Below are 57,671 nucleotides of genomic sequence, written 5' to 3'. Positions count from 1 at the left end.
GGCTTGCGGAGCAGGGGTGGACCACTTATCACACGAAGGACTTTGCGCCTTCTGATCTTGCGGACAAGCTGGCGGACAAGGTTTATTAGGGGCCTGACGGGTGGGGGTCGGGAGTCCGACCCCCACCCACCCCGCAGTAGTTCTAATCCAGGAAGTACTCATAACTCAAGGGCACGAGGTTTTCCGGTGACGGCTTCCAGTCCGGATAAACATTCATCAGCCCGTCGTCGGTGACGATGGTGCCATCTATGTGGCGCTCCCATTGAATCTCCGCAACCACAACTAAGTCCGTTTCGTCGAATTCATTGGCATTAGCCACCTCGTTCCGGGTGAGGATGACCTTCTGAACATGACCTTGCGAGCCCTTCACTTCGACGCGGCAAACCTCGTCCCCGCGCATTGCTTCTAGGTCGAATGGTCTGTAGGCGCCGACGTCCTCTACTGTGTAGCCGGCAGCTTCGTAGTGAGCGATTGCCTGACGCACGGCATGCATCTCGATGGCCTTCTTCAGGACGGGATCCGCGCAGAAGCCAGCGTAGCGCTGCCTCACTCCGTTTTGTCCGCTTACAGGCGGCGCAATAAGCGGCCGAACGAAGCCGCCCCAGTCACTATCCGGTAAAAGGTCGGGCACAAGTTGTACGACCTGCTGTGGCATTTTAAAGAGGTAGCCTTCGTTTGGCTTTAGGCCAGCTCTCGGGTGCCTGTTGAACGGAAAGTAGATGGTCCGCTTTGGTTTGGCGAATTCTTCAGTCAAAGTGGCCAGAACCCCTAGGATACTTTCCTCGTGGTTCTCCCTCAGATCGGTAAGCAGTAGTGGCTTTTTCAGTGCAGTGTAATTGGACAGAGGAATTGTATCCGCCGGCTGGCCCAGCCAGCTTCCGCTGTCGTTCTGCAGAGGACCGGCTACAACTGAGGCTCCGTAAACTCCTGGTTTCCACTTCTGGGGTTTTTGCGGCTGAGCCAATGGATTACGACATCCCCTACTCGGACGTCATTCATCCGGTCATGTCGGCCACCTCCGGGAGCAATGAGCTGACTTCCAAATCGCTCCTCGTAAACAACCTCCATCCAGTAACGCTGTTTGGCGTCTCCGTCCCACCATCGGGACTTCGTCGTTGTCGATCCTGCCGCCATTTCTCCCCCAATCACCGTTGGCGTATCGAAACTACTTTGTACCAAGCAGCTCTGACGGTTTGCCGCTCCATGACACGACCAGCCCGTCCCGCGCCCTAGTAGCAGCCACATAGAGGAGCGAACGCTCACGCAGAAGCGCATCCGCTTGTTCGGCCGGAGCCAGATTCTGCAGCTGGTATGCAGCGGGCATCGACTGATCCGACATACCGAACAGAACAACTCGGGTGAACTCCATGCCCTTTGATCGGTGCATGGTCATCACTGCTGGCACGCTGGAAACAACAGTAGATCCGGCAATACGCGCCTCTAGTCCCCGTTCGTTGAGTCCGCTGATTACCTTGCCGATCTGGAAGTTCGCGCGAACCAGGATGCCAACCGTTTCAAGCGGCACGCCTTCCTCCCGCCATGCCCGCAGTGTCTGGGCAAGGTTGTCCAGCTCCTCCACATAGGACGTTGCCGCGTGCTCCTGCGGCTTCGGTCCCACACGGGAAGAGGTATATCCGTGGACGGATTCATCGGTGCCCTCGATGTCCGTGACCGGAACACCCTTCAGCAGTCCGACGGCGTACGCCAGGTTCTGCTGTGTGGTGCGGTAGTTGAGGGTCAGCCGCCGAGACCTGCCGACAATTCCGATGCCAAAACGGGACAGCGGCACCTTCTGTCCGTAGATGCGTTGGTGCGAGTCCTCGGCAATAAACAGGTCATCAGGACCGTGCTGCACCAGTTCCCGGAGGAAGAGCCAGTGACCGGCGTGCAGGTCCTGGGCCTCATCGATGAGCACATGGTCCGCCATCCGCGTCATGCCATTCTCACTACGTTGCCGGAGCACCAACGCTGCGAGGTGTGCCATCTCAACAAAGGAGGCATGCATGTCGATCCGGTTGTAGTACCTGTACCCCTCGATTACCTTCCATACGGCCAGCCTCTTGGCGCGGTTGAGTGCGGTGCCGCGCCCCGCGCGGGGGACCTTGAGATACTCGTCTTTACCCGTAATGAAGTTTGGCAGGACCACGGTCTCGTATTCCTGCTGAAGGAACGTGGGGTTGGCAAGCTCAGGCTCGAGTTCGTGCTCCACGTCGCTAAGCGCGGATTCCCATTGTTGGCGCGCTCGATCAGCCTCCAGAATCTTGCCCGGAGCTGCAGCCTCAAGGCCAAACAGATCCTTCATCGACTGCCGCTGTTCCACTTCGGAAGCGGCACGGAAGACCTTGCTGATGAGCGAATCCACACCAGCAACATGAATACCGCGGTCACCAGGCTTGGATGCCCGCGGAAGACCTGCGTCGAGCTTTGCCAGTCCGCTCTCAAGCGACTCAGCAAGGGTGGTGGTGTACGTCGTCAGCACAATACGTGCGGCAGGCTCCGCATGCCCCAGGGCCCGTGCCCGGTGCAGCAGCACAACCGTTTTACCCGTGCCAGCGCCCCCGGAGAGCCTAAAGGAGCCGCTGTAGCGTCGTTCAGCATAGACGCGCTGTTCGGGGTGGAGGAAGGTACGCCAGGAGTCGAAATCGCCGCCTTCGATGACCTTCTTGAGCTCTTCGGATTTGTCCCCCACAAAGGTGAACTGCATCTTCGTTGCCGGATGTTCCAGTGCCCGCTTGATCTTGTCCTCTTCGGACTCTTCCGGGTCGTCGATGTAGCGGCTCAGGGCCAACTTGTCTTGAACATCCGAGACAGACGTACCCGCGGCGAGCTCCAGCAGCGCCGTGGCCTGCCACTCGGGGGCATCACCCAGTACATCCAGAAGCTCCTCATCAGATGAAGCAGCGAACGCTCTGTCCACAAGATCCGCAGCGAGACCGAGGCTGGCTACCAGCTCACCCTGATCCATCCCGCAGGCTGCGAGAGGGTTCGTCCAGAGCAGCGGAGATTCTGCCTCTATCTCCTTCTCGGGAGCCTCCGGCTCGACCACCTCGACCGGCTCGACGACCCTCTCCGTCGGCGGCCCCCCGGTAGCCGGAGTTGACGCCCGCACCACCTCGAGAACACCGTTGACCGAGTTCACCTGCAGCACGCTGGACCGGGCAATATCGATTGCCTGATCGTGAGGCCACGCACCGTAGTAGAAGTAGTGCGGGGTGTTCTCGAAAGCAACTTTGAACAGCACTGCGCGATAGTTCAAGTCGATACGGCCTGTGCGTACGCGGGGATCCGCGGGCGTATGCATCGGTTCGATGTGGAGGCCCGGGGCAGTGTCGTCTTTCTGCAACTTTTCAAAGAAGGAGTAGACCTTAGCCTTCATTGCGCCGTCGATCTTGTCCTTCTGCTTGATCCATGTCACGAGTGCCACGTCAAGCCCCCTTTGCCTTCAGCAGTTCGCGTATTTCATCAACGTCAATTCCCACGGTGGTCCATCCTGAGGCTTCCAGCCCTTCACGTTCGTCACCGTCGAATACAACGGCAAGGTGATGGTCCGGCCAGGCTATCGAAACTGGCACCCCGTCCACCTCGTATCCGAGCTCCGGCAAAACATCCAGACCAGAAGTGGCAAGCTGCAACAGCAGTGTTTTTTCGAACTCGGTTGCCTGATCCAGAAGTGGCTTCCACGCGGGTCCGACCTCGTCCGCCATCTCCTTGCGAGCGACTTCTGCAGCAACCGAGCCGCCGGCGCTCACGTCGGAAGCTACGGATCCGATGGTCAAACCGATGGGTTTGAACGCCAGGAGGTTTGAGAGCTGCAGCCAAAGGCGCCAAGAGGCTTCGTGCGAAGAAGAAGAAGAAGCGAGTGCGTCCTGTCGATCATCGAGGCAAAGGCCGACGGCGATTGTGGACAGGCTATTAGGCGAGCCCGCGGCAGCAAAGCCGACACTGCCGGATCTGCACGTCCAGGCGGTGACACTGCCGGTGGGCAGCGCGGGCTGTTCTCCGCGGGCCAAGGCCACAGCATGCCCGTATACAGCGTCCGCGTCCGAAAGCTGCGGCTTCTGCTGCATGAGCATCAGCGGCACCAGCTCAGAAAACTTCGCCCAGGCTTCAGGATCCGGCTTGTTGACCCACTGCCAGAGCATGCTTACGGCATCCCGGCCCAGTACACCCATGATGGACGCGTCCACAGGGAACTTGGCCATCAGCTGTGCGTTCAGCTTGGCGTTTGCCCAGGACGGCAACGCAACCGGCGCTGAAGAACCAGCTTCAAACGCGTCAACGTCCTCCCATGTCACGGCCCAGGGCACCACAGCCGAAGACAGCTCCGAGGTGTGCCGAAGCTTGTGGCGCTTCTCGGCGTCGTCCGCGATCCGGTTGTGCTCCGGCGACGCGTGGAATGCGAAACCGTCGGTGTAAATCGCCAGCACCGGAAAGTTCGGGTCCGGCGGCCCTTTCAACAGGAAGTCCGGCCGTGTGCCGGCAACATCCACCTGTGGCAGAAGCTGCCACTGGAAGTTCTGACCGGGGATGCGGAAGGTAATAGTGTCGGCGAGCGCACCGGGGGTGACCTTAGTGTGCGCGCCCACTGCTTTGAGGCGGTCCATCCAGGCTTTCCGAAACCGCTTTTCCAGCAGCGATTCGATGGAGCTTTCGGCGCTGGGCGCTTCTTCGGTTACGGCCCAGTCCGAGTACGACGGCGGGACGTCACCGTTGGCGGCCTTCTGCCCGGAACGCAGGAGGAGACCAAGCAGGCGCTCGGCACTTGCTCGTGCCACCTTGTCGACCTGCCATGGTTCGGCATGCGGCAGGAGGCAGTGATGGCAGGCAAGCCGTTCCTCGAACCGGCAACTGCAGTCTCGTACCGTCTCCCAGGCTGCGTACAGCAGCTCCCACACCCGCTTCGCATCCGCGAACTCGGCCAGGTATCCCGTACCGCCAGGCACCTTGTCGTGGAGCATGAGTGCGATCCGGCCACCGGCATGCGCGGGATCGTTGATCTTCAACACCCCGAGGTGGTCCGGTGCGCCGCCCAGGACTTTCTGGAGACCCATGAGCAGGGCGGCCTGAAGACTCGGCACCGAGAAATCGTCGCCGTATGTGACGTCCAGCGGAAGGTGCAACACCACGCCCTGGGTATTAAGCTCGCGCGCCAGGACTACTTCCTTGATACTCTCCTGGGTTTCCTTCCGAAACTTACACCAGAAACGGTGCTCGTTCGGCCGGTTCTCTTTGGCCGACTGGTCCAGCTGGCCACAGTAGGAACATAGCCGGAACATTGGTGTACGCACGTCGTCGCCGGCAATCGTCCGTACCCCGCCGTTTGAAGCGGTCCGCCCGGTGTTGATCCACCGAATGTCTACCCTGTTGAAGTACTCCGCTCCGAACTCATAACCTTCCACGAACCAGCGCTTTTGCAGGTGCTGCTGGTCGATGTCAGCCGCGGCAGCGATTGTGAATCGTTCACGGACGCGGTTATCGCGGCGGTCATTGATGGCGGCCTCGTCCCGTCGTACTTCGGCGGAGACTTTTTTCATGACCACGACGTCGAAGATCTGGCCCATGTCGGCGATTGCCGCCGTCGTACACCTGACGCAACTCATCACCGGTGCACTTGTGCCCACATCCGTCTTGACCCAGCCACACTGCGGGCACACCTGCCACTTCTGAATGTGGCTTTGCTGCGGGCCAAGGTCGACGGCATCGATCAGGATCTCCATGCCCTGGGCGTAAAACGTGGCCCCGGGGGCTAACTCGCTGAGCGCTACGGAGGCGCCACGGTTGTAGGTCACCGTGTCCGTGACGAACTCCTGCGTGTCTGCGTCCTTCCACGACAGCCCCACGTCCAGGCCCACGGAATCGTCCAGGAGCGTGTAGTTGGGCAAGACGCCATACGCTTCCAAAACGGAGATCCAGTAATCGCCGCGGAGCTGCTTGAGCTGGTCGCCGATCATACGAAGAGTCGCTTTAGCAGTGCGGAGGGCCTGAACTGCGTCTGAGGATTTGTCGTCTAACCGCTCTGCTTCTTTGGCCGCGGCCTCCAGCTCCGGGAGAGCCTTGTCGATTTCCTTGCGGCGGGCCTCCAGCTCGTCGATGTCGGCTTTCCACTCCCCTGCCGCCCGGATGAGGTGCCGGGCGAGACCACTGGGCTCGCCGTCGTCGTGCTCGGATGCCCATGCAATCAGCCGTTGGCGGCTTCCCTCGGAGACCCTTTCGCCGAACTGGCCCAGGAACTCAGCCAGGTAATCTTTGGCATTCGTCGTGGCGTCCTGGATCAGGTCCCCGATGAACGAGCTCGGTGCAACGCTTCCGAGGGCCTGGACCGCGTCCCGAGGATGAGGGCGGGCGGTGGTGCGGGCGAACCGGTCTGCCACGTGGGCCACATACTGGCGCCCCAGAATCTCTTCTGCGTCCAGATACGTAGCAGGCGGCCGGACCTCACCGTTGATTACAGACAACGGGTCATGCAGCTTGGGCAGATGCTCGCCGCGGCCCCGCACAAACGCGAGGACCAGCGAGTTGCCGGTGAGGCGGCCGGCACGGCCGACGCGCTGCAGGTAGGAGGCGACCGAAGTAGGCAGCGAGGCAAGCATGACGCAGGAGAGGTCGCCGATGTCGATGCCCATCTCCAGAGTGGGCGTGGCCACCAGGACATTGGGGGCCTGCGGATTATCGGATCCCGACTTGAACTGGGTCTCGTAGAGAATCCGGGTCTTGTCGTCCAGGAGGGAGGTGTGCTCACGAGCAACCACGCGTTTGCTTTCCCGCGAGGAGTAAAGGTCCCGGTAGAAGTTCCGGGAGTCGCCCGCCTGGCGTTCCAGTCTGCCGCTGCACCGGACCAGAGTGCACGGGGCGCCGTCGAGCTGGTCGATGACGGTCAGGCTCCCCGGAGTCACGGCCTTGCAGACCTTGCACGCAAGGACATGGCGGCCGGACTCGAGGTCGTCAACGGCGGGAATGGAGAGCATGACCTTTGCCGGTTCCAGCCAGTAGACGTCAGCTCCGGAGTTGGTGCTGGTCTTGCCGAGCACGCCATCGTCTGCCAACGCGGTGATCAGAGCCTTGGAGAGGTAACCGCTGTCCGACGGCGCAATACCGAGGCAGCGCGCTGTCCACCGGGAGTACCACGAGGTCGACGGGGTGACCGTGTCCAGGTTGTCGGTCGCGGCGTCCGCGCGACCGATCCGCGGGAACGCCGGCGCGGGTCGCCCGGACGGAAAAGCAGGCATGCCTTCACCCTTGGGCCGGCCTCCCCAGATCTGCCACCGTTTACCGTCAGTGGCGATGTAGCCCTTGAGCCATTCGTGGTTGATGCCGCCCTGAAGACGGACGCGCTCAACGCTTCCGCGGATCCACTGCAGTAACTGCTGCTCGGTAGGCGCGGTGTCCCCCACCATCGTCTGGTGCTGGGCAGAGTCGTAGGCCCGGCGGGCGATGGAAACCATGCGGGTAGCGCTGCCCGCATCCGTCTCGACGGCGAGAGAACCTGTGAGCTCCAGCGTCCGGCCTGTGCGGGATTGCAGGCCGAGCTCCAGGAGGGCGTCGAACTGCAGGCGGCGTCTGGCGAACCGGCGTCCGCGCGCTTGTTCGGCCGGTGTAGCTTTCGGATTCCAGAACTGCTTGAAACTCTGGCGGTCGGCGTATTCGGGGGCCACCAGTTGGTAACGCTCGGTAGGCGTCTTCGCGTTGGCGATGGCAGCGTCGACAACCTCTGAGAGTGTCGCCGTATCCTCGCCCAGGGCCCGGCGCAGCGCGGTGCGGAGCGTCATGGTGTGCGAGCGGGACTGGACGTACCCGGCCCGGTGGGCTGCGTCCTGCACGCTGTCGGTGAAGACGAGAGCCTTCTTCTCACCCTCGTCCAGGCCCTCAGCCCCGAAAAGGTTGGAGATGCTCACGGAGAGCATCGTGGCGATGGCACTGCCCATAAAGGCGATGCCTTCCTTGGCCAGGCAGGACGGGCAGACGTCCCGCTTGGACTGGTCGTCGGCGTCCTGGCCAGTGAGCATCAGCACAGGAATGACGCGGCCTTCGGCCAGGTCTGCGCTGTCAGCCGCGGGAGGAGTCTTGGAAAGTCCCCGGTTGACTGTATGCAGCCAGTGCAGTCCCTGGACCTGCTCAGCGCCGTCCTGACGGAACTCCATGATGTCTGCCTCGGCGGCGGCGGAAATGAGAGTTCTGAACCTCGGGTTGTTAGCCAGGCGCGCCTCCCGGATCTTGGAGTCGTCCAGCTCCAGATCCATACCCGTCGGTGCCAGGACGGCGCCCCAGCCGGACCGTCCGCAATGCCGGCAATAGACGGCCGGCAAGAACATGTCGTTCGACTGATCCACGCCGTCATCTGACCAGCGGAAGCGCGGAACCGTATCCACCGCGGCATCCACCCGGGACATTTCACGGATCCAAAGGTGCGTTTCGACGGTCAGAGCCTCACGGCCGTGGCGCGCGCGGATCTGGCTGAGCAGAGCGATGACGTGGGACAAAAATTCTTCGGCGTCCGACGCCTGGACGCCCTCCGGCAGGGCATGGGTCGGGAAGACCGTGTGTGAGAGTTTGGCGAGCTCGACGGCGGCTGTTGCATTCGCAAGCAGGGCTGCGGTGAGCGGGTGGGTACGCATCGCGTCTAGCAGGTCCTTGGGCCTCTGCTCAAAGAGCGAGTCGAGAATTGGTTCAAACACGGTGTCCGGCCCGGCACCTGCTTCCCGCAGTGCCGCTACAGCCGTATTCGTCTCGGCGATAGTTAGTGCGACCGCGTGCAGATCCTTCACCCGGGCAGTGCCGGAGCCGAGCGCTGACCAGGCTTCAGAGCTCAGCCTGGACTCGGTGACAACGGACTCAGGGGGAAATGCTTCACCGAAGACAGTCTCAGCGAACCGGAGCATCGCCTCGGGGTCACCCTTGCTGCCGAGGGTGGCGGATGTGGCGACGGGTGTGGCGCGGCCCAGCGGCCGAGCCCGGTCCTCCTCGGTCAGACCGTCAGGACGATTGGCGAGGTCTTCCGGCCAATAGCTCTTCAGCGACAGCCCCAGCCGGCGCAGCAGCATGGCGACGTCGGTACCTTGGGCGCCGTCGTAGGTGTGGAACTCGTCGAGGACGACGTACTGCAGGCTTGTTGCGGACTTCTGCCAGAGAGGTGCGTCCTCCTGGCGGAGCAGGAGCATGTCCAGCATTTTGTAGTTGGTCAGCAGGATGTCAGGCGGGTCTTCCCGGAAGACCTGACGGTCGTTGATGAGACCGTCCCTTGAGACTTTGGTGCGGCTGGTGTCCTGCTGTCCGGTGTAGATGCCGGCACTGATGCCGGAGAGTTCGGAATAGGTGGTGAGCATCTCGGCCAGCCGCTTGGCCTGGTCATTGGCGAGTGCATTCATCGGGTAGAGGATGAGCGTCTTCATGCCAGTGACGCCATCGCGTTTGGCGCGCAGCACATGATCCAGGATTGGGTAGAGGAAGGCCTCGGTCTTGCCCGAGCCGGTTCCCGTGGTGACGAGAGTAGGCTCTGGGCGTCGGTTGGCCCTGGCTCCATTGCTGGCAATGCCCTTGCTGCTTAGCCGCTGAAACACCTGCGCCTGGTGCCCATAGGGCTCAAACCCTTCGTACCAATCCAGGCATTCCCTCCAGCCCAGGACGGCCGATTCGAAGGGCATGCGCAGTCGGACGTATGAGCCCTTGAAAAGACCGTTGTGCGGATCAGCCAGAAAGTCCTTGATGGCAGACTGAGCGTTTCCGTCGGTGAGGGCGAAAGTCGTGGCCAAGTAGTCCGAGAGGCCGCGGCGGAGATCGCCAGCCTGGCTGGTCGGCAGCAGTTCCGACATCAGGACTTTTCCCCCAGCTCGCTTGAGAAGTGCGCATACGCCTTCCGCATGTCTTCTTCCCGGTCGAAGCTCTGGAACGGGAACTCGAAGACGTACCCAATGCCGCTCTGCGGGTGCGTCCAGGTTCTGTCCTCAAGCGTCAGGCTCTCGCCGAGCTTTCGATAGAGACGGTTCATGTCACCAGGCACCTTGCGGCCATTTGCATCGTATAGATCATTTAATTCGTAGGCTCGCAGCACCGGGAACTGGGTCCGGTAGATCGTGCACAGCTCTTCATCCGAAAGACCTGCCTCAAGGGCAACCAATGCGTCGAGTTCCACTTCAGCGTGCCGCCGTTTTGCGGCATTTCTAAGGGGAACGCCGGGGTGCCAACGCGATCCCATTGCTCCATCCCAGATGTCCGCGTACGCCTCTGTGAGGCAAACAAGCCTCGCAGCCCGCTCTACGAGTGCGCTGGCCAAGGCTGAATGTGGGTTGAACCTCGGAAGCTGTCCCAATAGCGAGAATTGAATTTCACTTGAACCTGATGACTTGATCATGAAATCCGCTGGGAGCGCTGAAAGAAAGCCTATTTGTCCCAACAACATTTGGGGGCTAGCGAACGGCCCCGCGGAGTAGACAGGATGTACGTGCGCCGAACCGGGAGGGATGAGACCGACATGCAGCGTCCGTTTACTCGCGATGGCAGCCATTCGACGCCATGCCAAGCGATAGTGATTGCGAACCGGCACTGAGACCCCTTCGGAGTTCAGCCACATGCCATAATCGCGAGAATATTTAGCCGGGTCACCATCAGGCTGGTAGGCCGTGCGTGGAACGAAGTCCTCCGGTATGGCTTCGAGATCGATTTCGTCCCAGTCGTTGTTGCTCCTGACCACCTGTCGGGGCTGCTTCGAGAAAGGGTTGGCAACAGTGAAGTGTGGACCTTGCAAAATCACATCCTCCCACGATTTGGGAACTCCACAACCGACCTCGAAATAACCGTTCTTGCGGTCGATAGATTCGTCCCAGCCTCGGGAGTACTGGAGTGCCAGATCCCTAAGGCGCGGTGCACTACTGAGTTTCGTCAGAACCCTCGAACTCGCCGTGTTGATTGGGTAAACCATTCGCGCGTAAATGGCAGCTGTTCCGGGTTCCTCCAAAATGTCAGCCCAAACAGCCAAGGCCGACGCATCAACTCGGACGATGCGCTCCAAATGTGGTCTTGTGTCCCAATGTCCATCAGCGGTCTTGAGGGCAGGAGCTTCGCCAGACCCGTCATGGAGTAGAGATCGCTCCGCCGTATCAGGCTGATAGAGAGAAGCCGCCATTATGAAGCGAGGGTCTTCCCGACGACTCGCATATACATGCACTCCAAACTCAAGCTGATCCGTGAGGTCTGCAAACAGCTTTTTCTTGTTGCGAAAATGCCAGTGCCTACGAAGTCGCCGGTATGTCTCGGCTCGGAGATGTGAAGCCTTCTTTTCAGTGAAATGTGATTCCGGGTGAATCAGCCCTATTGCCCCGACAGGTGAAGCAGAACGCCACGTACGAACCATGAATGCGCGATAGAGGTCGGGTTGGAGCCCGCTCAGGAGTACGTGTTGAACCGATGAACCGATGAACTCGGCGACCACCGGTGTTGGGACAGCCGCCTCGATGAAAAGCTCGTTCATACCTGGCAGCGCTAGCGTAACGACCCGTTTGGCCTTTATCTGACCCTGAGTGGGCTTGTCGGCCAGTTGCCACCAGGGATCGCCTTCAGCCAAGAGGGCCGCCTCGTCAGAGCGCGGACGGACCCAGGGCGGGTTCCCAACTTGTAGGTCAAAACCGCCGCGGCCGAATACAGACGCGAAGTCGAGTTCCCAGTGGAAGAAGCCTTGGTCCACAGCGACGCGCTTACAGACGTCCAGCCACGGATGCTCCATCCTTACCGTGTCGATGGGCTTTACATGCGCGGTGCTCAGGTCAAAGGACTCGATCGCTTCCAACTCGCCCCATGACGCCATAGAGAGAACTGAAGTCTGGCCTTCGATGAAGCCGTATTTCCGTGAAGGTTTTCCCACCGACGCTTCGATTCCGAGGATGCCTTCAAGTCCGGATATCCATTCTTCGAGCGATGGTGGTTGGACTCCGCTGGTCGCGCGCTCCGTCAAAGGCCAGAACCAGAGTGCGTTCCATGCATCCATCACCCGTCGCAGGCGCTGATAGGAGCCATTTTCGTTGTTGAGCGACTGCTCGATTTGCTCGCGGGTTACGGCACCGGTCCCATCACCATTGACCACTGAATACGCCTCATCGATCAGCACTTCGGGTTTACCGAAGTAGTCGATGTCCCGGCGAGCCTCAGTCTCGGCGACCTGCAGGCGCCGCAGCGTCAACTTCCACAGCGATTCCACTCGGGTGCCCAAGGCGACTAGGCGATCGAGCTGCGTTTTGCTCGGCTTTGCCTTAACTTTAGTTCGCCAGACCTTCAGGTCCTTCTGTGCTTCACCCGCCAGGTCTTTGACTTCTTTAGCGTCGGCCGCCGCCCCCCAGCCTTCGGCTGGCAACAGAAAATGGTGGATACGACTGACAATATTCGGGTCATCCGTGTCGTCCTCCATAGCGCCAACGAGCCCTGTGAGCGGTGCCTCGGCCGGCTCGGACTTCAGCCAGGTCTTGTCGTTTACTGACTGACGTGAATACGTGGCTCTTCGCGAACCGATGAGCGAGTTTCCGCGGCGCAATCGCAGCCCGAACCACGGGGCCTGAAGATCCTTGACCATCGTGTCCAGCCAGAGCGAAACTTCGGCGAGCTCCACCGCTGTCGAGTTCAGGTCAACACCGTGAACCTGATGCAGTGCGATCTGGGCCTTGACCTTCTGCCGCTCCTGCGGGATCTCGTCCGCAGGGATCTGATGATCGAGTTCCTTTTGCTTGCGGCTCAAGTACTCATCCGCGAGCTGGCGCACTGCCTCGATGGCAAACGCACCAGAGCCCAGAGCAGGCTCGCACACCGTGAGTTTGAGTATGTCGTCCGCTGCTGTGGTAGTTCCGTCCTGGTCCAACAACTCCTCGAGAGCCTGTGACACGACGAACTTCGTGAGTACTTCGGGGGTGTAGTAGGAGGCAGACTGTTGACGTTCGCGGCCAGCAAGACGGAACACGAAAGATCCGGTTTCGTGAAGGACAAGTTTCTTCTCACCCGTCAGCTCGTCCTCATAGCGGACGAAGTGTTTGGCATCGATGGACTCGGAGCGATCCACCGGGACCACCCAAGAACCCTTCTCGGGGTTGCCGTCCTTCGCTACTTCGTAAAGGGGCTCGGAAGCGATGAAGCCGGTGTAGGACATCAGGCCTTCATAGACCGCACCAAGCTGGTTGATGCCCAGCTCGGCGTAAGAGATAAAGCCGCGGTCTTTCCCTCGGGCTTCCTTGCTCAGCAGCAGGTGCTTCAGGACGCGCTGAAGCTCGGAGTTGCTCAGCTTGGCGTCGTTGATAAGGGATGTGGCCTGCTCTTGAAAAAGGTCCGCCTTCAGCGGCTGGAAGACGAGTCCTTCGTTGTCTCCGGAAGGGTCGTCACTGACCGACGATCCGTGCCGGGGCTTATGTCCGCCGTCGACAAGCCGGAACAGCCTCTCGAGCGATTCGTAGATGTGGGTGCCACACTGAGATTCCTGCGACTGGATGTTGACGAGTGTCAGTTCCCGGAGCCGGTCCAGGCCGTAGCCCTCGTTGTATTCGCCTGCTCCGATGGGCAGCACACCCATCTCAGGGGAAGCCTCTGCATACAACAGGAAAAGTATGCGGTAAAGGAACCTCAGGGACTGGCGCGCCAGGTCCTGACCGTCGACATCCTCCACCGGGAGCCCGCGAGCGGCTCGCCTCTTGAGCACGTCATTGGCGATGATTTCGATAGACCGACGGATGCCCTCCCGCAGGTCCTGTGAGACACCAACGGTGTGCTTGACGGAGGCCGCCAGAATGTCATCCCACCAGATGGACCCGTCCGGAGTTGGCATGAGCGAATCCCGGCCGAAAATGACCAGGAAGCGATCGGTTTCAAAATGCCTTCTAGTATCGTTTCGGTCGGCAACCAGCAGGGCGTCGGCGGCCAGATACCGACCTTCGGCCCAGCGTTCCTGCTCCGTCAGTATCAGCCAGCGACCAGCCATGATAACGACGTACTTCGGTGAGTTTTCAGACAGGAATATTTCAGATACGACCTTAGCTACGGTCAGGGAGGGCGCCTCTTTGCCGTCGACGAGCACGCGGCCGAGTGGCTCCACCGATGACAAGACATCTTCAGCAGCGTCGGCTGCGCCGGCCTCAAGAAACAGGACGTCGGCGGTGTCTGTCTTCCACACGCCGGGAATCAACGTCTCGGTGCCGCTGCGCTCAAAGGTGACTGCCGCCGTCGTACCTTTGAACCCGAGCGCGGTGCGCAGCAGGGCGTATGCCTCACGAGCGCCCGCAGGGTCCTCGGCGAGCCCGGCGAGCAGGATCTGGAGCTGGCCGCGGACTTCGGAGAAGCGGGACAGCGTGGTGGGGTGGCCTTCCTTGGCTTGCTCGTCCCAGGACTTCCGGAGTTTGATGACTTCCGCTTGGAAGGACTCTTTGGTGGAATCCGTGGTGAAGAAGTGTTCGCTGATCCAGTCTTCACCGACAACGATCGAATCAAAGGAGGGCATTACTGGTCAGCACCTTCCGGTACGGCTGTAGGGGTATTGCGGGGAACGACGATCAGAAGCGGGCGGACCAGGCGCTGCGCCGGTGCGAGCGACTCGGCGATGAGCTGCTCTTCGGTGACGCGCTCGCGCTGTTTCTTGACCTCGGCCCGCTGTGTGAGCTCGAAGGACAGCTGGGTCCAGCCAGTGGCGCGGTCCGTCCATGACTGCAGCCGCTGCTCGGCTGCCTTGGCCGCGGACTCGAACGTCATCTGCATTGTCTGCCTGGCGTTCTCCACTGCGCGTGGGAGGAGGGCCTGCAGACCGTCCAGACTGACGGGCCCGGGGTTTGTTGCCTTATTGTGGACGCCGATGGCTGCTAGGTGGTCCCCCAGGTCCTCCAAGGGCTGGTCCATGCAGAAGTTGGGTTTGTTGGGGTCGGGGAATTCGACGGCGATGAAGGCCTTGGACACGACCTGCCCACGGCGGTTCATAAGGGTGCCCATGAGGAGAACCTGCGGGGCGTCGACGTCACCGCGGACGGCGAGCACTTCGCTGCGGGACATCGACCCTAGTGCCCGGTCGCTGGCCCAGTCCAGGACGGGGTGGAGCGGGCCAAGGTAGTGGGCTTCGGGCCAGCTCATGTCATCAGACTCGCGGGCACGGTCGAGCTCTCGGGTGCCAGCTTCTACTGTTGTGGCCAGCTTGAGTCGCTCCGTGACTCTGCGCTCGGAAAGGTAGTCCTGTGGAAGGTAGCCCAGGCGATGCTGGAGGTCCACCGGTGGGTTCAGCTCTGCGAGGCCGTGGCCTGGGTGAATAGTCCAGCCGAGTTTCTTCTGGGGTTCGCCAAAGGCCTCGTTCAGCGCCTCGTCGAGGAAGTCCAAGTCCGTGGCGTAGAGGCCGGACGGCTTTTCGACTGGTACGTCCTCGGTGGGACCATCCTGGTTGAGGGCCTCAAAGTCGAGAAAGTCCCAAACGTCGCCTGATTCGGGGTTCGAGTCTGGCTTGCCGACGGTTTCTTCCAACTTGGCTTTGCCGAGGAGGACGTCCAGGATGGCGTCTTCCTCCTGCTTGACGCTGTACTTCCCCATGAGGGAGGCGACGTCGTTCAGCACGGCGTGCGCCTCGTGCTCGCGCTCCATCAGTCGGGTCAGAACCTTGATGTCGCCGGAGAAGCGGGTGTTGCTCGGGTTCAGCAAGAGGGTGGTGATCTGGGGCTTGTGGCGCTGACCGAAGCGATCGATACGGCCGTTGCGCTGCTCGATCCGGATGAGGCTCCACGGGATGTCGAAGTGGATCAGGTGGTGACATTCGGCGTGCAGGTTGACGCCTTCGGAGGCGACGTCTCCCGTGACCAGGACCCGGAGCGGACTGTTGCCGCGTTTGAATTGGTCCACGATGCTCTGCTGTTCGACGTCGCTGAGGCCGCCGTGGAGGAGACCGACGTGTTCGGGCTTGAGGCCGAGGGCCTTGGGCAGGGTCTCCTGGAGCCACTTGAGCGTGGCGACGCGTTCCGCGAAGACTACGGCCCTCGTTGGTGATCCCTTGCCGACGCCAATCTTTTTGAGGTAGCTGACCAGTTCGTTGTACTTGCCTGATTCGCCGGTGTTGGCCTTTGCTGCAAGCTGGCGGAGGCGACCCAACGCCTCAGTCTCTCTGGCCTCGGTGGAAGCATCGGCGTCGAGCTTTTTCAGACGCTCCGTAACCGTCTCCAGCAGCGCGGCGGGACTGGAAAGGAAGGCCTTTGCGAGGGTCCAGGAGAACAAGGAGCCGTTCTGTCCCGAGTACGGGGAGGAACGGCCCTCAGGGTAGAGCCAGGTATCGGAGAGCTCCTCGGCGATGGCGTTCTCGGCTGCAGAAGCGGCGACGAGGCGGTTGTCCGGTTCTTCTCGTTCCGCCCAGTCGGCGCCTACCTCCTGGGCGACCTCAGGGCTGTGGCGGTGCCTGCGAATGATGAGGTTCTCCACCTGCTTGGGATCAAAGGTCCCGTCCGGCCGAACGACCGTGGGGTCGAGGAGGCGAAGGAGCTCGGCGAAGGACTCGTTGCGGCCGTTATGCGGCGTGGCCGAGGCGAGGATCAGTGCCTCCGTGTTTGGGGCGAGGATGCGCGCGAGCTCGTTGTTGAGGGTGCCGGTATTGGTGAGGTTGTGGGACTCATCAATGACGACAGCGTCCCAGTTCAGCTTTCCGAGGTGGGCACGATAGCGGGCGCTCTTCAGCGTATCGATGGAGATGATGGCCCGTTTGTAGTAGGTGAACGGGTTGCGCGTGGCCGGGAGTTTCTGGCGGACCTTCTGGATACCGGCGGAGTCGAGGCGGACAAACGGGAGGGCGAAGCGGCACCACAGCTCATGCTGCATCTGCTCGAGAACGTGGCGGGGCGTGACAACCAGAATCCGCTCACCGCGCCCGCGCTTGACCAGTTCGCTAAGGATCATCCCGATCTCGAGAGTCTTACCGAGTCCTACGGCGTCCGCGATGAGGATCCGGGGCCGAATGTTCTTGTTGTCCAGGGCCTTCGCGACGGCAATCTGCTGATACCTCAGGTTTCTCGAGAGCATGCGCGTTGAGACCGTGAGGTGTTCCGCGGACTGCGGTGTGGGCGTCTTGCGCAGCGTGGTCTCCAGGAAGAGGCGCGCCTTGCGGTAGTTCGGAGTGTGGTCCGCGACGACCCTGGACTTGGCGGGGTCCACGACCTCGATGTCGTCAAGGGCGGAGTAGAAGGCCGCGCTGGTGTCCCTTACCAGCTCGCTGAGGCCTTGAACCCTGATGAGTGTCCCATCAACGGACTTCTCGAGGCTGGTGACCAGCCACTCCTCATCCCGGACGTGAACCACCGAACCGGGTGCGACGTTGAGTTCCCGGTTTTCGGCTGTAACTGTCAAGACCTGCTCCTGTGCTTGCTGCTTCCCCAATGGAGCTTTCTTATAGGTTTCGCGCTCCGTGGCCATTATCTCCTTGATCTGGCGGTGCCACGAACAGAACCTAAATACCTCGCTCCCCCCGTTCAAAACCACGTGTCCAACCACATCGACGGGACCTTCACATAGCAGGCCTGGCTCCGGCATTGGAAGATGACCAAGATTTGGGCAGTGAGTCAGCCACAGCCGCGGAGACACGAGCAATGCCGTCCTCTTAGCAGTGCCCACGATAAGTTGGAATACATCTGTGCTGCTACCCTGCGTCTTGCGTAGGACCGAAATAATTGGAAAGTCCGGAACTATGAAACTAACTAATAACACGCATGAAACTGATGTCGGATCCCTTATTGGTAGCGATTCATTCTTTGTTATCCCATTCTTCCAGCGCCCCTACAAATGGATGCCGAAACGACTTCGCCGCTTCGAGCTAGACCTACTATCCCTTGTCGATGGGGCTAACGATGTTCACTTTCTTGGCGCCGTGATCCACCACGGCTTGTACACAGATCCATCCGATCCGGACGCTTACCAAGTAATTGACGGGCAGCAGCGACTGACGACCATATACATATACCTCTGCGCGATCGTGAAGAAGTATATCGAGTTGGGGGAGCTCGTCGACGCGCAGAAGATTTTCCGCAAGTACATTGTAAGTGCTGGCATGTACAACAAATCGAATATAAAACTTCAGTCGTCGAAAGAGGATCAAGGAGCAATGAATGACGTTATTCGCGATGTTCTTGCTACGAAGAATTTTGATAAAGGACTTGAAGGCTTCAAGCTTAGTCCCCTAGCTGGAACCAACACTCAAAGTGGCAAGCGCCTAACCGACAACTTCAGGCTTGCCAATCAGTTCATCCGCGCACAGGTCAAGCTAGAGGGTAAAATTCGACTAGATCAACTTTTCGCCAGCTTGGTAAAAACCATGACGGTAGTTCAGATTGACATCAAGGACCCAACCAACGGCCCAAAGATCTTCGACAGCCTGAACTCTTCCCAAGAACCGATGACCACTGGTGACTTGGTGCGGAACGATGTTTTCGCCAAGACAGCGGCTGATAACCCGGATGAAGCTATCTACCTTGACACGCACCACTGGGGGCCGTTTTACCAGCGATTCAAGGTAGACAAAAGGGACTACTTTGACGAGTACTTCTTTCCCTTCGGGTTGATTTACGACTCGAACCTCAAAAAATCCGATGTTTATGGAAAGCTTAAAGAGCATTGGAAGGATAAGAAACCAGAAGAGGTTGTCAGCGAGCTGTCAGTATATCAGCCCGCATTCCTGGATTTGAAGTTCGGAACGAATACATCTGAGCACTCAAAGATAATCGCTAAACGGCTTCGACGATTTTGGTTAATGGGAGCCCCCAGCTCTATCTACCCGTTTTTAATGCGTTTGTCGACTGCCGTCTCCTCGGATGAACTATCCGAGAAGAACGCGGTTGAAACTTTGGATCTACTTGAATCTTTTCTTATCCGCCGAGCTCTATGTGGACATGAACCCACTGGTCTTCATGCAGTCTTCAAGGGACTTTGGGGTGAAGTGCATGGGCAACCTACCGCTGCAAATGTAGCGGCTCGCATCGCAGCTCGAAAGACAGTCCAATGGCCAACGGACGACGAAGTTAGGTATTCAGTAACTTCCGAGCCCCTTTACGGAACCTCCATCGATAAATACGTTCTGTGGCAGTACGACGAGGGGCTCGGAGGAGATGACGTATCGTCTCTGACCATGTGGATAGAACATGTACTGCCTCAGTCCACACCCTCTGCCGCTTGGAAGGCGTTCTCCACCACTCAACATGTGCAGATGAAAGACCTGTTGGCCAACCTAATTCCGCTTTCTGATGCGATGAACTCCAAGCTTCAGGCTTCGGGCTACGACAAAAAGGCACCCGTATACAAGACACAATCGGCGTTCATGTCAGCCCGAAGTTTTGCAGAGAAGTACACGGAGTGGACCCCCGAGCTGCTCGAAGAGCGCGGGGTCGACCTTGCGGAGTGGTGTGTTACTAGGTGGCCTCATAAGAAACCTGATGCATGATTCTTCTGATTGCTACAGAATCCCTCTGCAAGAGACGTAGACCAGGCAACTGTTCAATCAGAGCAGGGCCGGTGACTAGCCTGACCGGGTTTCGACGTTAAGCAGTTCTCCGGCTGACAGCCTCGAGCGGGACGGCTTTGGGGAGCAATACTCATAGGCACCCCACCTATCTCTCTCACCAAACCCAGTGAGTTATGGCGGGAGGCCGACGGGCACATCGGTTAGGGTATGCGAGTGAGCGATAAGAGTCATGGGCCCCTGGAGCAAGGGCTTCTGTACCACGAGAAGTGCGAGGGTTGTGTTCCGACGAGACCTCCCTTGAAAATGAGCCTGGACGAGGACGACCTGCTCATCGCGATAGACAGGCACACTAGGTGCGAGGGTTTTGTGTGGGACTTTAGCGTCGGGCTCATGGCCGATCACAAAGTCACCCGTATGATGGAGCACGTCGTCAGAGCCTGCTCGGCACACGCGAACTACCACCTTCATAAAGGCAACTATTTACGCCCCAAGAAGTTAAAGGTTTCCAAAACCTTCGGAACACTAGACAATGAGCAAGAGGCTGACGACGCCTACAACCAATCAGCGATGACGATCATCGGGGATGCTATCGAGTGGAGGGACAGATGGCGACAAGGCAAGACCTGAAAGCTCGCGCTGAAATAGCAGCGCGCTTCAGCGTGCTGATGCGTAAGTCGGACTTCTATTCCAAGGCCAAGGATTTAATCCCCATGGATGATGAAGGAGCTCAGTGCGTTCTCGTTGCTGCTCCCACCGAATCTGCTGTCGTAACGATCCACCGGATGGAACGAGCGAAGCAACCCATCATTGCGTTGGTAACGAAGATCGATAACGCTGTATCCCTCACTGCGTTTCAGTCAACGAAGGGTCGGGCGGTAGAACAGGAACCCCAGGACATCCCTGGTGCCATGACCGTGGAAACCTGGATCAAGGGTATTAGAGAGGGCAAGATTCATGCCTTCGGTGCTCACGGTAGCGAATTTGCAGCCGAGATCTCAGGACTTGTTCTGACCTCAGTGTGAGTCAGGTTGGAGTACCTGACTCATTCATAATGCTGGCGGTGCGGAGAATGATGCGCAGCGCCAGCCAGACCACCTATGGAGAAGCTGCACGTGCCGAAGCGCGCCCACATCGCGTTTGGCGCACCTTTGCGCTATCCGCTTGCGGCACCAGCAATGATTCGGCAAGCCCTGACATCCCCGCCCTCCGCGGACCCGGTCCAGTACATTGGCGAGAACGGGCTGACCTTTGCAGGTGGCAGTAACGACAATCCTCAGTCACCACTCCGGGACGACTTTTTTATGGAGGGGGCAGCAGAATGCGGAATGGCCTCTCCATAGCTCTCTTTTCCGTGCGATGTGGAAGGCGAAGGGGGTGCGGGATCCCAACCAACCCCACAGAATTCGCGAGCCCTTCCCTACTGATCAGGACCTCCAGAACGCTCAAGCCCGCATCCTGGCTGCCATAAGGGAGCAGTGGCGGTTTGAGGACACGAGCGCACTCTCGATTTTGCCCGGTTGCAGCACTTCGGTGCCCCTACGCGACTCCTCGACTTATCGCGGCGTGGTTCGCTACCGAAGAACATGCTGAGGCCGAAACCGAGGAAGGCGACGCACGCATCTTCGTACTCGCAACTACGCGGGTAGCCGCAACGCCTGAGCAGAAACACAGAGACTTCGAAGCAAGTCGTATCGACCTCGAAACCGCCCCCCTCTTTAAACCCTTCTGGGAGGTCAATGTGACCGCTGACGGTCTAGAGGACAGCGCGTTCGGGGAATGGGGCATGGGCCGAATTAGGCGTTTCTGGATACCCCCCACTACGAAGCCCGGATTGCGGCTCAGAATGCAGCCTTTATCCTCGACGGCATCCCCGTCGACTCCCCTGACCTCGAAAATTTTACCCAAAGGGCCACGGTCGGACAGGGTCATGGCGGTTGGCGGATCGCCTTGCCGCTTCCTCCATCAGCGTTCGCTTTTCTAGACCTCGTCCCGGTGCGGGTGCGAACATCGCTAAGACGATGCCCCCGAGCTACACCTTTCGCGTTACGGCTGCGACCAAACGACAAATTCGAATAGAACTCGAAGATTGCTACTCGTACAACAAATCCACCATCTACCCTGATATTCAAGGTGCGGCCCGAGCAATTAGGAACGATCCAAACATGTTCAACGATCCCTGAGCACGTTTGAACCGCGCAAACGTCATTCGTTGCCGAATAATCGATCGACCTGCAGATCATTTGCGATTATGCTGTCGAAGGGTCGTGAAAGTGTCTCATGTCCGACGTTGTTTCGGTATGCACTCACCCGGCGCACCGCCGTCGTGCTGGCCATCCCCTACGACCTCGCCGCGCTCGAGGCTGCGGACGAGGACCTTCCGGAGCAGGCCCCTTGGGAAGTGACGGACGACGGCTGCACGGACCTTGCGCGGGTAGCCCGCCTTTTGGCCGGGGCACGGCGGCCGCTGATCCTGGCTGGTTGGGGCGCGCACCTCGCCGGAGCCAGAGCGGAGCTTCGCGAACTCGCAGACCGGCTCGGCACACTGACCGCTGGAACCGCCCTCGCGCTCAACCTCCTCAATGGCGAGGGGTACTTGGGCGTGGCCGGCGGTTTCGGCACCGACACCGCTGCCGGCCTCATGGGCGAGGCCGATGTGGTCTTGGTGGCCGGGGCCAGCCTGAGCCCGTTCACCATGCGGTTCGGGCAACTGCTGGTGCCCGACAGCACGGTCATCCAGATCGACACTGCGGTGGAGCCGGCTCATCCGCGGGTGGATGTGTTTGTCCATGCGGATGCGAAAGCTGCTGCTTCGCAGCTTGTGTCTCTGGTTGACGGTGAGGTTGCTGCCGGGACGTGGCGCGTTGAGGCCGCCCGGAGCCTGGCTGGCGAGCCAGGGCATGCTTCAGGCTCTTTGGAGACTGTTGATGGGAGGCCGGATCCGCGTACTCTCGCCGCCGCGCTGGATCCGGTGCTGCCGGAGCGCCGCACGGTTGTGCAAGACGGCGGCCACTTCATCGGGTGGGCGCCCATGTACTGGAACATCCCACGGCCCCAAGACCTGGTGACGGTGGGGACCGCGTACCAGACCATCGGGCTGGGCCTTGCCAGCGCCGTCGGGGCCGCCCGTGCCGTGGAGGACGGCCGTACCCTGGTGCTGTCCTCCGGCGACGGCGGGTTCCTGATGGGCCTGTCCGACCTCGAATCGCTGATCGGTGCCGCCCGCAGCACGATTGTGGTGATCTATAACGACGCCGCATACGGGGCGGAGATCCACCAGTACGGCTCGCCGGGCCTCACCGAGAAGCCGATGCTGATCCCGGAAGTGGACTTCGCTGCTGTTGGGCGGGCTCTGGGCGCCGAGTCGGCTGTTATCCGGTCCTTGGTTGACCTTTCGGCACTGCAAGGCTGGATCGACGCGGGGGCTCGAGGGACGTTCGTGGCCGACTGCCGGATAACCTCCACCGTAAGGGTGCCGTGGCTGACCGAGTGGATGAAGGCGTCCCAGGCTGCGAAGGCGGCGGTGGCGGGGTAGCCTCAATGTTTCATTACGCTAAGGAATGGTCGCAGGCTACCCGCGGTTTCGGGCAGTCTGGTAGGACCTTGGTTCGCCTGGTTGGCGCCGGTTTATGGACGGTCATCAATCACCTCGCCGCTTAGTCGTCGGGGTCACTGTCAGGTTCGCCCGACCCTTCAACATCTCCCTCGCGGTCTCTTTCAGTAGCCGCATCGACCCCGGATGCAAGGTCGGGCGCCAAACGTAGCAGACGGTGAGGGTTCTCTCTGATCCAGTTGATTAGGAGATTGGTGAGACGGGCATCGTCGGAATTGAAAGAAGGATAGACCTTAAGACCAGGGTGCTGCGCTGGCGTTATTGTGAATTCAACATCGGAAAAGTCCGTTTGCGCTTCCCTTATCTTGCTCCACCACACGTCGTCCAAAGACCCTGTTTTCCACAGAACATGTCGTTCTCGTCGTGCCTGAGCGGCATCAATCTCTGTTTGTGCAGCATCAGAGGCATCCTGATCCTCAGTGATGGAAGCTTCAATGGTCTTTCTCAGCCGTTCAAAGAATTGGGAGGTGTCCAGCATGAAGAGATGCTGACCCGACTCATCGAACAGTTCTTCAACAAGCTCTACGCGTGGACCCAGTCGTTTTTTGTCGCGGCCTGTTTCCCACCAGTCCGACTTAACGTCTCCGGTGACAAAGAGGAGAGGCCTTTGTTCAGTCTGGCACTTTTCTATGCATTGCTTCCAGAGGAAGTAGTCGCCATACTGGTTTGATTCCTTGGCGGCATCTTCATATCCCGGCGGGCGCTTGTTCTTGTAACGCTTCTCGCCTTCCCCAGTACTCTGCTGAACCCATTCCAGACTTGGCCTCTGGCCGGTGCGCTGATCGTAGTATCTCCGAAAGGTGGCAAGAACTTCGTCGCCATGTTGTGCTGTAGCCCAACGGCGAACGTCGTCCCTTTCGTCGGTGAGATATTTTACATATTGCTTGGTTGCCGCGATAAATTCTGCTTCGGCCTTATCATGACCGACGTGAGATTTCTTCTCAGCAGATTCGAACTTATTGACAAGTTTTTTGAGCTCATCAATTCTTGCCCCATGATTTGCAGGGAGTTCATCCCGCACCAACGGTCGGCGACGAAGGAACTCGAGACCGACCTGATGAGGCAGCCACAACCTTTCCTCAATGTGCTCGAGAAGATCCAGGAACCTCTGGGACGTTGGTCGCGAGAACCTGTACATGTCGAGCATCACATTTGTATCCAACACAACGATTGCTCGTCGGAATTCATGCTCGAAGTTGCCCTCGGGGAGAGGCATGAGTGCCCCGTAAACGTCGCGCATTAGTCTCCCAGCATCTGGCATAGAAATGTAGTACAGGGTATCAACTTCGCGCGCGTTTCAACCTGTTATCTTGGCATCAGCATTTGGTGCCCCGTCGTCTTGGACGAGTGGGGTGCAGTTTTCGTGGCCGCAGTGATAGTCGCAAATCTGGTCCGCAGTAAGTGCCCCTCACTTCCCTAACGGTGGGCTAGCTAATCAGAAGCCCTTGTCCGCCACGGATGTTTCCCCGCTCTCGACGTCCCCGGCATCGACTTCTCCGTGGCTAACGACGTCGTCGGCGCCCTGCGAGAGAAATGGGTTTTTATTGCCACCTCCGGGATGGTCAACTGCCTCTTCCGGGCACCGGTCGGCCGTACTATCGACGTCGGCGGAAAATCTATAATTTTGGATGCCATCAGCGAAACCGAACCGGCGGCTGCCGCGGCAGGGCATCCCGTTACCGAGGCAGGCCACGGACAGGCCGTCGGTCTGCTCACCGGACCAGGGTCGGCCTTCACGTCCTCCCTCTATCGGGAAGCTCATGACCACCAATACCCCGACCGCTAGGGCCGCCACAGAGATAGCCACATGAACGAAGCGTCAGCCAAGACGTGTACAAATTCGCCGCCAGCGCTGGTGCACTGTGGACCAACCATAGAAGTTCCCTCAAATAGAACCCCCAAGGACATTGTCCCCATACAGCTCGAAGGAACCTTCGCTGGAGAAGCTGGCTATGACATACGAGTCCGGAAGCTTGAAGAAGTCATCATGCCTGCACTCCGGGCCATCCCCAGGAGACGCTGCCCCTGCTCAACGAGAACCGCCCCGTCATGGTAGGAAACTGAGCTTATCTGTTCGGAGAAAGACTTCGCACCATTCCTGACGACAAACAGATCCCGATTGACGCACCCCACCTCGGACTCTCGCTGCTCATCGACCAGTTGCTGCTGAGCTTCCGCAAAGCGGCCACGGTATTGAGGAGACGTACAACGCGGCACTTAGAATCACTCCTACCGCCGCCTTAACGGCGGCCCAAGAACGGCGGCCCAAGGACGGCTCGCCTAAAGCCGCCGCTGCCGGAACATCGGGAACGATTCCCGCACGCGCTCCACAGTTTTCAGCGAGACATCCACCACCCGCACCCCAGGCTCCAGCCCCAGGTCTGCCTCGACCACCCCCATCGGGTCCACCAGCACGCTCCGCCCCACGGACACCGGTGGCGTCTGGGACACCCCTGCCACGTACACGCTGTTCTCGATCGCCCGCGCCGCGTTCAGCGCCAGCCACTGCTCCGTCTTGTGCTCGCCCGGCACCCAGGACGAGCAGACCAGCAGGACCTGCGCGTCGGCGTCGGCCAGTGACCTTGCCAGCTCGGGGAATCGGAGGTCGTAGCAGGTCATCAGCCCGAACCGCACTCCCCCGATCTCGAACACCACCGGCGCAGTGGACGGACCCGGCTTGATGAACGTCGACTCCCCAAAGCCCTGAGCATCGAAAAGGTGGATCTTCCGGTACGAAGCCAGCCGATCGCCGTCGGGCCCGAAAGCCACCAGCGTGTTGTACGCCCTGCCCGGCTCGTCCGAGGTTTCCACCACGCCCGCCACCAGCGCGATGCGGTGGCGGCGGGCGATGTCAGCAAGCTCCTGGCACACCGGGCCGTCCAGCGGTTCGGCCACCTTGGGGAAGGTCGCGTCCACCTTCTTCTTTTCGTAGGTGGCGTACTCCGGAAAGGCGACCAGCGCTGCGCCGTCGGCCGCTGCCTGGGCGGCGTACCGGTCGATCGCGGCGAGGTTGGCGTGGATGTCGGAGCCGGATTCCAGCTGCCCCAGCGCTATCCTCACGAGTGTTCCTTCCCTCGGCCCGGCGGCCACACTACAAACGTTCAGGCTCAGGCGGCGGCCTCGACAGTCGCCTTCTCCGTAGCCGTCATCTCCGGCGGCGACGCCTTGAAGCCCTTGGTGATCAGGGCCAGGACCAGCACGCCCAGCACCAGCCAGGACACACCCAGCGTAATGGCGTTGCTGTCCAGCTGGGAGAGCAGGTAAGCACAGATGATCGCGCCGATCACCGGGACCACCACGTAGGACACCGGGTTCAGCTGCTGCCCGGCCCGGCGCCGGCGCACATAGTGGAACACCACTGAGGCGTTCACCAGCGTGAATGCGGTGAAGGCACCAAAGTTGATGAACGACGTCGACGTGGCCACGTCCAGAAAGATCGCGATCAGGCCCACGAGGCCGGTGACCACCAGGTTAGCCACCGGAGTGTGGAACTTCTCGCTGAGCCGGCCGAAGACCGCCTTGGGCAGGACGGAGTCGCGGCCCATCGCGTACAGCAGGCGGGAGGCGCTGGCCTGCGCGGCGAGGCCGGAGGCGAACTGCGCCACCACCAGGCCGGCCAGGAACACGGCGCCGAACAGCTGCCCGCCGATCTGCAGGGCGATGGAGCTGGCCGCGGAGGCCGAGTCCTCGAACACGCCGCCCGGGTGGACCAGCTGGGTCACGTAGGACACCGCCACGAAGATGCCGCCGCCGATCAGGGCCACCAGCATGATGGCGCGCGGCACGGTCCGGCGCGGATTGACGGTTTCCTCGGTGAGGGTGGTGACGGCGTCGAACCCCAGGAAAGAGTACGCGGCGATCGCCGCGCCGGCGGAGATGGTCGCGAAGCTGGCCGTTTCGTTGAAGAACGGCTGCCCGCTGGCCAGTCCCCCGGCGCCGTTGGCGGAGACCACGCTGCCGATGGCCAGCGCCACGAAGAACACCAGGACCAGCAGCTGGAACGCCATCAGCACGTAGTTGGCCTTGTCCGCCACCTTGATGCCCAGGATATTCACCAGCGTGGTGATGACGATGAAGCCCACGATCCAGACGCCGATGGGGACGCCGGGGAACTGGGCGCTAAGGTAGGAGCCGCCGATGAGCCAGATGACCATGGGCAGGAAGAGGTAGTCGAGCAGGACGGCCCACCCCACCAGGAACCCGACCCGGGAATCGATGGAGCGGCGGACGTAGGTGTAGGCGGAGCCGGCCACGGGGTGGGCAACGGCCATCCGGCCGTAGCTGTGCGCGGTGAACAGCATGGCCACGAGCGCCACGAGGTACGCGGCGGGTGCTGCGCCGCCGGTGGTTTCGGCGATGATGCCGAAGATCCCCAGGACGATGATCGGGGTCAGGTACGCCAGCCCGAACAGGACCAGCGAGGGCAGCTTCAGCGTGCGGGTGAGGGTTGTTGTCACGGTGTTTCCTTACGGCTTGTAGGACGGCGGTGTCCAGGTGGCCGGGTTGATCCGGCCTTGGTAGACGGAAAGTTCGACGGCGGGCTCCCCCTCGCGGAACTGCGACCAGGGGCGGTTGAGGTTCTCCGTGCCGTGCGTGCGGACGCGGTCGACGGCGGCAAGGTCCAGTTCCGCGGTGAGCAGCTGTGGCTGGTCGTCTTGTGCTTCGGCGAGGGTGTTGCCCTCCGGGTCCACGATTATGCTCTTGCCCTGACCGGTGGGGCCCGCGCAGTTGACGCTGACCATAAACACCTGGTTGACGATGGCGTTGGCCTTGGCGAGGATCAGTTCCTGATTGCGGTCCGGGGTGGTGGTTTTGACGACGTTGAGGATCACGTCGGCGCCCATCCAGGCGAGCTGGCGGGACACCTCCGGGTACCAGGCGTCGTAGCAGATGTTCAGTCCCAGCCTGCCGATGCCGGGCAGGTCCACAGTGGTGAACCGGTCGCCGGGATCGTAGGGCTCGAACGGGCGCCAGGGAAAGATCTTCCGGTAATAGCCTGCGAGCTCCCCTTCCGGGGACAGAACCAGCTGCGTGTTAAACAGCTGGCCTTCCGGGCCGCGTTCGCAGACGCTGCCGGGGACCAGCCAGATGTTGAGGTCTTTTGCGAGCTGTTTGAGTTCTTTGACCCGTGGGCCGTCCAGCGGTTCGGCGCTTGCCTGGAGCATTTCGGTTCTTTGCAGGTCCGGGTCTTCGTCACCGAACAGGTGCAGCTCGGGGAAGACCACCAACTTGGTGTGCGGCTGGGCTTCGAGGGCTTCTTTGACCTCGTCGGCGAAGGCCGAGACGGGTTCGCCGATGAGCCGGGGCCTTGCTTGGGCCGCGATAAGGGGAAGGATGCGTGGCATGGTTTTTCTCCGCTGTGGGGTGTGATCCGGGTTATATTAGATCAGAATGATCCATTTATGGGAAGGGGGCGGCGATGGGCCGTAAAGTAGCGGACATGACCCGTCAGCTGGAGGACACCGATGAGCCCCCGCGCCTCGCCGCTGGCAGGATCACCGGGATGGAGCGCCGCAGTGCCATGGACGCAGTCCGAATGAGGATCGGGATGGCCATTTCCCTGGGGCTGCTGAAGCCGGGTGAGCGGCTGCCGGACCAGGAGGACGTTGCCCTGGGCCTTTCGGTCAGCCCGATCACGGCCCGCCGTGCGCTGGCCAGTTTGGCGGAGCAGGGCGTGGTGGTGCGGCGCCGCGGCCGGGCCGGCGGAACGTTTGTGGCGGATTCACCGCCTTCGGATGTTCTGGCGTCGCTTTCGGCTTCCCCGGCCGAGTCCCAGGCAGTGAACCGGCTCGTGGACCGAAGGCTGTTGTTCGAGTGCGCGGTGACGCACTACGCGGCAGTCAATGCCACTGCTGAGCAGTTGGATGAGCTGGAGCGGCTGACGCGTGAGATGGGTGCGGCCACGGACTGGTCCGTCTACCACCAGGCAGACGAGCGGTTCCATCAGCTGGTGGGTACGGCGTCGTGCCTGGACTCCGCCGTCGAGGTGTATCACGAGACGCTCGCCGAGCTGTACGACTACTTCATCCCCTACCCCATCGAGAAGCTGCACAAATCCAACCAGGACCACATCGCCCTCGTTGCCGCTATGCGTGCTCGTAACGTCGAGGCAGCGGTAGAGGTTTCGCGAAAGCACGTGGACATTCTGCACCGGACGATGTTTATGGGGCTGGCGCAGGGCGAGGTCTAAGTCGCAAGGACTGGTTGAATCTACCTCGGCTGCTCGCCTGCTGCCGCCCCCAAGCCAGCTAACTCCGGGGTGCTGTCTCAGAGGCGCTAAATCCTGTCGACGACACTAATAGTCAGTTTGTTCCGTTTAGGTGTTTCACTTATGACTTTTCGCTGCGTGATGCTGTCCATGAGGGTCTTAGGAGGAGATCATGGCTCTGACGGCAGTCGTGAACTTCTCCCGGAAGTCCGCCATTTTCGCATGGCGACCTCCTACACGGTCTTTAAGGGCCGCAAACTCTTCTGGTGCAGTGCCACTGTAGGTGCGCAACAACTCGAACCTTTCTTCAAGTTCAAGATTCATCTGGTGCGCGATGGCCTGGACTTCGTCGGTTGAATAGAACTCCACGCCCCAGGCAGAGCTTACAAAGTTCCTGTAGCTGGCATCCGCAGCTGCAAATTGGCTGCTGGTTACTCCCTGCGGTGCACCTGCCGCCATCGAATTTACAACATTGATCATGTCGCCTTCCACATTCTGGGAGAGAGTGAGGAACTGGCTGAAGGCAGCCACGCGTTGAGCTCTGATGAATTCTTCCCGGCCACGTCGGCGTGTTTCATCAATCGTCCGCTCGTTTGACTCGTGCTGTCGGGCGGCCGTATTTTCAGCGGCATCATAAGCTTTCTGAGCAGCCATGACTGAGAAAGCTCCGCTAACCAGGCTCCCGGTCAAAACACCTGCCAAGCCCCAAATTGCCGGGCTGCTGGCCCTTGCGGGCTTCACGGATTTTGACGCCTCGGAACCGGGCGACGCTTCGCCGGAACTCATACAAAAAGCATACCGGCACATGTTATGCGGACAATAGGGCTTTGCGTTTAAGCCGTATCCCTGGCTATATAGGCTTGGTGCTTTTTAGAGTGACCGCGCTCTGCCCCCAAAACCGTGCGAGCTCTTCGTCAGCCACTACACCGGCAGCTATGTCTTCAGCAGTAACCCGATAGGCCTGCTCGATGTAGTCCACAAGGTCTTTGAAGCTAAGCGCCACATTCCGCGGCCACCTATTCGTACCCCCTTTAGCTCGAAATTTTTTCAGCAGCGTCCGTACCAAGGGCAGGCCGACGTTCAACTCCTCGGCCACCTGCTTGATCGTTAGGAAGCGGGATTGGTGACCCTGGCTCTGCAACTCCTAACCGCCTGTCTCGATGTCAATTATGCGGCCTCTTTGACACTTAGTAAGGGCCTGTTGTCCAAGTTGTCCCAAGCATTACAGGTTTCGCAAATGACATTGGATGCAGCGCATTGAGGCCTTCCGGCAATCCAAGCAGGCCTTCCGCGGGGAAGATGCTGGCTTAGTTGCTGGCAGAGCCAGAGCCGACCCCCTTACGACGAGCTAAATACCGATGGACGGTGCACTTGCGGGGTGCCGGCCACGAGGTAGGAGATCAGCACCGCAGGGCCTGCAGCGTGAAATCCGGCGCCCGAGGTGCGCCCTGGGCAGCGCGGCGGTCGGCACCCAAACCCGCGAGCCGACGTCGTGATTCTCGACGTGGAAGCATGTGACTATTGGCGAACAAGCCGCCACAGGGACGTGACTTCGGCCGCGCGCGCCTCGAATAGAGGGTCGTCGCGGTCGGATGCCTTCGGGTGGGTTGGCTTGGTGTCGAGCCGTTCCCGCGCCTTCAGCCCAGCCGCCTTGATGGCGGTCAGCAGATCGTCACGCGACCGCAGGCCAAGGTGCTCGGCCAGGTCAGAGAGGACAAGCCAGCCCTCACCGCCCGGCTCAAGATGGTCGGGGAGTTCGTTCAGGAAGCGGAACAGCATCCTGCTCCCGGGGTCGTAGACGGCGCTGTCCAGGGTGGAATGCGGCGTGGTCGGAATCCAGGGCGGGTTGCACACGACGAGGGGCGCCCGTCCGGGCGGGAACATGTCGGTCAGGACGGCCTCGGCACGGTCCTGGACACCGAGGTTCCGGAAGTTCTCGCCGGCGCAGGCGATGGCGCGCGGTTCGTTGTCCGTCGCCACCACGCGGTGGACGCCACGGCGCGCGAGGACGGCAGCGAGCACCCCGGTGCCGGTTCCGACGTCGAACGCCAGCGTGTCCGAGGGCAGCGCAGCGGCGGCCACGAGATCTACATACTCACTGCGGGTGGGGAAGAACGTGCCATAGTGCGGGTGGATGCGGCCCTGCAGGGCATCGACGTAGACGCCATTCCGACGCCACTCGTGGGCGCCAATTGCCCCCACAAGCTCATGCAGGGACACAACGGAAGGTTCGCCGATATCACCGTACGCTTCAGCGGCGGCCTCCCGGATATCCGGTGCGCGGCGCAGCGGCACCACCGGTCCCGGATCAAGAGGAATCAGCAGCAGGCCGAGAATGCGTGCACGATGCGAGCGGGACTGGCGATGCCGGTAGAACTTTTCGGCCGGAGTTCCTGCGATCTTCTTTCCGGCGCCTATCCGCCGGTCCAGGGCATTAAGGATCTGCCGTGCGTTGTGGAAGTCACCGTGCCAGAGCATCGCGATCCCCTGTGACGCCATCCGGTTCGCATCATCAGCCGTGAGGGAGTCATCGACCACTTCGACGCGCGCCGGCGCCGGCCTGCCGTTCGCCGAACGCCATCGCGCGGTCCTGCTGACACCAGCCTCGACCCAGGACACGAGGGCGTTCTCATCCACCGCAGCTGTGCGCGGGGGCTTAGGGCCCGGCGTCGGAGTTCCTTCGGGAGCTGGCATGTCGGTACTGATAAAGATCCATTCCAAGAGTCCGGGGGCGGATCGGAGACTGACAGTTGCAGCGGCGATTCCACGCGGTCCAAGGCTACAGCCTAAGATTTCCAGACCGTCATTCGGCAGCGAGCCGAGCGTCTTGATCGTTGGCGTCGGAGCCCCTGAACCTATCGTCAGGATACAGGGGTGCTGCAGCCGCCGCAGATCCGGTCAGACCAGCCAGCGCCACCAGCGTGACCGCTCCGGCTCGGGCGTTGGTTCCGGCTCCGGCTCCTCACCCAAGGCCAGCGCGGCCTCGACGATGTCGTCCGCGGTGAGCGTCATGACGGCCTCACGATCGAGCGCGTCGAGACTTTGTTCCTCGTCGAGCGACAGCCGCAGCGCCTGGCGGTTGAGCGCCTGCTCGAACAGCGTGCGGGCGAATCGTGCGTTGCCGGAGTCCTCGCCCGCGTGGAGCCCGGTGAAGATGCGGCGCAGCACCTGGTCCGCATCCGGCTCCAGCGTGTACTCGTGCTGGGCCAGCATCTGGTGGAAGATCGTCTGGAGTGCGTCGACGGAGTAGTCGGGGAACGTGATCTCGCGGGCGAACCGGGAGCGCAGTCCGGGGTTCGAGAGCAAGAAGGCCTCCATCAGCCGCGGGTACCCGGCCACAATCACCACCAGGCGGTGGCGGTGGTCCTCCATCCGCTTGAGCAGGACCTCGATCGCCTCGGGGCCGAAGTCCATCCGGCCGTCCTCCGGGGCCAGCGCATAGGCCTCGTCGATGAACAGGACGCCGTCCAGCGCACGCCGGATCACCCGGTCCGTCTTAATGGCGGTCGCGCCGACGTACTGCCCCACCAGGCCCGAACGGTCCACTTCGACCAGGTGGCCTTTCTGCAGCAGACCCACCGCGCGGTACATCTCGGCCAGGAGCCGCGCCACGGTGGTCTTGCCCGTGCCCGGATTCCCGAGGAACACCAGATGCTGTGATGTGGCCACCTCCGGCAGGCCGTGCGCCTTACGGCGGGCCTGGACCTGGAGCAGTGCAACGAGGGCCCGCACCTGTTCCTTCACGGTCTCCAGTCCCACCAGCGCGTCAAGCTCGGCCTGCAACTCGGACAGTGGCCGGGCCGGCCCGGGCCTCGCACCGATAAGATCGCCCACCAGGTCGTCGACCCGCTCCGAACCGCCGGGCAGCTTGAGCTGATCGGCCAAATGGCCGATGGTTTCGCGCAGGTCATCGAGCGGATTGCGGCTGGGAGCCATGCATCCACTGTAGTCCTCGATTCCCGGCCGGGGAGGGGTTTGGCCACCAGTAGCTCCCGCCAGGCGGCAGCTACGCAGCCGCCAAAGTAGGGCACTTCTCCCCTTTGCACCGCCTGACGCACGGACTACCCTGATCCGCATCAGTGTTCACCGCCGTCGAGGAGCCATCATGGCCGGGTTTGTGCAGATCATCGAGTTCAGGACCTCCCGCATCAAGGAGATCGAAGAGCTGGGCCGTCCCTCAAGAACCGAGGGAAGTACCGCGCCCACGTTCCGCCGCATTGTTGCCACTGCCGACAAGGACCACCCGGGGACCTACTTCACCATTGCCGAGTTCGATTCCTTTGACTCGGCCATGGAGAATTCCGGCCGGCCGGAAACGTCGGAGTTCGCTGCCAAGATGGCGGCACTGTGCGACGGACCCGTGATTTTCCGCAATCTGGATGTCATGTGGGAGGACAACGGGGAAGGTCCGGACAACGGCTAGGAGCGGGTGATGACTTCTGTAAGTCCCGCTCCGGAGCGGCACGGCGACGGTACGGGCCTGGTTGTTGATCTCAGCCGGCTGGCATCAGCGTCGCTGGCCACAGTAGGCGGCAAAGCCATTAACCTCGGCCGACTTATCACTGGTGAGTTTCCGGTTCCGCCGGGTTTCTGCCTGACCACGGCCGGCTACTGGAAGGCCGTACCCACCGAAATGGACGTCATCGCCGCCCGCCTGGACGGCGTCGGGATTCATGGGAAGGAAGAGTCCGACGGCGGCCGCGGACTTCCGGACGACGAACGAAACAACCTCGCGCGGCGAGCACGTGAGGCTATGTTGGCAGCGCCGGTGCCGCCCGACGTCGAGGCCGCCGTCCGCGATACCTACGCCGCGATGGGCAGCGGGCCGGTGGCGGTACGGTCCTCCGCCACCGCCGAAGACCTGCCCTTCGCCAGCTTCGCAGGGCAGCAGGACTCCTTCATGGACGTGGTGGGAGCCGACGCCGTCGTCGAGGCCATCCGGCACTGCTGGGCCTCCCTCTGGACGGACAGGGCGGTGGCCTACCGCACCACGAACGGGATCAGCCACCGCGAGGTGGGCCTCGCCGTCGTAGTTCAACAAATGGTCGACGCCGGCGCTGCAGGCGTGCTGTTCACCGCCAACCCTGTGACCGGCACCCGGACCCAGACAGTCATTGATGCAAGTGCCGGGCCGGGACAGGTAGTGGTGTCCGGCGCTGTGAACCCGGACCATTTCATGGTGGAGACGGCATCAGGCCGGATCCTGCAGCAGCCGCCGGACGGTGCATCCAGCCTGACCGAGGCCCAGCTTCGCGAACTGACGTCCCTGGGTGACGACGCCCAGCGGCTCTTCGGCGCGCCGCAGGACGTGGAATGGGTGATCGACGGCGACGGCAAGGCCTGGCTGACCCAGTCGCGGCCCATCACCACCCTGTACCCGCTGCCGGAGGAGGATCCGTTCAGCGGGCAAGCCGGCACGGACGGACCGGCCGGCGCAGCGTCAGGCGCGGACACCCGCGTGTACCTGTGCGGCACGCTGCTCCAGGGCCTCACGCGCCCCATCACGCCGATGGGCCTCCATGTGCTGGCCCTCATGAGGGGCAACAACAAGGGCCCGTGGAAAAGTGTGAACCCGGGGTTGCGGATGTACGTGGATCTGACACCAATCCTCCGCAACAAGTCCGGCCGCGAGATCATGGCCAAGATGCTGCCGCTCGCGGACGGACGGTCAGCAGCAATCCTCCCAGCCCTGCTGGACGATCCGCGGTTCAGCGTTGCCCGGCCTCCCCGCAGGAAATCCGGCCGCAAGGGCAACACCGCCCCTCCGCGGACGCAGTCCAAAAGCGCGAAAGGCAACCAGGGCCTGGGCGTCTTCCTGGGGCTCATTCCCGGTATGGTCCGCGCCCTGCTCTGGCCGGACTGGGAGCTGCGGAGGGCACTGCGGTACCAGGACCGCCTGGCAGCCCGGCTGGCCCTCCCCCTGCCGGCGACTGCGGCCATGCGGCTCGAGCACACCGAGGACATCCTGGCCACGTCGGTCAACGGGCTGATCCAGGCCTCGCTGCCGGCACCAGCGGTGGGGTACCTGATGCTGGCCGCGGCACGCAGGCTGTTGCGCGGAATTGCCGAGCCGCGTGAACTTGAGGCGGTGCTGCGCGGACTTCCCCACAACGTGACCACCATCATGGACCTGGAGCTGTGGCACCTGGCAGTGTCCGTGGGCAGGGATCCGGAGGCACGCCGGGCATTCGGTGAACTGCAGCCCGGCGGGCTGGCTGCCCGCTACAAGGCAGGCACGCTGCCCGCCGCCGCCCAATCCGGGCTGGCGGCGTTCCTGTCAAAATACGGCCACCGGGCCGTGGCGGAAATCGACATGGGGATGCCCCGGTGGTTCGAGGAGCCGGACCACATCCTCGGCATGATCTCAAATTACCTTCGCGTGGAGGATCCCGAACAGGCCCCGGACCGCCAGTTCGCAAGGGCCGCCGGGCACGCAGAGTCCCGGATCAGCGAACTGGTAGAGCGTGCCGGAACAAAAAGCCGGCTGCGGGGGCGCCTGGTGGCGCTGTGCCTGCGCCGGACACGGCAGCTCGCAGGCCTCCGGGAACTGCCCAAGTTCTGCATCGTGCTGGTTCTGGCGGAGATGCACCGGCAGCTCACGGAGGTAGGCGCCGGACTGGTGAAGAACGGAACCATCGAAGCCTCCGGAGACGTGTTCTTCCTGGACTTCGACGAACTGCGCGTGGGCCTTCGCGGCGCGGACCTGAAGGGAATCGTCGCCCGCCGCCGCAGGCTGTACGACGTCGAACTGCGGCGCCGGCGCATTCCGCGCCTTCTGCTCTCGGACGGCACAGATGTTGAGGCGGCCATGGTGGCGGCGGCCACCTCCCTGCCCCAACCGGCCGACGCCGACCGCCTGACGGGGACGCCTGCTTCAGCAGGCACCGCCGCCGGGAAGGTCCGGGTGATCATGGATCCGGTGGGCGCCCACCTGGAACCAGGTGAAATCCTGGTGGCTCCCTCTACCGATCCCGGCTGGACGCCGCTCTTCTTGACGGCAGGTGCTTTGGTGATGGAGATGGGCGGCATCGTCTCGCACGGAGCCGTGGTGGCCCGCGAGTACGGCATCCCCGCTGTGGTGGGTGTTGCCGATGCCACCCTGCGGCTGCGCGATGGCCAGAGCATCACCGTGGACGGGGCGGCCGGAACTGTTACCTGGTGAGGCCAGTTCGCAATTGAAGGGCGCGCCCGGTCAGACCGGACGCGCCCTTCGTGTGCCTGAACCCTGGAAGTGGTTCACGCCGCCCGATCTAGTCGATGAGCACCGGCTGCTTGTCACCGTCCGTGGACTCGACACGCGGCCGAGCGTCCCGTTTCCGGTGGTTCAGCCAGTTCGCCACCGCCAGAAGTGCCACGAGTCCGAAAGTGCTCAGGAGCTGGGGACGGGAATCCTCGCCGATGAAGCCCACCGTGAAGATCGCCGCGAGGATGAGCAGGCCAAAGCACGTCAGCCACGGGAAGCCGGGCATCCGCAGCGGAAGCTCCGTTCCCTCGCGGTCGGCGCGGCGGCGCAGCGCCAGCTGGGCCAGGAGCGCGGACGTCCATACCAGCAGGCAGGTCGACCCCACAATATTGAGCAGGACGCCAAGGACCATCTCGGGGAACATCAGCTCCAGCACCACCGTGACAATGCCGAAGGCAACGCTGGCCAGGACTGCGATGACCGGAACCCGTGCCTTGGACACCGAGGCAAGCAGCCGCGGCGCTTCGCCACGTTCGGCCAGGGAGTACGCCATCCGGGAGGCGCCGTAAAGGTTGGCGTTGAGCGCGGAGAGCAGCGCTGCCACGGCCACCAGCGTGATGGCGGTGGCCGCACCGGGCATGCCAGCGGCGTCCAGCACCGCGGCGAACGGGCTCTTCAGCCCCTCCGAACCCACGGGAACCACGGCCGCAATAATGAAGATCGCACCGATGTAGAACACCAGGATGCGCCACAGCACCGTCCGGACCGCTTTCTTTACGCTGCGGGCGGGCTCGGCTGTCTCGGCTGCCGCTACGGAGACGATCTCAGTGCCGCCGAACGCGAACGCCACCACGAACAGCGCCGTGGCAATACCGGCGAAACCACTCGGCGCGAAGCCGTCGCCCATGAAGTTGGACAGGCCCGGCGACTGGACGCCCGGCAGCCAGCCGAAGAGCAGGGCCGCGCCCACAGCCAGGAACGCGACGATCGCTGCCACCTTGAGCAGCGCGAACCAGAACTCGAACTCGCCAAAGTTCTTCACGCTGGTGAGGTTCACAGCGGTGAGCACCACGATAAACACGAAGGCCATCAGCCACACCGGCAGGGCCGGGAAGATGGTGGCCAGCAAGCCTGCCGCGCCGAGCGCTTCGGCCGCGATGACCACCACGAGCTGCAGCCACCACAGCCAGCCCACGGTGGCGCCGGCCACCGGGCCGTAGGCCTTGGCGGTGTAGACGGAGAAGGCGCCGCTGTCCGGATTGGCGGCGGCCATCTCGCCGAGGGCCCACATCACCAGGATGATGAGCGTGCCGGCCACGAGGTAGGAGACCAGCACCGCCGGGCCGGCGGCCTGGATGCCAGCACCGGAGCCGATGAAGAGGCCCGCGCCGATGGCGCTTCCCAGCCCCATCATGGTGAGCTGGCGGGGTTTAAGGGCCGCGCCGAGCGCGCGGGCAGACGTCTTTGTCTGTTGTTCCATGGGGAATCCTCTAGTTAGTAGGTGGAACTTATTGGGGTTGAGGGTCAGCCGGTTTTCAGGCGGCGTGGGCTTCGAGAAGCCGGAGCACGCGGTCGTTGGAGGCGGCGTCAGCAACAGTGATCCGCACGCCGTCCCCCTGGTATGCCCGAACCATGATGCCTGCACGGTCGAACGCGTCCACCAGCCTCGGCAGCAGGTCGTCATCGGCACGAATCCACAGGAAATTGCCCTGGCTCGGCTGCAGCTTCCAGCCCCGGGCTGCCAGCTCCCGAGACATCCGTGCACGCTCCTGCTTGACGACGGCGACACGCGCCTCCATCTCCTCCCCCGCGTCGAGCGATGCGATGGCCGCCTTCTGGGCCACCGCGCTCACCGCGAAGGGAAGGGCTGTCCGGCGCAGTCCCTCAGCGATAACCGGGGCCGCCACGGCGTACCCCACGCGCAGCCCGGCCAGTCCATAGGCCTTCGAGAAGGTGCGCAGGATGCAGACGTTCGGGTAATCGCGGTAGAGGGCCATGGAATTGGGGCCGCTGCCCGCTTCGGCGTATTCCACGTAGGCCTCGTCGATCACCACGAGGATGTCGGAGCGCACCGCGCGCAGGAAGGACTCGATGCGTTCGTGGCTGATTGGCACGCCGGTGGGATTGTTGGGCGTGCACAGCAGGATGACTTTGGTGCGCTCGGTGACGGCTGCGGCCATGGCATCGAGGTCGTGGCCCTCAAGGTGGTCCAGCGGGATTCGGACCGGCCGGGCGCCCGCCAGCTCCACCAGGATGGGGTAGGCCTCGAAGGAGCGCCACGCGAAGATCACCTCATCTCCGGCGTCGCACAGTCCGGTGATGATTTGCTGGAGGACGCCCACGCTGCCCGGTCCCACTGCGATCTCCCCCGCCGTGACGCCGAGGTGCAGGGCAAGCCGTTCGCGGAGTTCGACGGCGGCCATGTCGGGATAGCGGTTCATCCTGCCCGCTGCTTCGGCCACCGCGCTGATGGCTGCGGGCAGTGGTTCGTAGTGGCTTTCGTTGCTGGCAAGGGCTGCGATGTCCATTCCGGCGCTGCGCCGGCCCGGGACGTAGGACGGAAGGCCGGTGACTGCGCTTCTAAGGGTGGGAAGCGTGGTTTCCGGTCTGGTGAGGAGTTGATCGGGGGTCATGAGGATCAACCATGGAAGTGACCCGGCCCACATTGCAAGATACGCTCTAGCCATTGGGACTTCTGCTCAACTTCTATTGCATGTGGTGAAAATATGACCATCGCGAACCCTCGCACCCTTGATTCCCTCGACGGCCGGATCATCTTGGCCCTCGACAAGGATCCCGAAGCCAGCGCCCTGGCACTTTCGCGGACGCTCGGCGTCGCACGGAACACAGTCCATGCCCGGCTGGCACGGCTTGAGCGCAGCGGCGCCCTCCGCTCCTTCAGCCGGAGACTGGATCCCGCCGCGCTTGGATATGAGCTGATGGCCTTCCTCTCACTGGCCATCAGCCAAACGCGGGCGGGCTCGGTGGAACAGGGGCTCGCAGCGATCCCGGAGGTCATCGAGGTACACGCCACCACCGGCGACGCGGACCTGATGGCCAAGGTGGTGGCCCGCGGCACGGCTGATCTGTACCGCATCACCAACAAAATTCTGGAAATCGACGGGATCCAGCGGACCAGCACGGCGATTTCCGTGGTTGAACTTATGCCGCCCCGCTACGACGGCCTCTTAGCCCGGCTGTCCCAGCAGGAATCGCGCCCCACAGACGATACAAGGGGTGACGTGCGCCACAAGTAGGCATATTTTCAGTTTCTTCCGCTGTCTGCTGCCAATTGTCCCAACCCAATGAGACTCTATTGCTTATTTGAAGAACGACTCGCAAGCTTCCTGCATGACTACTCTCACCGTCTCGGGCCGTGTGGCGCAGGTTCTCAGCAGCTATCTCAGCGATGTTTTCGGCGTGATGGGCAACGGAAACGTCTACTTCCTGGACGCCGCGGAAAAGATGGGCCTGCGCTTCTCCCCCGTCCGGCATGAGGGCGCCGCCATCGCCGCGGCCGACGCATATTACCGGACGTCCGGACGGCTCGCAGCGGGCACCACCACCTACGGTCCCGGCTACACCAACGCACTCACCGCCCTCGCCGAGGCGGTCCAGGCGCAAATCCCCGTTGTGCTCGTCACCGGGGACGCACCCACCAGCGGGGCCCGGCCGCAGGACGTGGACCAGGCGGCCATCGCCGCGGGCCTCGGCGCGGCCACCTTCACCGTCACCCGCGACGCCGCGGGCGCCATCACGCAGCAGGCGGTGGAGTACGCGCTGACCAAGCTAACCGCTGTCGTGCTTGCCATCCCCTACGACCTCGCGTCACTTGAGGCCGGGGACGAGGAACTTCCCGAGCCCTCGGCACCTCAGGTGACGGACGACGTCGACCGCGGCCTTGCGCAGGCAGCCCGCCTGCTCGCCGGGGCCAAGCGCCCGCTGATCCTCGCCGGCCGCGGTGCGCACCTCACCGGAGCCGGTCCGGAGCTCCGCGAGCTCGCCGACCGCCTTGGCGCACTGACCGCCGGAACCGCCCTGGCGCTCAACCTCCTCAACGGCGAGGGGTACTTGGGCGTCGCCGGCGGTTTCGGCACCGCCACCGCGGCCGGGCTCATGGGCGAGGCCGACGTGGTCCTGGTGGCCGGGGCGAGCCTGAGCCCGTTCACCATGCGCTTCGGGCACCTGCTCGGCCCGGACAGCACGGTCATCCAGATCGACACCGCCCTGCAGCCCACGCACCCCCGGGTGGACCTGTTCGTCAGCGCGGACGCGAAGACTGCTGCGGGTCAGATCCTCCGCATGCTGGACGGCGCGGCTGCGGCGGAAGCGTGGCGCCCCGAAGCCCGCAAGCGTCTGGCCGAAGGACCGGCCCACCACCCCGGCTCCGACGAGACCCCGGACGGCCGGCTGGACCCGCGCTCTCTCGCCACGGCATTGGATGCCGTGCTGCCCGAGCGCCGCACGGTGGTCCAGGACGGCGGGCACTTCGTCGGCTGGGCACCCATGTACTGGAACATCCCCCGGCCGCAGGACCTGGTGATGGTGGGGACCGCCTACCAAGCCATTGGACTCGGCCTTGCCAGCGCCGTCGGGGCAGCCCGCGCAGTGGAGGACGGCCGCACCCTGGTGCTGGCCTCCGGCGACGGCGGGTTCCTGATGGGCCTCGCCGACCTCGAATCACTCATCACTGCGGCTCGCAGCGCGATCGTGGTGATCTACAACGACGCCGCGTACGGGGCCGAAATCCACCAGTACGGCTCCCAGGGCCTGACCGAAAAGCCGATGCTGATCCCCGAAGTGGACTTCAGCGGCGTCGCCCGCGCCCTCGGTGCCGAGTCGGCGATCATCCGCTCATTGGCGGACCTTGCCGCGCTCACGGACTGGATCGACGCCGGAGCCAAGGGAACCTTCGTGGCTGACTGCCGGATTACGTCGAGCGTCCGGGCCCCGTGGCTGAGCGAGTGGATGAACGCTACCCGGGCGGCGAAGGCGGCCGTGGCGGGCTAGCTGTATCTGATTTTTCGCCATCTGCGATCGACCCACAGACGGCAGACTCCTGCTTATACGCTAGGGAGCAGGAGGGGGCGGGTCTGCAGCCTGCTCAGCACGCCATGGGGCTCGCCACTCCGCAGGCTCCCAGCCGTCCATGATGTAAATCCGCTCGTGCGCAACCCGGTCCCCCCGGAACTCCAAGAGGTTGACGGTGAACATCCAAGGAGCACCGTCGTAGCTGATGAGGTTCTCCACGACCACCAGATCCTCACGATAGGTGATCCGTCGAGTGTGGAACTTGAGCTTGGCTGGATACTGCCGCCGCCATTCGCGGAAATTCTCCACGCCCTCGAACCGTTCGCCGGACTGGGGAAACTCGAGCACCGCGTCATTGTGATAAATCTCGTGGGCGACGTCCTCGTCTACGCCGGAGTACTCCCAGTGACGCCGCAGGGCATGCAAAAGGTCTGTCTCATCGAGCATCTCTATCCTCCCGGGCCGGAATCAGATGTTAACTCCAGGCGGTGTGCATAACAACGGGTCGCGTAATCCGCAGGCGCCCCCTACCGAGGCGCCCTCCCCCTCACAGGTGAGCACCGTCGTCGAACACCCGTGCGTTACATCACCGTCGGCTTCCCGGGCCGCTCCTTGTGCTCCGCCCGCGCGATCTCGAAGCTGCTCTCGAACGGCAGCGATTCCACGTCCAGCAGCGGGTTGTTGTCCTGCGTTTCCACCAGCTTCCGGGCGTCTTCCTCCGACTCCACGCTGGGCATGGACCCGGGCAGGTGCCGCCCGGCCGATTCGGGCAGGAACCGGATAGCCACGGCAGCAATGGCGGCCACAGCCATGAGGTAGTACGCAATCGCCATGTCGTCACCGGTCAGCTCGATCAGGGCCGCAATGATGAACGGGGCCGTCCCGCCGAAGATCGCCACCGCCAGGTTGTAGGCGATGCCCATGGCGGAGTACCGGTGCTCCGTGGGGAACAGCGCCGGCAGTGCCGACGCCAGGTTTGGAACCGAGAACGCCACGGGGAAGGCGATCAGGGCGAGGCCAAGCAAAGTCATCGGGATGCTGCCCACCGCTATCGCCAGGAACGCGGGAACCGCGAGTACCACGGTGCTGAACGCCCCAATCCACAGCACCCGCCGGCGGCCGATCCGGTCCGAGAGCAGCCCGGTGAACGGGATGCACAGTGCCATCGCCACCAGGACCGGAATGGTCAGCAGTGTCCCGTCCACCTCGCTGTATCCCTTGTTGCTGGTCAGGTACGTGGGCATGTAGGACGTGAGGGCATAAGCCACGGTGTTGGCGGCCGCCGCCAGGATCATGGCCAGCAGGATGGGCCGCCAGTGCGCCTTCAAAATCCCGATCGGACCTACAGGGCGGAGCTCCTCTCCGGTCTCGGGATGCTTCGCCGCAACGGCTTCGGCTTCCTGCGTGGCTTTGAAGGCGGCCGATTCCTCGATCTTCATCCGGAAGTAGACGGCCACGACACCCAGCGGACCAGCCACCAGGAACGGGATCCGCCAGCCCCACGCCTCCATCTGCTCCTGCCCCAGGGTCAGCTGAAGGGCGGAAACCACAGCCGCCCCCGCCGCAAAGCCCAGGTAGCTGCCCATGTCCAGGAAGCTGACGTAGAAGCCCCGGCGGCGGTCCGGCGAATGCTCGCACACAAACGTGGTAGCGCCCGAGTATTCACCGCCGGTCGAAAAGCCCTGCACCAGCTTGAGGACAACCAGCAGCACAGCCGCCCAGATGCCCAGCACCGAGTAGCCGGGCAGCAGGCCGACGGCGAACGTTGCTACGGCCATAAGCATCAATGTCATGGCCAGGACCTTCTGGCGGCCGATCTTGTCGCCCAACCAGCCGAAGAAGACGCCGCCCAGCGGCCGGGCGATGAAGGTGGCGGCGAACGTTCCCAGCAGGAACAGGTTCTGCACTGCCCTGTCCGCTTCGGGCAGGAACACCGGCCCCATGGTGGTGATGAGGTAGCCGAACACACCCACGTCGTACCACTCCATCGTGTTACCGACGATGGTCCCGCCCAGCGCCTTCCGCAGCGTGTGGCGGTTCACGACATTGACGTCGGATACCTGTAATCGCCGCTGCTGCCGGTTGTGCTCTATCATTGTCCGCTCACCGCCGCCTCCGTCTTTGGGCCGGGCACACGCCGTCGTAATTTACGACGGCGGCCGCTCGACACAGTGCCAAACTCCCCTACTGTCCCGGCGCCCGGTAGGTGGGCGTCTTCTTGGCGGCTTCGTCGAGGTCTTCCACTGTCAGGAGCGGCTTCAGGCGTACGTTGACGTTCCCCGTGGAATTGATCAGCAGCGACAGTGCCGCCGCGCTTGCATCGTCCGGCGCCTCGAAAACGCCAAGGACGTCGTAGTAGCCAAATGCGTAATAGAAGCTTTCCAGCGTTCCTCCGACGGAGCTGAGGGCTTCCGTCAGGGCCTCGCGCCGCCTGGTGCCGCCCTCTTGCATGAGCCCTTGAATTCCTTTGCCCACGTACGTTGCTTCAAACAGATACTTCGGCATGGTCTTTCCCTTCCTGGATTCCTATTCCATCGGCCGCTCACCACACCGGGCGCAAGGAGCGTTGTTATTAGCACCCGGCAGTACGCCGAGTGCCGGGCAACCGTGCAGAAGTGCCCCAGACCGGGCGCCTTGTTCTGAATAAACGGGGCAGCTGACCCCGTTACCGCAGAACATATTCCTCCGGCTGCGGGCAGTCAATATGGAGGGGATACCTAATGACTGGTGCCTTCCGCAGGACCTTCCGCGCTGCCGGGAGGGGTGGCATCATGTGTGTGCCGCCACCTACCGGGAACTCGGCGTACGCATTCCCGGGAACACCATCCCGAGGAGTCAGCATGAAGAGGCTCGCTACCTGGATCTGGCTTGCCGTCGGCACCGCATTGCTGCCCTTCGCCAACCTCCAGACGCTCATCCCGCTGACGGCCTGGCTGGCTCCCGTCTTCTTGTTGCGTTTCACCCGCAGCCAACGGCTGCTGGTAGGGTTTCCGGTCCTGGTGCTGGCGATGTCGGGTGCGCTGCTCGTCGCGCTGCGAGGTGGCTTCTTCCCGGTTGTCGACGGACCCGGCTACTACCTTTTCGTCGCCGCACTCGGGCTGGGCGGCGCGCTGCCGTTCGCCGTCGACCGCGTCCTTGCGCCACGCCTGGCCGGCGTCCCGCGCACGTTAGTGTTCCCTGCGGCGGTGACAACCGTTGAGTTCCTGGGCACGATTGGCAATCCCTTTGGGACCGCCGGCAGCACGGCGTACTCACAATATGCCGGGCTGCCACTCCTGCAGCTGGTGTCCGTTACCGGCATCTGGGGACTGACCTTCCTGGTCAGCTGGTTCGCGCCGGTGGTCAACGAAGTGTGGGAGAGAGGGTGGTCACGCTCCGGCGTGGTGTCCCCGGCAGGGCTGTTCACGGCCGTCACTGTTGCCGCGCTGCTGTTCGGCGGGGCACGGCTGGCCTTTAGCGCGCCGGGCACGGAAACCGTTCGCGTCGCCGCCCTGGCACCGGACCGACACCTGTCCGAGCTGGCCTACCGCGCACCAGACCTTCGTGCGGCAAGTCCAGCCGAACGAGCCTCGGTGCGGGACGAACACTTCACACCGGTGCTCGATGAGCTGTTCGACCGGTCGGAGCTGGAGGCCATCGCCGGCGCGAAGATCATCGCCTGGTCGGAAGCCGCGGCACGGACGCTGGACGAGGACCAGACGAACGTCGTCGCCCGGGCTGCTGATCTGGCCCGCGAGCACGGTGTCTACCTGCAGGTTTCGATGATCGTGCAGTTGGCCGCAGGTGGCTCCGCTGACGGCGGCCCGGTGAACGAGAACCACGCCGTCCTGCTCGACCCGAGGGGTGCAGTGGTGTGGGACTACCAGAAGTCCAAGCCGACACCGGGCGACGGACAGGACCCCGGCCCGGGCATCATCCCGAGCGTCGACACGCCGTACGGGCGCCTGGCCACGATCATCTGCCAGGACGACTTCTTCCCCGATCTGGTCCGCCAGGCGGGAGCCGCACAGGTCGACATTCTCCTGCTGCCCTCCAGCGATTGGGACAGCGTCGCGGCTTGGCACGCGCAACAGGCACCGTTCCGGGCCATCGAGAACGGCGCGGCCGTGGTCCGCCCCACCCGCCAGGGCATCTCCCTCGCCACGGATTCACAGGGCCGTCTCCTGGGCCACAAAGCGGACTATTTTGTAACCGACACGCAAACCCTGGTGGCATCGGTGCCGACCGGGGGCTCCGGCACCTGGTACTCGGTGGTTGGTGACACCTTCGCCTGGGCCAGTACCGCTGGAACCCTGGTCCTGGCTGCCGCAGCCTTCCGGCCAAGACGACACCGCGGGGAGCAGTGACGAGCCAGACCGCCTGCCGTCCCGCCGCCGTCTATTCGCATATTCGCAATTTCGCTGTTTCGTCATCAATTCGCGCTGATTCCGAGACATGACGCTCACTGTGATAATCCGGTAGGTATATCTCCTTTATCTGAAACTTCCACGGCATCCGCCGCCGAAGAACGCAGCGCGCGCGTTGCCGTAACGCTGTTTCCCATTCTTATCCTCGCCGGAGGCGCCATCGCGCTTGCCATGCCAACTGCCTTCACCGGGCTGGCACCCTGGATCAACCCCCTTCTGGGAGTCATCATGTTTGGCATGGGGTTGACACTCACGCCCCCTGACTTCGCCGTTATCGCCAAGCGCCCCATCCCGGTAGTGATCGGAGTCGTAGCACAGTACGCCATCATGCCGTTCCTCGGCTGGCTGGTCGCGGCGGCGTTGGGGCTGCCGCCGGCCCTGGCCGCTGGCGTCATCCTGGTGGGCTGCTGCCCCGGCAGAACAGCTTCCAACGTGGTGTCCTACCTGGCCAAGGGTGACGTCGCCCTGTCTGTCGCCATGACCACCGTCTCCACCCTGCTCGCTCCCCTGCTGACACCGGTGCTTGCATTGTGGCTCGCCGGTCAGTACATGCCGGTAGACGCCGGTTCGATGGCGTGGTCCATCGTCCAGATTGTGCTGTTCCCTGTGCTGCTGGGACTTGTTGTCCGGATCTTCCTGCCCCGCCTCGTAGACAAGGCGCTGCCCGCCCTTCCCTGGATTTCGGTCCTCGCCATCACCATGGTGGTGGTTGCTGTGGTTGCCGGCAGCGCCAAGGCGATCTTCGCAGCGGGTCTGCTGGTTCTCGCGGCCGTAATTCTGCACAACGGGCTGGGCTATGCGCTCGGTTATGCTGCGGCACGTTTGTGCCGGCTGCCGATTCCTTCCAGGCGTACCACTGCCATCGAGGTGGGCATGCAGAATTCAGGTCTTGCAGCAGGGCTGGCGCGGCAGTACATGACTCCCGAAGCGGCCCTGCCTGGCGCCATCTTCTCGGTCTGGCACAACGTGTCCGGTGCAGTTCTGGCGGCTTACTGGCGCCGCCGCAGCACCCCTGCTCTCCGCAGCGGTGAGCCGGTTCCGGCGGCTGTCACGGAGTAGCCGTAAATTCGCTTGCTCCGGGTGCCCGCGCACGTCCGACAACTGACGGCCACCCCCGTTGTGGGGGTGGCCGTCCGTTTCAATGCGTTGCCGGTGTTAGTGCTCCGCTTCTGCGGCAGCCTTCTTGGCGTCTTTCTCGGCGTCCTTCTCGGCGCGCAGAGCCTCCGTTTCGTGCTGCTCCTCGGCTTTTTCCTTGCGGATGACCTTTGCGAAAAGCTTCTCCATCTCCTTGGCCACGCCCGCGGCTGAAGCCGGGTTCTGGCCGGTCACCAGCCGGTCGTCAACCACCACCTTCTCCTCAAAAACATCAGCGGAGACGTGGGTGGCGCCCTGTTCCTCAAGCCGGTCTGCCAGGAAGAACGGGATGACCTTGTCCTTCCCTGCGGCAACCTCCTCGTCGTTGGTGAAGGCGGCCACCTTCCGGCCCTCGACGAGGCGAAGCCCGTTCTCCAGTTCCACGTTCAGCAGGCCGGCCGGTCCGTGGCAGACCGCGCCCACCAGGCCGCCGGCGTTGTAGACGCCGGCCACCAGGTTCTGCAGGCCTTCACTGTCCGGGAAGTCCCACATAGTGCCGTGGCCGCCCACCAGGTAGACGGCGTCGTACTGGTCGGAATCAACGACGTCGACACGCGCTGTGTTGTAGAGGCCGGCGCGCGTGGTCTCATCCTCCGTGAAGGCAACCTGGATGGGATCCTTCGAGTCCACCTCGTCGCGCGGGGGCTGGCCGCCCTGGATGGAGGCAAAGTCCACGAAATGCCCGGAATCCTTGAACACCTTCCAGGGATGTGCAGCCTCGGCCACGTTGTAGCCGGTCTTCTCTCCGGTATCGCCGATCTCGGAAACGCTGGTCAGTACCATGAGGATTTTCTTCATGAAGTGCTCCTTTTCGTCCAACTCCCACCCTACGCCTGGCCCAATTTGGGACCCACACGACATAGCAGGGTCAGTTGCCGGGTTATGCAGCTGTTGGTATCGGCAGGGCACCAGTGGCGCTGCCCCATCCGGCCAGCAGGGACGGAGTCACAATCATGCTGCCCGTGCGGGCATGCCTCAAAGTGTCCAACATGGCTCCCAGGGAACCGTCTTTCGGGAGGAACCCGCAGATCCCCATGCGCGCTGCCTCGCGGAGCGCTTCGTGCGAGGGGTTGCCTGTCAGCATGATGGTCCGGGTCTCCGGTGCTTCCGCGAGGATGCGCTCGGCAGCTTCGAGTCCGCTGCCGTCGGGGAGATGCAGATCCATGATGACGACATCGGGTTCGAGGTTCCGGAACATGGTCACGGCGGATGCCACAGACTTTGCCACGCCTACACTCTGCAGGTCCGGCTCGCGGTCCAGCGCCCCGGCCAGCAGGTCGGAAAACGTGGTGTGGTCATCAACGATCAGGATTCGCAGACGTCCTGTTTCCGTGGCCACCGTGGGAATGGGACGGCGCTCCCGGTCCACGGGAGGGAGGCCGCGGAATTCCGCTGGCCCGGAAGGTGCTGCGGTGCTCCTCAGGAGCCTGGCGTGCGCCTCCCTCAGCACGGGCGCGGGGGCACAGCCCAGTTCCTCATCCATGACCCTGCGGCAGCGGTCAAAAGCCCGCAAGGCTTCCGTGTTCTCGCCATTCTGCTCAAGGCCCAGGATCAACGCCGTCCATGCACGTTCGTTGAGAGGATCCTCCTCTACCCCCGCGCCGCCCCAGGTAATGGCCTTGCCGGCCTCCCCCACGGCGAGCGCGGTTTCTGCAGCCAAGACGCGGGCAAGGCTGACGCGCGTTGCGTGTGCGGCCCGCTCCTCCTCTGCCCAGGCAGGCAGCAGCTCGTCTCCGAGCAGCGGAGCGGAGGCCAGGTCGAGTGCTTCCGTCAGCAGCGCGAGCGCTTCGCAGGGCTCCGCCTGGCCGGCCATTTTGGTCAACGTTTCAAAGCGGTCCAAGTCCAGTTCCACCAGTGACCGGTCGATGGCGTAGCCGCCGGTGACCGTCCGCAGGGGGCCGCTTCGTCCGGCACCGGGCTGCAGTTGACGCCGAAGGACACTGACATAGCTTTCAAGGGTAGGCAGCGCAACGGCCGGGAGGTTGCCGGCCCACAGCAGATCCATCAGACGGGTCTTCGAGACCGGTAAGCCGAAGTTCATCAGCAGTATTTCGAGTACCTGGCGGGGTTTGGGTCCGCCAAGGTCGCTGGCGCTCAGTTCGATGTCGCCGCGGCGAATCGTCAACGGGCCGAAAACTGAAATCTGAAGGGCCGGCGTCGTCGGCGACCCTTCGGGAACGGAGCCTGCGTGGCCAGTGTTGTTTGGCAGTTCCAAAGTAATCACGATGATTCCCCCAAAAGTAGACCGGTGGTGCGTGGTTCCCATTGAACTGGCGGGCAGACACACAAACCACAGTGCTCACTACTCGCTTCTTCAGCCACTTGTTCAGTCGGGTACTTGTTTTGAGGCGCGTGTACGCAAGTGGTGCACCGGAAACTCAGCAAGGAAACCTGCCCAGAGGCGGTTTGCGCTGGGGTGATTCTTGATCATGATCCATGCCGGAGGTTGGGAAAACTTAGGTACTGCCTCGGGGCACCGTCCGACCGCCGGTCAGGTGCCAGAGACGCGCTCACCGATCATCCGCTCTATTTCCGCCTCGTCCGGACACGGATGGTTGTCGATGGGGCACTGCCGGTCCCCATGAACCGGATCCATGCTTTCAGCGGTCTCGATGCACATCCTGCATACGTTGTCCGAGGCATGGAGCGATGACGGGTCAGCCGCAATGTAGCCGCAAAGGGCTCGACGCCACTCCAAGTCCCGGCAACAAACCAGGTGATCCAATTCCCCCGGGTTTTCGCTCAGCTCTTGCTGAGCTTTCCACCCAGGGCCGCTGCCCAATTCCATAGACCGGCTTCCTCAATTGCCTTCGGTTCTACGCTGATGTCCCAGTCATCGCTCCCCGAGGGCAAATATTCACATACTGCTCGCCCAATTGGACAATATTGGTAAACAGTATGTCCAGCACTGAACCGTCAACAAACCGTGTCCGTTAAGGGCATGACTAGCCAGAAAACGTTCGACCGTAGCCCCCTGGGAACTATCCGTCGGCCTTCCCTAGGGAATGAGCGCCACCGCCATGACCATCGGTAGTGAGACCAGCGAGGCGATTGAGGTGACCATCGTCAGCGTCTTGAAGGTCCCCTGGGTCGACAGTCCGAGCAGCGACTTGAACATCCAGAAAAAGTTGCTGTTGACCTGAAGAGCGAACATCGCGCCCGAGGCGATGGCGAGGCCTATGACGATCGGCGGGACGTCGATCGACCCGAGTACTGGACCGATGATCCCTGCGGCCGCGATGGCCGCCACCGACACCGACCCGATCGCCAGGTGCAGCACTGCTGCGATGAGCCAGGCAAGCAGGATGCTGAGGATGACCGGTGCCTCCGCGTCGGCAGTAAAGAGGCCGGCCAGAATACTGTCGAGCCCGGTCTCCCCGATAACGGCACCCAGCGACCCGCCAATGCCCGTGATGAGCAGGATCTCGCCGGTCGTGTGGAAGCCCTCGCCCATTGCCGTGTCCGTGCCCTTGGAGCCCAAGGTGCGCCGGCACAGCACATAAACACCGAGCAAACCGACGAAGAGCGCGAAGTTGGCGTCGCCGAGGAAGGCGATGAAGTCGTTGGAGAACCCGAACAGCTCCGCGAACGCACCGAAGGCGATCATCACCAGGGGCACGAGGATGGGCAGCAGGCAGACGAACAGAGGAGGGGTGGCGGTGTCCTCCTCGACCAGCTCGGTGGTCTCCAGTTCGACCATTGCTTCATCGACTTCTTCGTCCCTTGCCGCCTCCCAGTATCGGCCCCGCAGAAGCAAGCGGAAGATCAACGTGGTGGCGATGGCGGTCAACGGCCCCAGCACGAGGCCGTAGACCAGCCAGATGCCAAGAGGGATGTTCAGCAGGCCGGCGATGGAGACCGCGGCCAGTCCCGGGAGCACGAAGACGTAGCCGGCGAAGATCCCGGTCCCGAGTGCACCTGCCATGTGCGGCAACCCGGTCCGGCCGATGAAGGGCCCGGTCGAGCGCGCCACCGGAGAAGCCAGAACCACCTGCACGTCCACGTAGATCGAAGGAAAGATTGTCGCCATCGCAGCCGTTAGCGCATACGGAAGACGCCGCGCACCGACACCGTTGACGAGCATCGACACCATCTTCTTGAAGGCGCCCATCGCATGGAGCATCGCCCCGATGAGCACGCCGAAGCCGATGAGCAGGCCCACCTCACCCATGATTTCACCGAAACCGGTGGTGATCGCCACGATCGTCGCCGTGAAACCGACACCGGTCGCGAGGCCAAGGTAGAGCGAACCGATGATCAGCGAGATCACCGGGTCAACCTTGACCTTGATGATGAGCAGGACGATAACGACGATGGCTATCACGGTGTGAAGGGCGATCATTGCCCGCTCCTGCCGATAAGGGGAGTCAACTGGGACTAAGGTACCTCAACGAGTTCCTGCATAGAACAGGTATCGAAATGCCATGCGTCCTGATGGGTTGCCTATCGCTGTGGGACCCGCGACGCCGGCCCGGAACCATAGTGCTGGGCCAGCCTCGCCAGTCCCTCATCAAGCGAGACGGCGGGCGTCCAGTTGAGGAGTTCCTGGGTCTCGCGCTGGTCGAACCAGTGGGCGGTAGAGAGCTGCTCGGCGAGGAATTTGGTCATCGGCGGCTCTTGGTCCCGCCCGGCCCACGTCCAGACCTTCTCCACCACCGCCCCCGCCGCCCGCGCCACCGCACCCGGCACGGACCACGACGGCGCCGGGACACCTCCCGCAGCACAGATGCCCGCCAGCAGTTCGCCCACCGGGCGGGGCTCACCGTTGCTCACCACCAGGGCTCTGCCATGGACGTGTTCCATGCGGTGCAGCGCGGCGACGATGGCCGCGGCGGCGTTGTCCACGTACGTGGTGTCGATCAGGGCCGCGCCGGCGTCGAGCAGCGGCAGGCGGCCCCGGCTCGCGCGTGCCAGAACCCGTTCCACCAGTTGGGTGTCGCCGGGGCCCCAGACGATGTGGGGGCGCACCGCTGCGACCCGGAAGTCAGGAGCGTCCGCCGCCAGCGCCAGCAGCTCCGCCTCGGCCTTGGTCCGTGAATAGTCGCCGTGCGCATGCGCCGGGTCAGCCGGCTCCGCGCGCAGCCCGGCGATCGCGGCGCCTGAGTTAGCCACGGAAGGCGACGAAACGAACACCACGTCCCGCACCCCGGCCGCCTGCGCACAATGCAGCAGACGGCGGGTTCCTTCCACGTTCACCTCGTCGAATTCCGCGGCAAGGCCCGTGAAGGAGACTTTCGCGGCCAGGTGGATGATTCCTTCCGCGCCTCGAACTGCCTCCCGCAGCACCCCGTCGTCGGCCAGTGACCCGCGGAAGTCCGCAGCGCCGTGCACCCCTGAGGGGCGGCGCTGGAATGTCGCCACGTCATGGCCCTGCCGCACCAGCAGCCGGGCCACTTCTCCCCCAAGCAGCCCGCTTGCGCCGGTGACGAGAACCCTCACGGCTTCCCAGGACGTCCGCCGGCCAGCACCCGTGTCGCCCAGCGGGACAGGCGGGTCCTATCGATCTTCGCGTTGTGCCGGATGTCGGTGGGCTGCGCGGGGACGACGAGTACAGCAGAGACATGTACGCCAGCTTCAAGGGCCGCGCTGCGGACCCGCCCTGCGAGCTGCGGCTCAGCAGGGCCGGCCTTGCGCGCGGGAGGCAGGGTCTCGACGACGGCGACCACGGCCTGGGTGCCTGCCGGTCCCACCCCGGCGATCGCCGCCAGCCGGACGCAGTCCAGGCGTTCGATGGCCTGTTCGGAACCGACGGGCGTCACCACAGCACCGGGAGCTGTCACCACATGGGCGAGGCGTCCTTCCACCCAGAGCCGGCCGGCGGCGTCGAAGTGCCCCACATCGCCGGTGCGGTGCCATCCGGGCACACTGATGCTCTCCCGCTGGATCAGCCAGAGCCGGTCATAAGCTTCCTTGACGTGCGCGGCGCTGACCAGGATCTCGCCGGTCACTCCGGCCTCCGCCACGGGATGGCACCCGGGCGCGGTGCCGTCCGGCGCCAACGGGACCACTGCCACACGGGCGCCATGCACCGGCCACCCCACGCACACGCCGTTGCCGGCTCCGGCCACAGTGCCGGCGGCAGCCTCGGCGTCGGCCGCCTGGATCTGTTCGAGGCTGATGTCGGTAACCGGCAGCGCCTCGGTCATCCCATACGGGGTGTGCAGCGAGGCCCGCGGCAGCAGCCGCTGTACCTCTGCCAGCAGCGGTTCCGGGACGGCCGCGCCGGCAGACAGCAGCAACTCAATACCTTCCAACGCCTGATGCCCGGCCGCGCCCACACCATCCCGGGTGGCAAGGACGTTCCGCAAAGCCGCCGGCGAGGCGAAGACCACCGTGGCGTCGATGGCCGCGGCGGCGTCGGCGAGCGCGCTGGCCGTCAACGTGCGGGGTGCAGTGACATCCATCGCCGGCGTCACCGACACCGCCCCGAGGGCCGGTCCCAGCAAGGCGAACGGGGCGAAGCCCGCCACCAGCCGGGCACCGGAACGGATCCCGAAGGTTTCGGCCACGGTGTCCCGCATCGCAACCAGCTGCCGGTGCGTGTAGAGCACGCCCTTGGCGGGGCCAGTGGAGCCGGACGTGAAGAGAACCGCGGCCGGGGCATCCGGATCCGCGCTGTCCGTCAGCTGCCGTGAACCGCGGCCGGCACCGGAACGGGCCAGGGCTGCGAGGGAGGTCTCGACTCCCAGCATCCGACGGCGGGCGGCCGTGAGGTCCCGCACACTGATCCGCCGTCCCGGCCAACCGAGCACCGAGGCAGCCGCCAGCGCCTTGTCGATCCCGATCAGGAAATCGGGAGTAGCCCCTTTCACGGCGCGGCTCAAACCCTTGGTTCCCAGTCCGGCGTCGGCCACAACCACCACGGCGCCCAGCCGCAGGCAGGCGTAAAGGGCTATGGTCAAGTCCACCCCGGGCGGAACCATCAGGCTCACGCGGCTGCCGCTTCCCATTCCGGCTTCCCGTAGCCCCGCGGCGAGGTCCAGGATGTCCCGGTCCAGCTGCTGCCAGCCGAGCGAGCGGGCAACTGTGCCGTCCGGTGCCATTTCCGCGACGGCGGGATCTGCTCCCGCAGGCCCTGCCGCCTGCCCGCCGATCAGGTCCCACAGGGGCCGGAATGCCGCCGCCTCCGGCTCAGCCGCTTTGTTCAGCTCCTGGCCATCGGTCTTTGTGGCTTTCGCTTGCGGGGATTCGCTTCCGCTGGCGCCGCCTTGCGGGGCGAGCCACCGGAAAACCGGCGCGGCAATGTCCCGGTCCTCTGCCACCAGATGGCCGGCCCCTTCGAAGCGGTGCACGTCGGCGTGCGGAAGCCGGCTGAAAAGGTCCTTGAGGTACCGGTCGGAAAAGATGGGATCCGCGGGGCCCCAGAGCATAAGCACCGGGACCTTCAACCCGCGCAGCCCCTCCGCCACGCCGCTAAGCGCCGGAAAGCTGGGGTGGGAGTCGTCCACGGGAATATCCGCCACAAAATTCCCCACTCCGGCCCGGCGGTGGGCTCCGCGGTACGGCGCCATGTAGGCCTTGCGGATGTCGGCGGGCAGCGGCGGGTTCGCCAGCGAGTGCGTCACCCGCAGAAAGGCGTCCGACGTCGTGGTTCCCCAACCGTGTACGGCGGGGTGCAGGGCCAGCCGCAGGGCGGGCGGGATTCCCGAGCCGGAGGGCTGGTGGACGGCCGTGTTGGTCAGCACCACCCCGGTGAGGTGCTGCGGGTGCGCCAGGGCCCAGCCCAGGCTGATCACGCCGCCCCAGTCGTGGCCCACCGTAATCACCGGCCCGTCCAGGCCCAGTGCGTCCGTCAGGTCGCCGAGGTCGTTGATCCGGTCGGCCAGGCGCCGGAAGGTGCCGGTGCGCTCCGAGTAGCCCATGTCCAGCTGGTCCACCGCTATAACGCGCCACGGGTGGGCCGGATCCGATCCGGCCGCCAGCAGCGTCCGCCACAGATACGACCAGGTGGGGTTGCCGTGCACGCACAGCAGGGTTCCGGCGGGGGCCAGGCCGAGGCGGGAGAGTTCGGCGCCGTTGTCCAGCAGGTGCCAGCGGCGCACTGTGCCTGGCGCATCGGCGTCGGAGGTGGACGGCACATCGATTTCGCGCGACCATTCCGGGCGGACGCCGGGCCAGCTGGCGGTTACCAAACGATTTCCAGCATGGCGGTGTTCAGCCCGGATCCGACGCCCATGCAGAGGACCCGGTCCCCCGTCTCAAGAGATTGTGCTTCGGCGGCGAGGGTCATGGGGAGGGAGGCCGGGCCTACATTGCCCCAGTGCGGGAACGTGATGGGTACCTTGGCGGGGTCCAGGTCAATAGCGTCGATGATGGCCTGCGTGTAGGCATTGCTCACCTGGTGCGTGACGTACCGGTCCATGGCGGCCCAGTCCCAATCCGGCCGGGCTTCATGCCAGGCGTCGACGACGAGCTGGAGGCCGCCCTCGAGCAGGCCTTTTGTGTCGGTGGCCATGCCGTCAATGCCGCCCACGCACAACTCATGGTGTTCGGTGCCGGCGCGCATCACACCGCCGACGATCCGGTGCGCACCGGGGTGCTGGTCTGCGGGGCCGAGGACGGCGGCGGCAGCTCCCGAGCCCAGGGTGAGGGTAGCGAACTCCCGGTTGAAGTCCTCGCGTGTGGTCTCGGGCCGCTGGAGACGGGCCAATGTGGCCTCTTGCGTGGCCTCGGCATCCTCGGCGTTCACGATCACTGCGTACTTGATCTGGCCGGAGTCGATCATGCTGGCCGCCAAAGTTAGGCCGTTTACGAATCCGAGGCAGGCGTTGGCCAGGTCAAAGTTCATGGCCGACGACGGCAGGCCGAGTCCGTGGTGGATCTTCACCGCGACGGACGGTTCCAGATTGCGCCGCGTGACCGAGGTGTTGATCAGCAGGCCAACGTCTGACGCTTCGACGCCGGCCTCGGCCAGGGCCTTCGCGCCCGCTTCGGCGGCAGCGTCATCAAAGGACGTCCCGGGCGCCCACCAGCGGCGGTGCGTTACACCGGCAACGCGCTCAAGCAGCCGCGTGGGGAACTTCAGCCGCTGTAGGGTCGAAGCCAACCGGCGGTCGAAATCCGTGGAACTCACGATCCTCGGAGCCTCGACACTGCTTACCGAAAGCAGCGCGGTGTTGCTGTGCCGGAAGGTTGCATTCCCTGCCAATTCAAGCCCCTGTTCGTTTCCGTCCCGTTTGTACGGTGACTTTACGTTAGCTGACCGACCCGAAAGGCTAATGGTAAGCATGCTTAGGATATGGTACAGGTGCATCGACGGGCCGCCAACCCGGAAGAGGAACCATCACGCTGGCAGGCACGACCCGTTGCAGGTACCTGCTGCTCGTACGTCCGAAAATCGGGTAGTCAGCTCGCCGGGAAACGAGTTAGGCATACGGGCTGTTCCGGGCCTAAAATCAGCCATGGAAAAGGTTCCGGTGGCGATCCTGGTTATTGGTGTGGCTTTCGCCTGGCTGGGCTTGGCGGTAGTGGTACTCCTCCGCATGCGGCGCCGCAGGAACGGCTCGTCGCTCGTGGCTTCGGCTTCCCCTCCGGCTGACACCAGCAGCAACCATCCCAACCATCCCCGCCGGACCTGGCACCGCATCCGTCCGGTAACGGGTCAGGCCCCGGGACGACGACGCAGGTTGGGCGTCAGGAAAGTCCGCGGGTGAATGCGCCCACAGATCAATAACGACAGTTGGTGGGCGCAGGCCTGGACGAGGCTTCTGTTGAGGGGCTCCTAAATACGGCCCGCGGCAAGGTCCGGATCAGCGTTGAAATCCTCACCGCCGCTGTCCTGCCCCGGTGCGGAGGACACAGGTTCCTCATGTGCCTTCCGCAGGGACCGCCACACACCAAACCCGGCGAGGGCCAGAACAGCTGGGATCAACCACGCCACCAGCGATGCCGGCCGTGCAGCCTTGACAGGGCCGGGATCCACGATGTCCGCCGCGGCATGCGGCCCGACGCGCTTCAAACGTTCCTGGACCCGCGGAGTCAGCGTCTCCACCCCGCCCGCCAGCTCGTCAGCGAGCCGCCGCACTACCGCCTGGAGGCGGGGAGATGCGGTTTCAATGCCTGTATCGAGCCCAGCCACCGCTCGTTGCAGTGCAGTCTGCACTCCAGGGGTGGCCCATTCCCTCCCCTTGGCCAAGTGGGCCATGAGGTTCTCAGCAAGAGGGAGGACCTGCTCGGGTTCGTTTACTGGATTTGCCTTGCGCATGCTGCCTCCTGGGTGTGATGGATGCCCATAGCCTACGGTGGGCAGCGCCTCAGAAACACCCCTTCCCCTGGACTTGTAGCCTCCTGCCGGCTCCAGTGCCAGTATGTTCAGAACCAGGTTCACTGCAGGCGCCCGGCACCGGGCAGCAAGGACGCGCGGTTATGGCCTTTGTCGAGGATTTGGGCGATGTGGGACGGGACGACGCCGCCGTGGCCGGCGGCAAGGCCGTCGGGCTGGGCGGCCTTATCCAGGCCGGGCTGCCGGTCCCGCCGGGGTTTGTGTTGACCACCGCTGCCTACTCGCTGTTCGTCACTGAGAACCACCTCCAGTCCGCGATTCAGGACCTGGCCGCCCTGCCTCCGGAGTCGGCGCCCCAGGACTATAAGAACGCCTCGGAACAGATCCGGGACCTGTTCCGGAGCGGCACCATGCCGGCCGGGATCGCAACCGAACTGTCCGCGGCCTACGCGCG

At 63.1% G+C, this 57,671-nt stretch carries 39 protein-coding genes (2 of these 39 cut by a window edge); 15 read left to right on the top strand and 24 right to left on the bottom strand.

Features of this window, described 5'->3' with window-relative positions; genetic code table 11:
• On the top strand, nt 1-89 hold the 3' portion of the coding sequence (gene drmB, locus CXQ88_RS14300) for a DUF1998 domain-containing protein (RefSeq protein ID WP_181037524.1). Its footprint begins 2,002 nt before the window's first position; 89 of the gene's 2,091 nt are visible here — the last part of the coding sequence; the start codon falls outside the window, past its left edge; it ends in the stop codon at nt 87-89.
• Between the two features lie 53 nt (nt 90-142).
• Here drmB and CXQ88_RS14295 read toward each other — a convergent pair whose 3' ends face one another.
• The 5 genes from CXQ88_RS14295 to CXQ88_RS14275 all read right to left on the bottom strand — a co-directional run bounded on the left by CXQ88_RS14295 (nt 143) and on the right by CXQ88_RS14275 (nt 17,319).
• A complete protein-coding gene (locus CXQ88_RS14295; protein WP_104044817.1) occupies nt 143-754 on the bottom strand; it encodes a protein NO VEIN domain-containing protein in 612 nt (203 codons plus the stop codon).
• Nucleotides 755-1,165: 411 nt separating this feature from the next.
• A complete protein-coding gene (locus CXQ88_RS14290) occupies nt 1,166-3,424 on the bottom strand; it encodes a 3'-5' exonuclease (protein WP_219816330.1) in 2,259 nt (752 codons plus the stop codon).
• A gap of 1 nt (nt 3,425) precedes the next feature.
• On the bottom strand, nt 3,426-9,806 hold the full coding sequence (locus CXQ88_RS14285) for a DEAD/DEAH box helicase (RefSeq protein ID WP_104044816.1): 6,381 nt from the start codon (nt 9,804-9,806) through the stop codon (nt 3,426-3,428).
• Nucleotides 9,806-14,458, bottom strand: a complete 4,653-nt coding sequence (locus CXQ88_RS14280) for a DNA methyltransferase (protein ID WP_104044815.1) — start codon at nt 14,456-14,458, stop codon at nt 9,806-9,808. Before CXQ88_RS14280 ends, CXQ88_RS14285 begins: the two co-directional genes overlap by 1 nt.
• On the bottom strand, nt 14,458-17,319 hold the full coding sequence (locus CXQ88_RS14275) for a helicase-related protein (RefSeq protein ID WP_258061880.1): 2,862 nt from the start codon (nt 17,317-17,319) through the stop codon (nt 14,458-14,460). Before CXQ88_RS14275 ends, CXQ88_RS14280 begins: the two co-directional genes overlap by 1 nt.
• 337 nt (nt 17,320-17,656) lie before the next feature.
• Between CXQ88_RS14275 and CXQ88_RS14270 the strand changes: the two genes are divergently transcribed.
• The 4 genes from CXQ88_RS14270 (at nt 17,657) to CXQ88_RS14255 (ending at nt 22,955) form a co-directional block, all read left to right on the top strand.
• Nucleotides 17,657-19,402 (top strand): DUF262 domain-containing protein, encoded by a 1,746-nt coding sequence (locus CXQ88_RS14270; protein ID WP_104044813.1) that lies wholly within the window; start codon nt 17,657-17,659, stop codon nt 19,400-19,402.
• Between the two features lie 234 nt (nt 19,403-19,636).
• A complete protein-coding gene (locus tag CXQ88_RS14265; RefSeq protein ID WP_104044812.1) occupies nt 19,637-20,050 on the top strand; it encodes a hypothetical protein in 414 nt (137 codons plus the stop codon).
• On the top strand, nt 20,029-20,445 hold the full coding sequence (locus CXQ88_RS14260) for a hypothetical protein (RefSeq protein ID WP_104044811.1): 417 nt from the start codon (nt 20,029-20,031) through the stop codon (nt 20,443-20,445). Before CXQ88_RS14265 ends, CXQ88_RS14260 begins: the two co-directional genes overlap by 22 nt.
• 1,265 nt (nt 20,446-21,710) lie before the next feature.
• Entirely contained in the window at nt 21,711-22,955 is a 1,245-nt protein-coding gene (locus tag CXQ88_RS14255; RefSeq protein WP_258061879.1) for a thiamine pyrophosphate-dependent enzyme, read from the top strand.
• 121 nt (nt 22,956-23,076) lie between these two features.
• Here CXQ88_RS14255 and CXQ88_RS14250 read toward each other — a convergent pair whose 3' ends face one another.
• Nucleotides 23,077-24,273 (bottom strand): PIN-like domain-containing protein, encoded by a 1,197-nt coding sequence (locus CXQ88_RS14250; protein WP_104044810.1) that lies wholly within the window; start codon nt 24,271-24,273, stop codon nt 23,077-23,079.
• 258 nt (nt 24,274-24,531) lie between these two features.
• Between CXQ88_RS14250 and CXQ88_RS21590 the strand changes: the two genes are divergently transcribed.
• Entirely contained in the window at nt 24,532-24,819 is a 288-nt protein-coding gene (locus CXQ88_RS21590) for a hypothetical protein (protein WP_146069216.1), read from the top strand.
• A 494-nt stretch (nt 24,820-25,313) separates the two neighbouring features.
• Here CXQ88_RS21590 and CXQ88_RS14240 read toward each other — a convergent pair whose 3' ends face one another.
• From CXQ88_RS14240 to CXQ88_RS14230, 3 genes are read right to left on the bottom strand one after another with little or no spacing between them, the layout of a single operon-like run.
• Complete coding sequence (locus CXQ88_RS14240) at nt 25,314-26,093, bottom strand: carbon-nitrogen hydrolase family protein (protein WP_104044808.1); 780 nt, start codon at nt 26,091-26,093, stop codon at nt 25,314-25,316.
• Between the two features lie 47 nt (nt 26,094-26,140).
• A complete protein-coding gene (locus CXQ88_RS14235) occupies nt 26,141-27,490 on the bottom strand; it encodes an APC family permease (RefSeq protein WP_104044807.1) in 1,350 nt (449 codons plus the stop codon).
• Between the two features lie 9 nt (nt 27,491-27,499).
• Nucleotides 27,500-28,378, bottom strand: a complete 879-nt coding sequence (locus CXQ88_RS14230; protein WP_104044806.1) for a carbon-nitrogen hydrolase family protein — start codon at nt 28,376-28,378, stop codon at nt 27,500-27,502.
• Nucleotides 28,379-28,452: 74 nt separating this feature from the next.
• Here CXQ88_RS14230 and CXQ88_RS14225 point away from each other — a divergent pair, with 74 nt between their 5' ends.
• A complete protein-coding gene (locus CXQ88_RS14225; RefSeq protein WP_258061878.1) occupies nt 28,453-29,223 on the top strand; it encodes a FadR/GntR family transcriptional regulator in 771 nt (256 codons plus the stop codon).
• A gap of 177 nt (nt 29,224-29,400) precedes the next feature.
• On the opposite strand, the gene CXQ88_RS21585 is transcribed toward CXQ88_RS14225, so the two are convergent.
• The 3 genes from CXQ88_RS21585 to CXQ88_RS14205 form a co-directional block, all read right to left on the bottom strand.
• Complete coding sequence (locus tag CXQ88_RS21585; RefSeq protein WP_146069215.1) at nt 29,401-30,027, bottom strand: hypothetical protein; 627 nt, start codon at nt 30,025-30,027, stop codon at nt 29,401-29,403.
• Nucleotides 30,028-30,759: 732 nt separating this feature from the next.
• Entirely contained in the window at nt 30,760-31,860 is a 1,101-nt protein-coding gene (locus tag CXQ88_RS14210) for a N5-glutamine methyltransferase family protein (protein WP_104044838.1), read from the bottom strand.
• 279 nt (nt 31,861-32,139) lie between these two features.
• Nucleotides 32,140-33,177, bottom strand: coding sequence for an AAA family ATPase (locus tag CXQ88_RS14205; RefSeq protein ID WP_104044804.1), 1,038 nt, complete (start codon nt 33,175-33,177; stop codon nt 32,140-32,142).
• A 169-nt stretch (nt 33,178-33,346) separates the two neighbouring features.
• Here CXQ88_RS14205 and CXQ88_RS14200 point away from each other — a divergent pair, with 169 nt between their 5' ends.
• Nucleotides 33,347-33,664, top strand: a complete 318-nt coding sequence (locus CXQ88_RS14200; protein WP_104044803.1) for a hypothetical protein — start codon at nt 33,347-33,349, stop codon at nt 33,662-33,664.
• Between the two features lie 9 nt (nt 33,665-33,673).
• Nucleotides 33,674-36,403, top strand: coding sequence for a PEP/pyruvate-binding domain-containing protein (locus CXQ88_RS14195; RefSeq protein WP_104044802.1), 2,730 nt, complete (start codon nt 33,674-33,676; stop codon nt 36,401-36,403).
• Between the two features lie 88 nt (nt 36,404-36,491).
• Here the strand turns inward: CXQ88_RS14195 and CXQ88_RS14190 are convergent, their stop codons facing one another.
• Both CXQ88_RS14190 and hisC read right to left on the bottom strand, forming a co-directional pair.
• Nucleotides 36,492-37,904, bottom strand: a complete 1,413-nt coding sequence (locus CXQ88_RS14190) for an amino acid permease (protein ID WP_104044801.1) — start codon at nt 37,902-37,904, stop codon at nt 36,492-36,494.
• Nucleotides 37,905-37,959: 55 nt separating this feature from the next.
• Nucleotides 37,960-39,057, bottom strand: a complete 1,098-nt coding sequence (hisC, locus tag CXQ88_RS14185; protein WP_104044837.1) for a histidinol-phosphate transaminase — start codon at nt 39,055-39,057, stop codon at nt 37,960-37,962.
• A gap of 93 nt (nt 39,058-39,150) precedes the next feature.
• Between hisC and CXQ88_RS14180 the strand changes: the two genes are divergently transcribed.
• Both CXQ88_RS14180 and CXQ88_RS14175 read left to right on the top strand, forming a co-directional pair.
• On the top strand, nt 39,151-39,681 hold the full coding sequence (locus CXQ88_RS14180) for an Lrp/AsnC family transcriptional regulator (RefSeq protein WP_104044800.1): 531 nt from the start codon (nt 39,151-39,153) through the stop codon (nt 39,679-39,681).
• A gap of 94 nt (nt 39,682-39,775) precedes the next feature.
• Nucleotides 39,776-41,434: a thiamine pyrophosphate-binding protein gene (locus CXQ88_RS14175; RefSeq protein ID WP_104044799.1), complete on the top strand. Its 1,659-nt coding sequence runs from the start codon at nt 39,776-39,778 to the stop codon at nt 41,432-41,434.
• Nucleotides 41,435-41,494: 60 nt separating this feature from the next.
• On the opposite strand, the gene CXQ88_RS14170 is transcribed toward CXQ88_RS14175, so the two are convergent.
• The 3 genes from CXQ88_RS14170 to CXQ88_RS14160 all read right to left on the bottom strand — a co-directional run bounded on the left by CXQ88_RS14170 (nt 41,495) and on the right by CXQ88_RS14160 (nt 43,960).
• Nucleotides 41,495-41,902: a nuclear transport factor 2 family protein gene (locus CXQ88_RS14170; protein ID WP_104044798.1), complete on the bottom strand. Its 408-nt coding sequence runs from the start codon at nt 41,900-41,902 to the stop codon at nt 41,495-41,497.
• Nucleotides 41,903-42,036: 134 nt separating this feature from the next.
• Nucleotides 42,037-43,551, bottom strand: coding sequence for an MFS transporter (locus CXQ88_RS14165; protein WP_104044797.1), 1,515 nt, complete (start codon nt 43,549-43,551; stop codon nt 42,037-42,039).
• 88 nt (nt 43,552-43,639) lie between these two features.
• The gene (locus CXQ88_RS14160) at nt 43,640-43,960 is read right to left on the bottom strand and encodes a GYD domain-containing protein (protein WP_104044796.1); all 321 of its coding nucleotides are present in this window, start codon (nt 43,958-43,960) and stop codon (nt 43,640-43,642) included.
• A 335-nt stretch (nt 43,961-44,295) separates the two neighbouring features.
• Here CXQ88_RS14160 and CXQ88_RS14155 point away from each other — a divergent pair, with 335 nt between their 5' ends.
• Both CXQ88_RS14155 and CXQ88_RS14150 read left to right on the top strand, forming a co-directional pair.
• Complete coding sequence (locus CXQ88_RS14155; RefSeq protein ID WP_181037522.1) at nt 44,296-45,801, top strand: nitrilase-related carbon-nitrogen hydrolase; 1,506 nt, start codon at nt 44,296-44,298, stop codon at nt 45,799-45,801.
• A gap of 117 nt (nt 45,802-45,918) precedes the next feature.
• Nucleotides 45,919-46,920 carry a bile acid:sodium symporter family protein gene (locus CXQ88_RS14150; protein ID WP_104044794.1) on the top strand — a complete coding sequence of 334 codons (1,002 nt, stop codon included), beginning with the start codon at nt 45,919-45,921 and terminating at the stop codon, nt 46,918-46,920.
• 96 nt (nt 46,921-47,016) lie between these two features.
• Here the strand turns inward: CXQ88_RS14150 and CXQ88_RS14145 are convergent, their stop codons facing one another.
• The 6 genes from CXQ88_RS14145 to CXQ88_RS14115 form a co-directional block, all read right to left on the bottom strand.
• A complete protein-coding gene (locus CXQ88_RS14145; protein ID WP_104044793.1) occupies nt 47,017-47,793 on the bottom strand; it encodes a type 1 glutamine amidotransferase domain-containing protein in 777 nt (258 codons plus the stop codon).
• A gap of 82 nt (nt 47,794-47,875) precedes the next feature.
• Nucleotides 47,876-49,219: a BTAD domain-containing putative transcriptional regulator gene (locus CXQ88_RS14140; RefSeq protein WP_258061877.1), complete on the bottom strand. Its 1,344-nt coding sequence runs from the start codon at nt 49,217-49,219 to the stop codon at nt 47,876-47,878.
• A 774-nt stretch (nt 49,220-49,993) separates the two neighbouring features.
• The gene (locus tag CXQ88_RS14130; protein WP_104044791.1) at nt 49,994-51,337 is read right to left on the bottom strand and encodes a GntP family permease; all 1,344 of its coding nucleotides are present in this window, start codon (nt 51,335-51,337) and stop codon (nt 49,994-49,996) included.
• A 101-nt stretch (nt 51,338-51,438) separates the two neighbouring features.
• On the bottom strand, nt 51,439-52,434 hold the full coding sequence (locus CXQ88_RS14125; protein WP_104044790.1) for an NAD-dependent epimerase/dehydratase family protein: 996 nt from the start codon (nt 52,432-52,434) through the stop codon (nt 51,439-51,441).
• Complete coding sequence (locus CXQ88_RS14120) at nt 52,431-55,127, bottom strand: alpha/beta fold hydrolase (protein ID WP_104044789.1); 2,697 nt, start codon at nt 55,125-55,127, stop codon at nt 52,431-52,433. Before CXQ88_RS14120 ends, CXQ88_RS14125 begins: the two co-directional genes overlap by 4 nt.
• Nucleotides 55,121-56,143 carry a 3-oxoacyl-ACP synthase III gene (locus CXQ88_RS14115; protein WP_104044788.1) on the bottom strand — a complete coding sequence of 341 codons (1,023 nt, stop codon included), beginning with the start codon at nt 56,141-56,143 and terminating at the stop codon, nt 55,121-55,123. Before CXQ88_RS14115 ends, CXQ88_RS14120 begins: the two co-directional genes overlap by 7 nt.
• A gap of 253 nt (nt 56,144-56,396) precedes the next feature.
• Here CXQ88_RS14115 and CXQ88_RS14110 point away from each other — a divergent pair, with 253 nt between their 5' ends.
• On the top strand, nt 56,397-56,648 hold the full coding sequence (locus tag CXQ88_RS14110; protein ID WP_104044787.1) for a hypothetical protein: 252 nt from the start codon (nt 56,397-56,399) through the stop codon (nt 56,646-56,648).
• 68 nt (nt 56,649-56,716) lie between these two features.
• Here CXQ88_RS14110 and CXQ88_RS14105 read toward each other — a convergent pair whose 3' ends face one another.
• Nucleotides 56,717-57,199: a hypothetical protein gene (locus CXQ88_RS14105; protein ID WP_104044786.1), complete on the bottom strand. Its 483-nt coding sequence runs from the start codon at nt 57,197-57,199 to the stop codon at nt 56,717-56,719.
• Between the two features lie 161 nt (nt 57,200-57,360).
• Between CXQ88_RS14105 and CXQ88_RS14100 the strand changes: the two genes are divergently transcribed.
• Nucleotides 57,361-57,671, top strand: partial view of a PEP/pyruvate-binding domain-containing protein gene (locus tag CXQ88_RS14100; RefSeq protein ID WP_104044785.1) — the start only. The gene runs 2,386 nt beyond the window's last position; only the first 311 of its 2,697 coding nucleotides appear in the window; the start codon lies at nt 57,361-57,363; the stop codon falls past the right edge of the window.

Origin of the sequence: Arthrobacter sp. ZGTC412, from assembly GCF_002929215.1 — a bacterium.
In the GTDB taxonomy this organism is placed as follows: Bacteria; Actinomycetota; Actinomycetes; order Actinomycetales; family Micrococcaceae; genus Arthrobacter.
The sequence above is the reverse complement of the archived record's forward strand: the minus strand, read 5'-3'. Positions and strand labels throughout refer to the sequence as shown.

Excerpts from the sequence above, each read along its gene's own strand:
- CXQ88_RS14285 (WP_104044816.1), bottom strand. The coding sequence starts at position 9,806 with ATGTCGGAACTGCTGCCGACCAGCCAGGCTGGCGATCTCCGCCGCGGC.
- CXQ88_RS14280 (WP_104044815.1), bottom strand. The coding sequence starts at position 14,458 with ATGCCCTCCTTTGATTCGATCGTTGTCGGTGAAGACTGGATCAGCGAA.
- CXQ88_RS14270 (WP_104044813.1), top strand. The coding sequence starts at position 17,657 with ATGAAACTAACTAATAACACGCATGAAACTGATGTCGGATCCCTTATT.
- CXQ88_RS14260 (WP_104044811.1), top strand. The coding sequence starts at position 20,029 with ATGGCGACAAGGCAAGACCTGAAAGCTCGCGCTGAAATAGCAGCGCGC.
- CXQ88_RS14250 (WP_104044810.1), bottom strand. The coding sequence starts at position 24,273 with ATGCGCGACGTTTACGGGGCACTCATGCCTCTCCCCGAGGGCAACTTC.
- CXQ88_RS14230 (WP_104044806.1), bottom strand. The coding sequence starts at position 28,378 with ATGCCACGCATCCTTCCCCTTATCGCGGCCCAAGCAAGGCCCCGGCTC.
- CXQ88_RS14225 (WP_258061878.1), top strand. The coding sequence starts at position 28,453 with ATGGGCCGTAAAGTAGCGGACATGACCCGTCAGCTGGAGGACACCGAT.
- CXQ88_RS21585 (WP_146069215.1), bottom strand. The coding sequence starts at position 30,027 with ATGAGTTCCGGCGAAGCGTCGCCCGGTTCCGAGGCGTCAAAATCCGTG.
- CXQ88_RS14205 (WP_104044804.1), bottom strand. The coding sequence starts at position 33,177 with ATGGCTCCCAGCCGCAATCCGCTCGATGACCTGCGCGAAACCATCGGC.
- CXQ88_RS14200 (WP_104044803.1), top strand. The coding sequence starts at position 33,347 with ATGGCCGGGTTTGTGCAGATCATCGAGTTCAGGACCTCCCGCATCAAG.
- CXQ88_RS14195 (WP_104044802.1), top strand. The coding sequence starts at position 33,674 with ATGACTTCTGTAAGTCCCGCTCCGGAGCGGCACGGCGACGGTACGGGC.
- CXQ88_RS14190 (WP_104044801.1), bottom strand. The coding sequence starts at position 37,904 with ATGGAACAACAGACAAAGACGTCTGCCCGCGCGCTCGGCGCGGCCCTT.
- hisC (WP_104044837.1), bottom strand. The coding sequence starts at position 39,057 with ATGACCCCCGATCAACTCCTCACCAGACCGGAAACCACGCTTCCCACC.
- CXQ88_RS14180 (WP_104044800.1), top strand. The coding sequence starts at position 39,151 with ATGACCATCGCGAACCCTCGCACCCTTGATTCCCTCGACGGCCGGATC.
- CXQ88_RS14175 (WP_104044799.1), top strand. The coding sequence starts at position 39,776 with ATGACTACTCTCACCGTCTCGGGCCGTGTGGCGCAGGTTCTCAGCAGC.
- CXQ88_RS14170 (WP_104044798.1), bottom strand. The coding sequence starts at position 41,902 with ATGCTCGATGAGACAGACCTTTTGCATGCCCTGCGGCGTCACTGGGAG.
- CXQ88_RS14165 (WP_104044797.1), bottom strand. The coding sequence starts at position 43,551 with ATGATAGAGCACAACCGGCAGCAGCGGCGATTACAGGTATCCGACGTC.
- CXQ88_RS14160 (WP_104044796.1), bottom strand. The coding sequence starts at position 43,960 with ATGCCGAAGTATCTGTTTGAAGCAACGTACGTGGGCAAAGGAATTCAA.
- CXQ88_RS14155 (WP_181037522.1), top strand. The coding sequence starts at position 44,296 with ATGAAGAGGCTCGCTACCTGGATCTGGCTTGCCGTCGGCACCGCATTG.
- CXQ88_RS14145 (WP_104044793.1), bottom strand. The coding sequence starts at position 47,793 with ATGAAGAAAATCCTCATGGTACTGACCAGCGTTTCCGAGATCGGCGAT.
- CXQ88_RS14130 (WP_104044791.1), bottom strand. The coding sequence starts at position 51,337 with ATGATCGCCCTTCACACCGTGATAGCCATCGTCGTTATCGTCCTGCTC.
- CXQ88_RS14110 (WP_104044787.1), top strand. The coding sequence starts at position 56,397 with ATGGAAAAGGTTCCGGTGGCGATCCTGGTTATTGGTGTGGCTTTCGCC.
- CXQ88_RS14105 (WP_104044786.1), bottom strand. The coding sequence starts at position 57,199 with ATGCGCAAGGCAAATCCAGTAAACGAACCCGAGCAGGTCCTCCCTCTT.